Annotated in this window: 45 protein-coding genes (1 of these 45 cut by a window edge); 17 read left to right on the top strand and 28 right to left on the bottom strand. The window is 65.5% G+C overall.

The features are described from left to right. Both F793_RS0101120 and F793_RS0101115 read right to left on the bottom strand, forming a co-directional pair. Nucleotides 1–792 carry the 5' portion of a hypothetical protein gene (locus F793_RS0101120; RefSeq protein WP_018881903.1) on the bottom strand. Its footprint begins 132 nt before the window's first position, so only the first 792 of its 924 coding nucleotides appear in the window; its start codon is at nt 790–792; its stop codon lies off the left edge, out of view. 90 nt (nt 793–882) lie between these two features. Then, nucleotides 883–2,685 carry an ABC transporter ATP-binding protein gene (locus tag F793_RS0101115; protein WP_018881904.1) on the bottom strand — a complete coding sequence of 601 codons (1,803 nt, stop codon included), beginning with the start codon at nt 2,683–2,685 and terminating at the stop codon, nt 883–885. A 257-nt stretch (nt 2,686–2,942) separates the two neighbouring features. Between F793_RS0101115 and F793_RS0101110 the strand changes: the two genes are divergently transcribed. After that, nucleotides 2,943–4,556 (top strand): amino acid adenylation domain-containing protein, encoded by a 1,614-nt coding sequence (locus F793_RS0101110; RefSeq protein WP_038037007.1) that lies wholly within the window; start codon nt 2,943–2,945, stop codon nt 4,554–4,556. Nucleotides 4,557–4,590: 34 nt separating this feature from the next. Here the strand turns inward: F793_RS0101110 and F793_RS0101105 are convergent, their stop codons facing one another. From F793_RS0101105 to F793_RS0101085, 5 genes are all read right to left on the bottom strand, one after another. Further along, nucleotides 4,591–5,415, bottom strand: a complete 825-nt coding sequence (locus tag F793_RS0101105) for a GNAT family N-acetyltransferase (RefSeq protein WP_018881906.1) — start codon at nt 5,413–5,415, stop codon at nt 4,591–4,593. A 105-nt stretch (nt 5,416–5,520) separates the two neighbouring features. Then, complete coding sequence (locus tag F793_RS0101100) at nt 5,521–6,489, bottom strand: glycosyltransferase (protein WP_018881907.1); 969 nt, start codon at nt 6,487–6,489, stop codon at nt 5,521–5,523. After that, nucleotides 6,486–7,367, bottom strand: a complete 882-nt coding sequence (locus F793_RS0101095; RefSeq protein ID WP_018881908.1) for a hydrolase 1, exosortase A system-associated — start codon at nt 7,365–7,367, stop codon at nt 6,486–6,488. The genes F793_RS0101100 and F793_RS0101095 overlap by 4 nt, the downstream gene beginning before the upstream one ends. Further along, complete coding sequence (locus F793_RS0101090; RefSeq protein WP_018876687.1) at nt 7,364–8,167, bottom strand: hydrolase 2, exosortase A system-associated; 804 nt, start codon at nt 8,165–8,167, stop codon at nt 7,364–7,366. Before F793_RS0101090 ends, F793_RS0101095 begins: the two co-directional genes overlap by 4 nt. 7 nt (nt 8,168–8,174) lie before the next feature. After that, nucleotides 8,175–8,423 carry a phosphopantetheine-binding protein gene (locus F793_RS0101085; RefSeq protein WP_017941958.1) on the bottom strand — a complete coding sequence of 83 codons (249 nt, stop codon included), beginning with the start codon at nt 8,421–8,423 and terminating at the stop codon, nt 8,175–8,177. Nucleotides 8,424–8,691: 268 nt separating this feature from the next. Between F793_RS0101085 and F793_RS0101080 the strand changes: the two genes are divergently transcribed. Beyond that, nucleotides 8,692–10,515 (top strand): asparagine synthetase B, encoded by a 1,824-nt coding sequence (locus F793_RS0101080; protein WP_018881909.1) that lies wholly within the window; start codon nt 8,692–8,694, stop codon nt 10,513–10,515. A gap of 799 nt (nt 10,516–11,314) precedes the next feature. Here the strand turns inward: F793_RS0101080 and F793_RS0101075 are convergent. Then, nucleotides 11,315–11,581, bottom strand: a complete 267-nt coding sequence (locus tag F793_RS0101075; RefSeq protein WP_018880435.1) for a type II toxin-antitoxin system RelE/ParE family toxin — start codon at nt 11,579–11,581, stop codon at nt 11,315–11,317. Beyond that, nucleotides 11,565–11,810 carry a DUF6290 family protein gene (locus F793_RS0101070; protein WP_018881910.1) on the bottom strand — a complete coding sequence of 82 codons (246 nt, stop codon included), beginning with the start codon at nt 11,808–11,810 and terminating at the stop codon, nt 11,565–11,567. The genes F793_RS0101075 and F793_RS0101070 overlap by 17 nt, the downstream gene beginning before the upstream one ends. A 590-nt stretch (nt 11,811–12,400) precedes the next feature. Between F793_RS0101070 and F793_RS0101065 the strand changes: the two genes are divergently transcribed. Then, entirely contained in the window at nt 12,401–12,718 is a 318-nt protein-coding gene (locus F793_RS0101065; protein WP_018876692.1) for a HigA family addiction module antitoxin, read from the top strand. A gap of 510 nt (nt 12,719–13,228) precedes the next feature. On the opposite strand, the gene F793_RS0101055 is transcribed toward F793_RS0101065, so the two are convergent. From F793_RS0101055 to F793_RS0100990, 14 genes are all read right to left on the bottom strand, one after another. Continuing rightward, complete coding sequence (locus tag F793_RS0101055; protein WP_018881911.1) at nt 13,229–14,593, bottom strand: phenylacetate--CoA ligase family protein; 1,365 nt, start codon at nt 14,591–14,593, stop codon at nt 13,229–13,231. Between the two features lie 2 nt (nt 14,594–14,595). Continuing rightward, nucleotides 14,596–15,855 carry a glycosyltransferase gene (locus F793_RS0101050; RefSeq protein ID WP_018881912.1) on the bottom strand — a complete coding sequence of 420 codons (1,260 nt, stop codon included), beginning with the start codon at nt 15,853–15,855 and terminating at the stop codon, nt 14,596–14,598. After that, on the bottom strand, nt 15,845–17,062 hold the full coding sequence (locus F793_RS0101045) for a TIGR04063 family PEP-CTERM/XrtA system glycosyltransferase (protein WP_026280832.1): 1,218 nt from the start codon (nt 17,060–17,062) through the stop codon (nt 15,845–15,847). The genes F793_RS0101050 and F793_RS0101045 overlap by 11 nt, the downstream gene beginning before the upstream one ends. Nucleotides 17,063–17,075: 13 nt before the next feature. Then, nucleotides 17,076–18,971, bottom strand: coding sequence for an XrtA/PEP-CTERM system amidotransferase (locus tag F793_RS0101040; protein WP_018881914.1), 1,896 nt, complete (start codon nt 18,969–18,971; stop codon nt 17,076–17,078). 202 nt (nt 18,972–19,173) lie between these two features. Next, on the bottom strand, nt 19,174–20,298 hold the full coding sequence (locus F793_RS0101035) for a TIGR03088 family PEP-CTERM/XrtA system glycosyltransferase (protein WP_018881915.1): 1,125 nt from the start codon (nt 20,296–20,298) through the stop codon (nt 19,174–19,176). Between the two features lie 47 nt (nt 20,299–20,345). Then, nucleotides 20,346–21,905, bottom strand: a complete 1,560-nt coding sequence (gene xrtA, locus F793_RS0101030; protein ID WP_018881916.1) for an exosortase A — start codon at nt 21,903–21,905, stop codon at nt 20,346–20,348. Continuing rightward, a complete protein-coding gene (locus tag F793_RS0101025) occupies nt 21,895–23,145 on the bottom strand; it encodes a TIGR03087 family PEP-CTERM/XrtA system glycosyltransferase (protein ID WP_018881917.1) in 1,251 nt (416 codons plus the stop codon). The genes xrtA and F793_RS0101025 overlap by 11 nt, the downstream gene beginning before the upstream one ends. 50 nt (nt 23,146–23,195) lie before the next feature. Next, complete coding sequence (locus F793_RS0101020; RefSeq protein WP_018881918.1) at nt 23,196–23,567, bottom strand: GxxExxY protein; 372 nt, start codon at nt 23,565–23,567, stop codon at nt 23,196–23,198. 339 nt (nt 23,568–23,906) lie between these two features. Then, complete coding sequence (locus F793_RS0101015) at nt 23,907–24,932, bottom strand: FemAB family XrtA/PEP-CTERM system-associated protein (RefSeq protein ID WP_018881005.1); 1,026 nt, start codon at nt 24,930–24,932, stop codon at nt 23,907–23,909. Between the two features lie 31 nt (nt 24,933–24,963). Then, nucleotides 24,964–25,869, bottom strand: coding sequence for an XrtA system polysaccharide deacetylase (locus F793_RS0101010; RefSeq protein ID WP_018866607.1), 906 nt, complete (start codon nt 25,867–25,869; stop codon nt 24,964–24,966). A 15-nt stretch (nt 25,870–25,884) separates the two neighbouring features. Next, the gene (locus tag F793_RS0101005) at nt 25,885–26,991 is read right to left on the bottom strand and encodes an XrtA/PEP-CTERM system-associated ATPase (RefSeq protein ID WP_018881919.1); all 1,107 of its coding nucleotides are present in this window, start codon (nt 26,989–26,991) and stop codon (nt 25,885–25,887) included. A gap of 3 nt (nt 26,992–26,994) precedes the next feature. Further along, nucleotides 26,995–28,473, bottom strand: coding sequence for a TIGR03016 family PEP-CTERM system-associated outer membrane protein (locus F793_RS0101000; RefSeq protein WP_018881920.1), 1,479 nt, complete (start codon nt 28,471–28,473; stop codon nt 26,995–26,997). A gap of 16 nt (nt 28,474–28,489) precedes the next feature. After that, nucleotides 28,490–29,386 carry an XrtA-associated tyrosine autokinase gene (locus F793_RS0100995; RefSeq protein WP_018881002.1) on the bottom strand — a complete coding sequence of 299 codons (897 nt, stop codon included), beginning with the start codon at nt 29,384–29,386 and terminating at the stop codon, nt 28,490–28,492. Nucleotides 29,387–29,501: 115 nt separating this feature from the next. After that, nucleotides 29,502–31,046 carry an XrtA system polysaccharide chain length determinant gene (locus tag F793_RS0100990; protein ID WP_018881001.1) on the bottom strand — a complete coding sequence of 515 codons (1,545 nt, stop codon included), beginning with the start codon at nt 31,044–31,046 and terminating at the stop codon, nt 29,502–29,504. A 363-nt stretch (nt 31,047–31,409) separates the two neighbouring features. On the opposite strand from F793_RS0100990, the gene F793_RS0100985 reads away from it, so the two are divergent. The 8 genes from F793_RS0100985 to F793_RS0100950 all read left to right on the top strand — a co-directional run bounded on the left by F793_RS0100985 (nt 31,410) and on the right by F793_RS0100950 (nt 40,961). Then, nucleotides 31,410–31,982: a PilZ domain-containing protein gene (locus tag F793_RS0100985; RefSeq protein WP_018881921.1), complete on the top strand. Its 573-nt coding sequence runs from the start codon at nt 31,410–31,412 to the stop codon at nt 31,980–31,982. A gap of 133 nt (nt 31,983–32,115) precedes the next feature. Continuing rightward, on the top strand, nt 32,116–32,832 hold the full coding sequence (locus F793_RS0100980; RefSeq protein ID WP_018881922.1) for an acyl-homoserine-lactone synthase: 717 nt from the start codon (nt 32,116–32,118) through the stop codon (nt 32,830–32,832). A gap of 2 nt (nt 32,833–32,834) precedes the next feature. Then, nucleotides 32,835–33,710, top strand: coding sequence for a PEP-CTERM/exosortase system-associated acyltransferase (locus tag F793_RS0100975; RefSeq protein WP_018881923.1), 876 nt, complete (start codon nt 32,835–32,837; stop codon nt 33,708–33,710). Then, nucleotides 33,707–34,609, top strand: a complete 903-nt coding sequence (locus F793_RS0100970; protein ID WP_018881924.1) for a ThiF family adenylyltransferase — start codon at nt 33,707–33,709, stop codon at nt 34,607–34,609. Before F793_RS0100975 ends, F793_RS0100970 begins: the two co-directional genes overlap by 4 nt. A gap of 4 nt (nt 34,610–34,613) precedes the next feature. After that, complete coding sequence (locus F793_RS0100965) at nt 34,614–35,429, top strand: outer membrane lipoprotein-sorting protein (protein ID WP_018880169.1); 816 nt, start codon at nt 34,614–34,616, stop codon at nt 35,427–35,429. A gap of 37 nt (nt 35,430–35,466) precedes the next feature. Next, nucleotides 35,467–37,356, top strand: a complete 1,890-nt coding sequence (locus F793_RS0100960) for a LysM peptidoglycan-binding domain-containing protein (protein WP_018881925.1) — start codon at nt 35,467–35,469, stop codon at nt 37,354–37,356. Further along, nucleotides 37,356–39,614 (top strand): RND family transporter, encoded by a 2,259-nt coding sequence (locus F793_RS0100955; protein ID WP_018881926.1) that lies wholly within the window; start codon nt 37,356–37,358, stop codon nt 39,612–39,614. The genes F793_RS0100960 and F793_RS0100955 overlap by 1 nt, the downstream gene beginning before the upstream one ends. Before the next feature lie 381 nt (nt 39,615–39,995). Continuing rightward, nucleotides 39,996–40,961 carry a PEP-CTERM sorting domain-containing protein gene (locus F793_RS0100950; RefSeq protein ID WP_018881927.1) on the top strand — a complete coding sequence of 322 codons (966 nt, stop codon included), beginning with the start codon at nt 39,996–39,998 and terminating at the stop codon, nt 40,959–40,961. 887 nt (nt 40,962–41,848) lie between these two features. On the opposite strand, the gene prsT is transcribed toward F793_RS0100950, so the two are convergent. From prsT to F793_RS0100925, 5 genes are all read right to left on the bottom strand, one after another. Then, nucleotides 41,849–44,695 (bottom strand): XrtA/PEP-CTERM system TPR-repeat protein PrsT, encoded by a 2,847-nt coding sequence (gene prsT / locus F793_RS0100945; RefSeq protein WP_231366518.1) that lies wholly within the window; start codon nt 44,693–44,695, stop codon nt 41,849–41,851. A gap of 8 nt (nt 44,696–44,703) precedes the next feature. Continuing rightward, on the bottom strand, nt 44,704–46,041 hold the full coding sequence (gene prsR / locus F793_RS0100940) for a PEP-CTERM-box response regulator transcription factor (RefSeq protein ID WP_018876712.1): 1,338 nt from the start codon (nt 46,039–46,041) through the stop codon (nt 44,704–44,706). A 61-nt stretch (nt 46,042–46,102) separates the two neighbouring features. After that, nucleotides 46,103–48,154 carry an XrtA/PEP-CTERM system histidine kinase PrsK gene (gene prsK / locus F793_RS0100935; RefSeq protein ID WP_018876713.1) on the bottom strand — a complete coding sequence of 684 codons (2,052 nt, stop codon included), beginning with the start codon at nt 48,152–48,154 and terminating at the stop codon, nt 46,103–46,105. A 7-nt stretch (nt 48,155–48,161) separates the two neighbouring features. Continuing rightward, a complete protein-coding gene (locus F793_RS0100930; RefSeq protein WP_018881929.1) occupies nt 48,162–49,556 on the bottom strand; it encodes a TIGR03013 family XrtA/PEP-CTERM system glycosyltransferase in 1,395 nt (464 codons plus the stop codon). A 158-nt stretch (nt 49,557–49,714) separates the two neighbouring features. Then, the gene (locus F793_RS0100925) at nt 49,715–50,350 is read right to left on the bottom strand and encodes an XrtA/PEP-CTERM system exopolysaccharide export protein (RefSeq protein WP_018880992.1); all 636 of its coding nucleotides are present in this window, start codon (nt 50,348–50,350) and stop codon (nt 49,715–49,717) included. Between the two features lie 252 nt (nt 50,351–50,602). On the opposite strand from F793_RS0100925, the gene F793_RS0100920 reads away from it, so the two are divergent. The 6 genes from F793_RS0100920 to F793_RS13465 all read left to right on the top strand — a co-directional run bounded on the left by F793_RS0100920 (nt 50,603) and on the right by F793_RS13465 (nt 56,670). Then, nucleotides 50,603–51,379 carry a YdcF family protein gene (locus F793_RS0100920; RefSeq protein WP_018881930.1) on the top strand — a complete coding sequence of 259 codons (777 nt, stop codon included), beginning with the start codon at nt 50,603–50,605 and terminating at the stop codon, nt 51,377–51,379. 42 nt (nt 51,380–51,421) lie between these two features. Beyond that, complete coding sequence (galE, locus tag F793_RS0100915) at nt 51,422–52,402, top strand: UDP-glucose 4-epimerase GalE (protein WP_018881931.1); 981 nt, start codon at nt 51,422–51,424, stop codon at nt 52,400–52,402. A 66-nt stretch (nt 52,403–52,468) separates the two neighbouring features. Then, a complete protein-coding gene (locus tag F793_RS0100910) occupies nt 52,469–52,813 on the top strand; it encodes a nucleotidyltransferase family protein (protein ID WP_018881932.1) in 345 nt (114 codons plus the stop codon). 339 nt (nt 52,814–53,152) lie between these two features. Next, nucleotides 53,153–54,001 carry a DUF3883 domain-containing protein gene (locus F793_RS13475; RefSeq protein WP_081618664.1) on the top strand — a complete coding sequence of 283 codons (849 nt, stop codon included), beginning with the start codon at nt 53,153–53,155 and terminating at the stop codon, nt 53,999–54,001. 466 nt (nt 54,002–54,467) lie between these two features. Further along, complete coding sequence (locus F793_RS13470) at nt 54,468–55,121, top strand: restriction endonuclease (protein WP_081618665.1); 654 nt, start codon at nt 54,468–54,470, stop codon at nt 55,119–55,121. A gap of 1 nt (nt 55,122) precedes the next feature. Further along, nucleotides 55,123–56,670 carry an SAM-dependent methyltransferase gene (locus F793_RS13465; protein ID WP_081618666.1) on the top strand — a complete coding sequence of 516 codons (1,548 nt, stop codon included), beginning with the start codon at nt 55,123–55,125 and terminating at the stop codon, nt 56,668–56,670. Nucleotides 56,671–57,671: the final 1,001 nt, after the last annotated feature.

Genomic DNA, 57,671 nt, shown 5'->3' with positions numbered 1-57,671 from the left:
ATAACGTGGATTTCCAATGCGCGTGCAGTGCCCCTCATCTAATGGCTTTGCGTTTATCGGCACTACATCGCCCCTATGGCGCTCGTGCCATATGAGAATACCCACACCGTGATCCATCATGTAACGCTCGCGCGCGGCGCGTTCTTCCTCCGATGGGCAGTTGGGGTGATGTGCCGGACGGCGCCACCAGCCACACCCCTTCTGGTATTGGTCATAACTGGCCTGGCGTGTCGTACACCCGAGGAGCTCCCAATACCGGCCCCGAAAACCGGCCCAACGCCGATACCATCGTGTCCTGAGATCCACAGCCGCAGTCTGGCCGGGCTTTAACTGGTCGAAGCGGGTTGCCATCTTGGTCAGCAACGGCATTCGGACAATCAGATCCGAATGCCAGAAAGCGAGGCGATCATCTACGAACAGAAATGCCAGCTCCAACGGGAACATCATCGACATCGAGGGCAATTGCAGCTTCTCGTTGAAGTCAATCAAGACGCCGCCCTTGATCACCGGTGGGGGCCCGACCCGGGGGTCGAAGCCGACCACTGGAGTCCAGCCCAAGTGCGCGGCCATCCGTTGTTGAACAAGACACCAGTCAGCATCCACGTTCCAACACAGCCACGGCCGTTCAACTCCCTGCAAAGCAGGCGACCATCGCTCCTCCGCATCGACCAGGGCAACGTGGAGTTCCTCCCTCGTAAGAGCCGCCCAGCTGCCTCTTCCTGCAGCCAAACGTCGCTGAGTGTCGTCTTTGAACAGGATCTTGGCGAGACCGGTAGCCGGTTGTGCATTCATGTAACGATCCATTGTTTAACGGTACAGCCAAGGCGACTCTCGGCGGCTGAGCGATACACAATGCTCGCCTGAAAGCCCTGAAAGTCCTCCTCAGGCGGCACCGGCAGCCAGTCTTTGGAACGACGCGCTCCGGTCCGAAAGGTCTTCCCAAACCCCCTCGTCCATAAGATGTCCTTGCTCGAAGACGAAAATTCGAGAACAGGGGCGCACAGTGCTCAGGCGATGCGCGATGAGTACGACCGTCTTTTGGCCGGACAGGTTGTGGAGAGCGTCCATAACGGCACGTTCAGTGGCGTTGTCCAGCGCACTGGTGGCTTCGTCGAAGAAGAGCACATCGGGATCGCGATAGAGCGCTCGGGCGATGCCGATTCGCTGGCGCTGGCCGCCAGAGAGACGGGTGCCGCGCTCCCCGATTATGGTGGCATAGCCACGCGGCAGTTCAGTCGTCACGAAGTTGTGCAAATTAGCGAGGCGAGCGGCCCTCTCTACAGCGGCCTGGTCGATCCTGTCCTCGGGTACTCCCAGGGCGATGTTCGCAGCGACACTCTGATCCGCCAGAAAAATATGCTGCGGTACATAGCCCAGTGCCGCCTGCCAGTTGCGAGCGTTATTACGTGTCAGTGGCTCACCGTCGATGAGGATTTGTCCTTCGTCAGGCTCCAGAAGGCCCAAAAGGAGATCAACCAGAGTGCTCTTACCCGCCCCGGAGGAACCCACAAATCCCACGGTGGTTCGTGCGGGGATCTCCAGCGAAACATCCTTGAGGGCCGGTTGTTCATGACCTGGGTAGTGATAGGAAAGGCCCTTCACCTCGATGGACATGGACGGTGCGAGGGGCTTCGGCTTGTCATGGCGCTCGATCATGGGTGTGCTGTCGGGGCGACTCCCCAGATCCTTCAGAATGTTGTCCACCGCCGCGGTATTGAAGCGAAGCGAAGCGATCTGCTGGAAGATTTTCTGGAATGCGGGGATGAGCTGCCGCCCAGCGAGCGCATAGAGGCCGATCAACGGCAACGCCTGGGCAAGTCCTCCATCGCCTGCCATGAGGAAAAGGACTAGGAGAAGGACTCCGCCGAAGGCGATGGCTTCGATTGCATACTGAGGAAGGTTTTGCAGCAGCATTGCGTTCGCCTGGTGACTGGCAAAGCGCTTGGATGGGTGGCGATAGCGCTCCAGATAGTCGCGCTCCCGCCCCAGCAAGCGGATTTCCTTTGCACCTGCGAAGGCTTCCGCTGCAGCCGTAAAGCGTTCGCGGTTCGCCTCCACGCGGTCCTCACCGATGCGGTTCAGCCAGGTGCGCGCCATAACGTAAATGCCCCCGTAGATGCCACCAAGGCTAACGGCCACGATCATGGCCAGCCAGGGTTGCGCCGCGACCAACAGGCCGATGATGAAAAGAGCCAGCAAGCCCTGGCTGACCAATCGCAGCATCGGCAGTAAAGCGCCATTGATGGCCTGGGTCGTCTCCTGCAGAACGGTCTTGGCAAGGTCGCCGGAGTTGCGGTTGAGAAAGAACGTGAAGGGCCGTGCTAGATAGTCGCCCATCAGTCGCCGCGAAAGCTCGTACTGCTGCATGTGCGTGAACCGAGTGATGGCCCACTGGTTAAGAGCCTGGAGCGCGGTTCCGGTCACAAAGAGCACAAACGCCGCCAGCCCCAGGAAGTACAGAAAGCTGCTGGTGGATTCGAACCCCAGCCAGTCGTACGCGATGCGCAGCATGTCGTTGTCGTGGACCATGGCTGGGTCAGATAGCACGGCGAGGAAGGGCATCACCGAAGCGATACCCACGGTCTGCATGAAGGCGGTCACGATCATCAGGATCGCCAACAGTCCGACCTTCCCGCGGTCGCGGGGGTCCAGCAGGGCATTCAGCTTGCGCAGGGTTTCCAGCATGTCGCGCCGACCCGGATCCTTCATGCGAGGGCCATTGGCGGCCCAAAGGGGAACCGCCATCAGGCAGCCGTTAGCCAGGCCATGCGGCCTGTAGATGCACTCGATTGTACGAGATGCGCCGATCACGGAAGCTTGTCGGGAAGCGTTCAGGGCGTTCCGGGGCGCGGCAAGCTGCGAGGGCTTCGCGCCACAAGTGGCTGGAAGGCTCGGCAAGCCGCGCGGATAAAGGATTTTCGAGCAAAGCGGGGGTCGCAACAGTGCCAAACGCCAGGCTAACGAACGGATTGCTGAGCGGCTTCCTGCGCTCGGTAGAACAATTCCCGGAGCGCCCGGCCCTGGATGTGGAGGGTCAGGTACTCAGCTACGGGGAGTTGTTCGAGACTGCTGCCGCAACCGCCCACGCGCTGCAGCAGTCCGTCGATTGCGATGGCACGCCCTGCCGTATCGGCGTGCTGGCCCAGCGCTCGCTGGCGATGTACCAGGGGCTTCTGGGTACGCTGCTGGCCGGACATACTCTCGTGCCGCTGAATCCGGGCTTCCCGACGGAGCGCACACTGGCGATGGCCGAACAGGCGGATCTGTCGGCGCTGTTGGTGGATGATCAGGGGTTGGAGCGGCTCGATGACCTGTTGAGCGCATTCTCCCGCCCGCTCGTGATCCTGTTGCCCGATGCCGAGCGGCTGGACGAGCTCCAGGCGGGCTGGCCCGGGCACGGCTTTCGGGTAGCCGGAGGCGCCCCTCTACCGACAGACTGGGTACCGTCAGCTGTATCACCCGATGACCTGGCCTGTCTCTTCTTCACCTCGGGCAGCACGGGCATACCCAAGGGCGTGGGCGTACTACAGCGCAATGCGGCGCGGTTTGTGGAGATGTCGCTGGAGCGGTACCGGGAGTTCGGCATTGACGAGACCGACCGCTTCTCGCAGTTCTACGACATCACCTTCGACTCGTCGATGTTCGATCTGTACGTCTCGTGGGCCTTTGGCGCCTGCCTGTGCTGCCCGTCCGCGAAGGAGTGGTTCAATCCCAACCGCTACATCGCGGACAAGGCGCTTACGGTGATCGACATCACCCCCTCGGCCGGGCACGGGATGAACCGTCGCAACGGCTGGGCGCCGGGGCGTTTTCCGGACCTGCGCTTGTGCCGCTTTGGCGGCGAGGCCCTGTCGGCGGAACTGGCCGAGGCAATGGCCGTTGCCGCGCCCAACGCCTGGATCGACAACGCCTACGGCCCTACCGAATGCACGGTGGATGCCTGCTTTTACCGCTGGGACCCGGCGCAGTCACCGGCGGAATGCGAACACGGCATGGTCCCGATCGGCTATCCGGGCAACCAGGTGGAGCTGCGGGTGGCGGACGAGGCCCTGCAGGAGGTACCCGTCGGGGCCGAGGGCGAATTACTGATCAGCGGCCCACAGGTGACCCCTGGCTACTGGAAGGATCCTGAGCGCACGGCGCAGGCCTTCGTGCACCTGGATGACGGTCGCGTCCACTACCGGACCGGCGACCTGGTGCGCCGCCCGGGCCCGGGCGAGCCGATCATTTTCCTCGGGCGCCTGGACCATCAGATCAAGATCGGCGGGGTACGCATCGAGCTCGGCGAGGTGGAGGCGGCGCTGCGCGAGGCCGCCGGCACGGACCAGGCGGTGGCCGTTGGATGGCCACGAACGGAAAGCGGCGCCTCCGGGATCGTGGCCTTCGTGGTCGCGGAACGAGTCGACGAGGCAGCCCTGCGCGACCGGCTCCGCCAGCGCCTGCCCGCCGTGATGGTCCCGCGAACCATTCACTCGCTCGAGAATCTGCCGCTCAATGCGAATGGCAAGGTCGACCGCAAGGCGCTGATCGCGCGCCTTGCGTCTGCAGACGCGTAACGCACGCTCCATTGCGCAGGGCGAGCGACTCCAGCTACGCGGCCTTAACCACCCCCGGCACCGCCAGGTAGCTGTGCCGTTCATGCACGACCCGGAAACCTTTACGTAGGTGGTTCCGGTAAGAGGGATCGGGCTTGGCCTCGGTTCCGATCGCCGTATCCGAAACGACCCAGCTGCATCCGTGTTGGGCCGCATCCTGGATCCGGGCAGAGACGATGGCTCCGTGGAGTCCGAGACCTCGATATTCCGGCTGAGTTGCCGCCCAACCGGTCCACGCAAGCCCTTCGCCAAGATAAAGCAGCCCGGTTGCCACAACCTTCCCCGCATCGAGCACCAGCCACTGGCGCCATCTCGGAGCATGCGGGAGCGCCGCCAGAAGTGCCGTTACCTCCTCTGGAACGGAGAAGGTTTGCGCGGCCAACGCGGCGCCCGCATCGTTATCTTCTGGCTGCCAGGGGCGAATCTCAAGGTCGGTTGTGACCTCGGGAATATCGTGGGTGGAGCGCACCAGAACCGCCGAAGGCGCACCACGGCGAATCCTGCGATCCCGCAACCATTGGGGGATGAGCTCGGGGCAGGCATGGGGGCTGAGCTCCACTGCCCAGGGAAGCTCATGCGGCGCGTACAGGGCCGCGAGCTCGTCAATATAGTCTTCGCTTGCCGGCTCCGAGACACCCAGAGCCAGCACCCGGTTAAAAACCAGGATCTTCTTCAGCCCCGGCGCAACGAGCGCGAGGCCCGAGCGACTACGAACGGCCCGAAAACCCGGAATGCCTGCGGTTTCGGCCACCCTCATCATGCTCTCGTAGGCTTCGGCCTCGATCAGTTCGGCCTGTTCGGGAGTGGGATCCGCACTCATGGGACACCTCCTTGCATCGGCGACGGTTCGCCGGAGAAAACGTTCTTCGATCGAGTGAAATCTCTCAATCGCCCCCGACGATTCAGAGCACGGCCATCCAGTCATTCAGTGGGCCTTGCGACCGACACTTTTCCAGGCGCTCAGGGCAAGATACGCCCAGGCAGAAGCGGACCAGGGATACCGGAGCGCCGACTGACGAAAAGACCGCAGCGCCAGTCTCGGGTCCCCCTCCCAGTAGTGGTGATAGCCGAAACTGAAGCATGTCTGCGCAAGTCGCCGACGGATTGCACCGAGCGATGTCTTCTCTCCGCGCGGACCAAGCCGCCCCCAACGACGCAGCGCCTTGCGGACCACCTCGTATTCATAGTTCGTGTCGGGATACTTGGTAATACAGCCTTCGCCATGCAGGCGGTACAGGGCGGTCACGAGGTTCAACTGGTGGATTTCGGTCAGTCTCGAAGCCCGCAGCCAGTAATCGTAGTCCTGACCCCTCTTGAGTTCGGGGTCGAACTGTCCAACGCGTTCGACCAGATCGCGCCGCATCATCACCGTAATGGTATGGGGGAGCGAACCGAAGAGCAGACGGTTGTACAACCAGCCGGATCCGCGCTCCACAAGCGATTTCCCATCGGGGTTCTTCGGGTGCACGCCCTCGGCTGAATCGGGTTTCAGAAACGTCCCGGATGGATCGGGCTTCCAGTTATGCCAGGCCGTGAAGGTCATCCCGATCTGGGGATGCTGGTCCATGTAGCCCACCTGCGCCGCGAGCTTTCCCGGCAACCAGACATCGTCGGAATCGATGAACGCGATGTAGTCGCCGGAGGCGGCGGCGATGCCCGCATTGCGGGCCACGGCCGCGCCCTGGTTCTGCTGGGTCAGCAGCGTCAGGCGGTCGCCATATGCACGCAGGATCTCGATTGTCCCGTCGGTCGAGCCGTCGTCCACCACGATCAACTCGACGCTGGGATAATCCTGGTCCAGAACACTGTCGACGGACTCGGCAATGTATGCGGCCGTGTTGTAGGCCGGCATGATGACCGACACCAGCGGCTTCTCGAGGTCCCGCGTTGTCATGGTTCTGTGCCTGTCACCGGAAGGCCGCGTACCCAGTCATCGGTCCAGTTCGCCACCTGATCGCGCCACTCGCGTCGGGAGAAGGTGTGGTTCGCGTCGGGCAGCTCCTGCAGGGTCACCCGCGACTCCTGTAGCAACCCATTCCAGACGGGCGCGTTGGTCGCCACATCGCGAAACTCGGCGGCGGTCAGGTCGTCGCCACTCAGGATCACGAGGATCGGCCCCTGAAAGCGTTTCCAGCCCGCGGCCATCCGCTCCGGCAGGGGGCCATGGTCCGTGTCGGGACCCGTGTCGTGCGCACTCGAACCGGTAGCCCGCGGACGCAGGGCGGCCCTGGCCATGCCCGCGAGGGATTTCGCGGAGTTCCATGGGTTCAGTCGCCCACGCAGAGCCCCGGTCCAGAAATCGCGACTGGCCAGACGCTGAAGGTAGTATGTCCTCAAGTAGGCCCGCGCCAGCCCGTCACTGGTTCGCACCCAGGGATTCACCAGGACCAGGCCTGCCACCCGGTCATCCCGCCAGGCATAGAACAGGCCGGCCGAAGCGGCGCCACAAAGCCCCCAAATCACGACCTCGCGCATCTCCGGCGCCTCGGCCGAAAAGGTATCCATCGCCGCCCCCATGTCGTCATGGACCTCCTTGAACGTCCGCTGACGACCGGAAGAGTCCCCCATGCCGCGAAAGTCGAAGCGGAACACGGGTATCCCCTGCGCCGCCAGGTGTCGAGCCAAGAGCAGGAACTGGCGGTGACTGCCCACTCGGTACTGCGGCCCGCCCACGGCAATCAGCACACCACGCCGGGCGCCCTCCGCGCCGGGGTGCAGGATACCCAGCAGTTCCTCCTCCCCCACCCGGAAGACAACGGCGCGCTCGCTCATGCCAGGGCCTCCAGGCGCTGCGTGGTCGCCTCCAGCAATTGCGGCACCTCGATGATGTCCTGGGTGGACCAGAAGGCGTCGCCACCCACGATCGTTGCGGTTACGGCCGCCTCATCTTCGCGCCAGCGCTCGATCAGGCGTTCGGCCGCCGGCGGCAGCGGGGCATCGTCCTGTGCTGCGATGTCGAGCCAGGCGACGGATGCCGCCCGGGGCTGCTCGAGGCGGGCGGTGGCAAGGCGCTCGGCCAGGGCAGGCGCCAGGGTGTAGCCCGCCACCTCCAGCGCTTCGCCATCCCGCAGCCGCGAACGCAGATCACCGGTGGATTCCTTCTGCCCGCCCATCATGCCGGCGGCCATGCGCAGGCGCAGGAACTGGGTCAGGTGTTGTTCGCCATTGGTGACGGGCGCCCAGTAGATCGCGGCGGCGGCCTGTTCGGCACGCGCGGCCAGGAAATCGCCCGCCAGCAGACAGCCGGCGCGCAAGCCCCAGACCAGAAGGGGGGCCGGGCAGCAGGCCTCGAGGTGGTCATTACAGCGGGCGAGGTCATCCAGCCAGAGGTCCCAGTCGGCATCGCCGAAGTCGCCGCCACTGTCGCCGCATCCGTAGAGATCCGGGATCAGCACCGCATACCCGGCCTGCGCCATGCGGCGAGCCTGCAGGTTCACCATGCGGCGGGACTTGTTGAGCTCTTCGGCGAACGGCGGGAAAAACAGCACACGGCCACGGACGGAAGGGCCTTCCGGTCGATGCAGCACATGGAACACCGGTCCGGCCTTGCCCTCCAGGAACCCGGCTTCCATGACCGAGCTAGTCGAGTTTGGCGTCGATGAAATCAGCGAGGGTGCCAACCGTCTCGAAGGTCTCGGCGCTGACGTCGTCGTCATCGATCACAATGTCGAAGTGGCTCTCGATCGCGGTGATCAGCGAGACGACTGCCATGGAGTCCAGTTCGGGGACGCCGCCCAGCAGCGTGGTGTTGCGGTCGAACTGCTGCGCACGTCCATTCAGGCTGAGGGCGCTGTCCAGCAGATTGCGGGTGTGATCGAGGGTCGACATATGAAGGTTCCTGAAGGCGGGTATCCGTGCCCGACCGGAGATGCGGGTTACCTGGCAGGTTACCGTATCTGCACAGGCTGTCCAGATCGTCCCCGACAGGCCGCGGGCCCCGCGTGATCGGCTCGTTAACCTCCTGCACCCGGCCCGCCTTCGAACGCCCGACCCCGGACGTAGAATGGGGACCCATACGGCACGGATCGCCGGGCCCACGCCCGGGTGCGTACATCAACCAGCGTTTCCCTGGACCGACCAGGCAACAGGCGGACGGATGGCGGGACTTTGTGGATGGTTCGCGGTCAATGCCGCATCCCCGGGCGACGCCCTCGAGGCCCAGGGAGCGGCCCTCACGGGGCTCCCCGGGGCACGTGAATCCCGGTGCACGAACCGCCTGGGTGGTTGCCTTGTACGGGGCGGCTGGACCGCGCAGGAAGGGGACGTCATCGCCGCGATCACCGGCCACCCGCAATGGCGCAAACCCGCGCTGGCGGAGTGTGCGCGCGAACGCGACCCCGCGCAGGCTCTGCTGGAGGCCTGGCGGCAACAGGGCAGCGGCCTGTTCGAACAGATAACCGGCGACTTCGCGCTGGTCATCGTGGATGCAGGCCAGGGGCACCTGGTAGCCGGCACCGATCGTCTGGGCCAGACGCCTTTGCACTTTGCACGGCTGAATGGCGGCGTGGCCTTCGGCACCACCGCGGGGAGCGTGATTGCCCATCCAGCGGTCGCCACCGAGGTGACGCGCGAGGGGCTCTACCACTACTGCTTCTTCCACATGCTGCCAGCCCCGGTCAGTCTGTTTGCCGGACTGGAAAAGCTGCCCGCGGCGCACTGCCTGATCCACAACGGCGACCGGGCCGAAGTGAACGCCTACTGGCGCCCCGTCTTCGCGGAGGACGGCAGCGCCGCGCCGGCAGCGCTGGAACAGGAGCTTCGCGAACGGGTACAAATCGCGGTGGACCGGCGCGCGGACTCGCCGCGAACCGGCGCCTTCCTGAGCGGCGGCCTGGACAGCTCCACGGTCACCGGCATGCTCGCCGGCATCCAGCCCGGGGCGGACAGCTTCAGCATCGGCTTCAACGCGCCCGGCTACGACGAGATGGAGTATGCGCGCATCGCCGCGCAGCACTTCGGCACCCAGGCACACGAGTACTACGTGACGCCGGAAGACGTCGTCGAGGCCGTGCCCCGGATCGCCGCCAGCTACGACGAGCCCTTCGGCAACTCCTCCGCGCTGCCGGCCTACTTCTGCGCCCGCATGGCAAAGGACGCCGGCGTCACCCGGTTGCTCGCCGGCGACGGTGGTGACGAACTGTTCGCCGGGAATGCGCGGTACGCCAAGCAAGGGGTGTTCGAACACTGGGGCCGGATCCCCGCGCCGCTGCGCCACCACCTGCTGGACCCGCTGTTCACCCGCCTTCCGCGCGGCCTGCCCTTGGCCGGCAAGGCCCGCAGCTACGTGGAACAGGCACGCATCCCGCTGCCGGACCGCCTGCAGACCTACAACTACCTGCATCGCCTGGCGCCGGAGACGATGTTCGAGCCGGAGTTTCTCGCAGCGGTGGACACCGAGGGCCCCTGGGAGCTGATGCGGCGGATCTACTCTGAGCCAGATTCGGCATCATCCCTCAACCGCATGATGTACCTGGACTGGCAGCAGACCCTGGCCGACAACGACCTGCGCAAGGTCGCGGAGATGTGCCAGCTGGCCGGGGTAGACGTCGCCTTTCCGATGCTGGACGACGACCTGGTGGAGTTCTCCTGTCGCGTGCCGTCGGACCTCAAGCTGAAGAACGGTCGCCTGCGCCACTTTTACAAGGAGGCGTTCACCGGCTTTCTGCCCGACGCCATCATCGACAAGAAGAAGCACGGCTTCGGCCTGCCGTTCGGCGTCTGGATGCAGGAGCACGCCCCATTACAGGAACTGGCCTACGACAGCCTGTTACGCCTGAAAGGCCGCGATTTCCTGCGCGACGACTTCATCGACGAACTGATCCGTCTGCACCGCGAAGGCCACGCGGCCTATTACGGCGACTTCGTCTGGATCCTGATGATGCTGGACCTCTGGCTGGAGTCGCACCCCGCCGCCCGCTAGCCGCCTGCGCTCGCTATTTGTTCACCACGAAGCGCACGAAGGCACGAAGAAGGGCAAGGTCAAGGACGGTTACACCACGGAGGACACGGAGGACACAGAGGGCACGGAGAAGGGCTGGATTAGGGTTGGTAGGTCTGGTGATCACGTCCTGTCTGACACTGTCCGGCACCGGGGTGTCGCAGGCATGCTGTAAAGACAGCACAAGAATTTCTTCGTGCCTTCGTGTGCTTCATGGTGAATTCAATCCCTTCAGGTCAAGGGCGGGTCACAGGAAGACGGGAAGAAGGGAAGAAGGGAAGGCTCAGGCTGAAATGACTCGGCGTCGACTGCCTGGAACTCACCCGTCTGCACCGGTTTCCATCTCCCCTCATCTGGGCCGCAGCACACAACCATTGTCATCCCGGCAGCAGCAAAGCGAAGAGCCGGGAGCTTCCACATAGAAGCTGCCCCAGGCGCCCGACCAAGCCCCGACGTCGGAGATCCCGGATAACCGCTGCGCGGTTTCCGGGATGACATCTGGGCGGCGGAGTTCGGACTCAAGTCCTTGTGGGCTTCGGTGGTCGCCTGCATCCGCCGCGCTGGGGATACCCCGATCACCCGGCATGCCTCGGCACCACCTTCACGAATCTTCCCTCACTTCCTGTGAACAAGCCCTCCTTCGTGCCTTCGTGTCCTTCGTGGTGAACCCGGTCTTTTCCCTCTGCGCACTCCGTGCACTCTGTGGTGAAACAACCTCTTCAGGGCACCTGATTAGCAATGAGAGCCAGCCAGTCGCAGGAACCAGACGGGTTGTCTGCCATTAATCGTAAACCTCTTTCCGGTGTCCAATCCGCACAACCAGTACCACCAATGACTCGTCACGCAGCTCGCAGATCACACGGTAGCCCCCAACCCGATAACGCCATAGCTGGGTAAACCGCCCCTTGAGCGGTTTCCCGAGCTCTCGCGGATCATCCAGATGGGCTACACGCTCCTCCAGATACTGGCGTATGCGCTGGCGGGCCTTCCGGTCGAGTTTCTGCACCGCCTTCCGGGTCGAATGAGCGTACTCAATCCTCCAGGTCACGCCAGAACTCCTGGGAGCTGATTACCTCTTCCTCGCCGCTCCGGATACGTTCCAGCGTTTGCTCGGCCAGGTAGATGTCCTCCAGGTCTTCCAGGTGCTCCTCGATGGCTTCTCGAATGTAGTATGTGGTCGTGCGGCCCGTCTTTTCGGCCAGAGCTTTCAGGCGCCCATACGTCTCTTTCGGGAGCCGGACAGCCGTTTGACGGGTATCTCCTGTACGTATGGTCATAATGGAATATCCAGTGGTATGCGCGCATACCATAGTACATCACAGCCCGTTTTTATCAAAAACGGGCGCGCGGACGTGCGATTAAATCAGCGTCTGCCTGGATGTGTTCACCACGAAGCGCACGAAGGCACGAAGAAGGGCAAGGTCAAGGGCGGTTACACCACGGAGGACACAGAGGGCACGGAGAAGGGCTGGATTAAGGTGGGTAGGTCTGGTGATCGCGTCCTGTATGGCACTGTCCGGCACCGGGGTGTCGCAGCGTGCTGTAAGGTCATCACAAGAATTTCTTCGTGCCTTCGTGCGCTTCGTGGTGAATTCAATCCCTGCAGGCCAAGGTCGGGTCGCAGGAAGACGGGAAGTGCGGGAAGGCTTTGGACGGCAAAAAACTTTCATGCTTGCCGCAGCGCACCACCATCGTCATCCCGGCCGCAGCGCAGCGGAGAGCCGGGATCTCCGGACCATGGCACCCACGCTACGCCCTCTTCCGGTTTTGGCATAGCATGAAAAACGAGCAGTATCGGGTCTGCTTTGCCTGGACAGACGCCGGGCCCGACCAGGTCGAAATCACGGATTACCACTGAGGCAGAATCATGGTCCGCATCCCTACCTACCGGCAGCCGACTCACCCCGGTGAGATGCTGGCGAAAGAGTTCCTGGAGCCGATGCAGATCTCCCAGCGCCAACTGGCGGATGCGCTCCATGTTCCGTATCAGCGCATCAACGAGCTGGTGAACCAGAAGCGCGGCATTACCCCAAGCACGGCGCTGCGTCTGGCACGCTTTTTCGGCATGTCGCCCGATTTCTGGCTGAATCTTCAGGTGCGGTGGGATTTATTCAAGGCCCAGCAATCGGAACAGACGGAACTGGAACAAATCCGCGAATTCAGCTCATGGAAACAGACTGCCTGAGCCGGGTTCGCCGCAAGGACGGGTAACAGGAAGACGGGAAGAGCGGGAAGGCTTTGGACGGAAAGAAGCTGTCATGCTTGCCGCAGCGCACCACCATCGTCATCCCGGCCGCAGCGCAGCGGAGAGCCGGGACCTCCAGGCCCTGGCACCCACGCTGCGCAACCCCCAACGAGATCCCGGATAACCGCTGCGCGGTTTCCGGGATGACGGCACCGGGTACGCAGTAGCGGGCAGGATGCCTTTAGCGCAACAAAACGCATCGCGGCCTCGACCACGTCCACGCACAAGACACCGGCTTCGCAGCTCACCTGCATACGTCGCGCGGGTGGTTACCCCGCTCACCCGGCATACCCCGGTACCACTCTCACAAATCTTCCCTTCTTCCCTCGCTTCCTGTGAACGAGCCCTTCTTCGTGCCTTCGTGCGCTTCGTGGTGAACCCAATCTTTCCCCTCCGTGTGCTCCATGCCCTCTGTGGTGCAAAAAATCCACGTCGGCACGGGGAACGACATCACCCGGATCGATCGGGGGCGGGAACGCGGCAGACGACGTGGCGGTGCTTGCCGTTGGGCTCCGGGGGGATGACATCCACGACGTGGACCTCCACATGGATCGCCTGGCCCAGTGCGTCGACAATCGCGTGGCGCAGTCGCTCCTCCACCTCGGTCGGCAATGGAGCGGCCAGGTTCAGCAGAACCTCGACGCGATTCCGGTCGTGCTGGATGACCTTGTAAGCGCGCAGGCCCGGCAACTCGCGCATCAGGTAGTTGAAGCGGCTGCCGTGCACCCAGGCGCCATCCACCGCGATCAGACCGTCATTGGCGCGGCCCTCGATGTTGCGCAGCAGCGGCAGGCCGCGTCCGCAGGAGCAGGGTCGCGGGTCCAGCGCCCCCCGATCCCCCGTGCGATAACGGATGAACGGGAACTCCGGCCCCGTCAGGTTGGTGACGACGATGTTGCCGGACTCGCCGGGTGACACCGGCCGGTCCTCGTCGTCCAGGATCTCGACGATCAGGGCCTCGGCCGTGATGTGCATCCCACCCGCCGGACACTCACGGGCGATGAACCCCGCGTCGCGCGCACCGTATTCGTTGGCCACCCCGCAGCCCAGCACATCGCCGATCACCTCGCGCCACTCCGGCCGCAGGACCTCCGAGGTGGTGAAGGCGACGCGGATCCCGAGGTCGTCCAGTCGCTGCCCGCGCTCGCGCGCGCGCCAGGCGACGCGGGACAACGCCGACGGATAGCCGAACAACATGCGCGGGCGCCGCAGCCGGATCTGCTCAATGATCCGGTCGAGCCGATCCGGATTCAGGTCACGGGCTGGCACCAGATGCGAACGGAACAGGCGATCGCGCCAGGCCCGTACGCGATTCTGGGCCTCGTTCTCGACCGCGGACCCCCAGAGCACGAGTTCGCGATCACCCACATCCACACCCCACCAGCGCGTCGCTCGCCAGCGAGCGGCAATGTCCATCCCGATACGATCGGCGCCCAGCCAGAAGCTCAGTGGCTCGCCGGATGATCCGCTGGTGTGGTGCTCTTCCAGGTTCCCCGCGCCTTCCGCGCGCCAGGCCACGCCCTGTTCGCGGATCAGCACCTTGTCGACGACCGGGAGGCGCTGGAGATCATCGATGCCAGAGAAATCGGCTGGCGCCCCTCCCTGCTGCGCCCACCACTCCCGATAGAATGGCACCTGCCGTGCAACCTGCTCCACGAGGTGCCGCAGCCGCTGGTCCTGCAGGTGCCGCAGGCCCTCAGCTGTCCACCACTGGCTTGCCTCCAGGGCCCGCAGGTGGCGCACGGTTGGGTGGCCCTTGAGCCGTTCCTGCAGCGGGAACAGCCCCCGCGCGACGCATTGCGTGTAGAGCCCCATGTTCAGCCGGAGCGCGCGGCCCCGGGGGCCGCAGCACGATCTGGGGCCACGATCTGCTCGAAGGCTGCGACCAGTTGCGGGATGCGCGTCTCCCAGGCGTTCTCCCGCGCATGCGCCAGGATGGCCTTGCGATCCCAGTCGCGTTCAAGGGCCTCCTTGAGAGCGCCACGCAGCGCGTCATGGTCACCGTACGGGACCACGATGCCGACCTGATCGGAATTCACCACCTCGGCGTTGCCACCGACACGAGTGGTCACGATCGGCAGGCCACAGGCGGAGGCCTCCAGGAAGACGTTGGCCCAGCCCTCGAACCGGGTGGCCAGGACAAACACATCGCCCGCCGAATAGACGAAGCGCAGATCGTCGGGCGCCACCTGCCCCAGGAACCACACCCGCGCCTCCAGACCCAGCGTCCGCACCTGCTCACGCAACTCCGCCTCGTTGTTGCCCTCGGGCGTCGCCCCGCCCGCAATCACCAGATGCAGGTCGGGCTGCGTGTGCAGCAATTCGGGCAGCGTCGCGATCACCCGGTGAAAACCCTTGCGCTCGGTCAGCCCGCCCACCGACACCAGGAAACGGCCTTCCTGCGGCAGACCCAGACGCTGCCGGGCCGCGGCCCGGTCCTCGGGGCGGAAACGCGCCAGGTCCGCGCCGTTGCCGACCACCTGGACATGTCCGGGCGCCTGCCCCCAGGCAATCGCATCCTGGCGTAGCGAGTCCGCCACCGAGAACACGCGGGCGGCCGCGCTCAGCGCCCGGTTGATCTGGCGCCGATGCAGGGCGCTACCCGCAAAGCGCGTCAGGCTCCCACGCAGGGTGATGGTGTAGGGGCAGCGCAGCCAGCGCGCCAGCCAGCGGGCGGCCACGCCGTCGGGATACACAAAGTGCGCGTCGATTACGTCGAATCCGAAGTCACGCCGCAACCGCCGCATCAACCGGAAACTGCCCAGCGCCAGGAAGAGCCCGTCGGTCCACTTGAGCACGCCGGGGAAACAAAAAAACCGGGGGTGGTAGACCGCAATGCCGTCCTGCTCCTCGTAGCGCGGCAGCGGGGGGCGCGAATGCGGCCTGAGACGCCCGAGCAATCCCTGGAACGGAAACCACGGGGCCGGTGCCACGACGACCAGATCCAGGTGTCCGGCCACCCGCCGCATGCGTTCGCGCACGAACAGGCCGAGGTTCGGCTGCGCGGCGTTCGGATAGACACGGGTGAAGACCACGAGCCGTGGACGTCGGCCCGGATGACGCCGATCACCGGGCATGGGCGGGCTCCACGACACCCCGCAGACGTTCGTAAATCGCCTGGTAGCGGGCCACACTCCTCGCCCAGGTGCGTTCCCGCTCGACAAAGCGGCGCCCCGCGGCGCGCACCGCATCCCATTCGGGCTCGCGGGCCAGGGTGTCCAGTACGGTGTTCGCCAGTGCCTCGGAATCGTCGGCCGGAAACAGCCAGCCGGTCTCGCCGTGCCGGATCAGTTCCTGGTGGCCGCCCACGTCCGAGGCCACCAGCAGTCGCCCCTGGGCCATCGCCTCCAGCGGCTTGAGCGGGGTGACCAGTTCGGTCAGCCGCATCGAGTGCCGGGGGTACACGAGCAGGTCGACCAGGTCGTAGTAGCGCTGTACCTGGTCATGCGGCACACGGCCCGCAAAAACAACCTGGTCTGCGATGCCCAGGCGTCGGGCCTGCTCCTGCAGGCGTTCCGCCTGCGGGCCGCCACCCACCAGCAGGATGCGCACATCGGGCGCCTGCTCGCGGATGCGCGGATACGCTTCCAGCAGCAGGTCCAGCCCCTCGTAGGCATAGAACGAGCCGATAAAACCGAGCACGCGGGCGTCTCCCAGCCCCAGTTGCGCCTTCAGCTCGGCATCCGGCGCCCCGCCCAGGCGGAAGGCCTCGGCATCCACGGCATTGGGGATCACGGTGACCCGGTCCGGAGGGATGCCCCGGGCGACGATGTCCTGGCGCAGGCCTTCGCAGATGGTGGTCACATGGTCCACCCGGCGAAACACGTGTGTCTCGAAGCCGCGCGTCAGGCGGTAACGCAGCCCGTGTTCGCGGCTGGTCCCGTGATCCACCGCGGCGTCCTCCCAGAAGGCCCGGACCTCGTAAACCACGGGGATGCCGAGACGCCGCCCTACCCGCAAGGCCGGCAGCGCGTTGAGCACCGGGGAATGCGCATGCAGGACATCCGGCCGCACCTCCCGGGCTACGGTCTCGAGGCGTCGGGTCAGGGCACGCATTAGGCCCCACTCACCCAGCCCCGGCAGGGTCCGCGGGCGATAACGCGTGCGGTAGAAGTGCAGGCCGTCGACATCCTCCTCGTCCGCATCCACCGCCCCCTGCTTGGGGCTGGTCAGATGAAACGTCTCCCAGCCCAGCCGGTGCTGCTCGCGCAGGATGGCGGCGGTGCGGAAGGTATACCCGCTGTGCAGCGGGATAGAGTGATCAAGGACGTGCAGGATTTTCATCATCACCCCCGCATCAGGCCGCCGAGCGCGCCAGAAAGCCCTCGAACATCAGCAGCGACCACAGTGCCGGGCTGTGATCGCGGGCGCCGCTGACGTGCTGGTTCACGAGGGTCTTGAGGAAGTCCATGTCGAAGATGCCGGAGTCGGCGATGCGCGGGCCGAGGACCTGGGCCTGCATGCGCTCGCGCAACGGGCCGCGGAACCATTCCGCAACCGGCACGGAGAACCCCTTCTTGCGGCGGTAAAGGATCTCCTCCGGCAGGTAGGGCTCCATGGCCTTCTTGAACACGAACTTGCCCTCGGGGCCGCGCAGCTTGAGTTCCGGCGGCAGCCCCGAGATCCACTCGACCAGCTGGTGGTCGAGGATGGGGACCCGGACCTCCAGCGCATGCGCCATGCTCGCGCGGTCGACCTTGGTCAGGATGTCGCCCGGCAGGTAGGTCTTCATGTCCAGGTACTGCACCAGGGACAGCGGGTGTTCGGTGGGCGCGCGTTCCGCGTGCCGGCACAGGACTTCCAGCGCGCCGTAGCCCTGCAGCGAGCGCCGGAATGCCGGCGAAAACAAGTGCGCGCGCAGATCATCGCGCAGGATGGAGACGCCCTGGAAATAGCCTTCGACCGAATTCCTGGCCAGCGCCTGAAAGGTGGCCTTGGCGCGCAGCGGGCGCGGGGCCCAGTCTGCCTTGGGATAGACATTTGCGAGCGTGCCGAACAGCGGGCGCCGCAGCCCCAGCGGCAACGGTGCGCGCAGACGCTCCTCGGCGAGATGGTGGCGATAGCGCCGGTAGCCCGCCAGGTTCTCGTCGCCGCCATCCCCCGACAGGGCCACCACCACCTGCCGGCGCGCCTGTTGGCAGACGCGGTAGGTAGGCAGCGCGGAGCTGTCGGCAAACGGTTCGTCGTACAGCCCGCTCAGCCGATCCAGCAGCGCGAAGTCGTCGGGATCGACCTCCTGCGTGTGGTGATCGGTGTGGTAGCGCTCGGCCACCAGGCGCGCGTAGCGAGACTCGTCGTAGGCCGGGTCGGCAAAGCCGATGGAACTGGTGCGCACCGGATCGTCGGACAGCCCCGCCATCATCGCAACCACCGCGCTGGAGTCGACCCCGCCGGAGAGAAACGCGCCCAGCGGGACGTCTGCCACCATGCGGATGTCCACCGCCTCGCGCAGGCGGGCGGTGAGTTCCTCGGCGGCCGTGTCCAGGTGCGTGACGCCGTTGTCCGCGAACGGCACGTCCCAGTATTCGCGCGGTTCGCTCAGGTTGCCCTGCCCGCGATGCACGGTCAGCGTGTGGCCGGGTGGCAGCTTGTGCACGCCGCGGAAGATGCTGCGCGGCTCCGGCACGTAACCGAAGGCGAAGTAGTCCTCCACCGCATGCGGATCCATGCGCCGGGGCAGCCCCGGATGCGCCATCAGCGCCTTGAGCTCCGAACCGAAGATCAGGTGCCCGTCGGCCAGCGCGCTGTAATAAAGGGGCTTGATCCCGAGACGATCGCGGGCCAGGAACAGGGTATCCCGGTTGCGGTCCCAGACGGCGAAGGCAAACATGCCGCGGAAGCGCTGCACACAGGCCTCGCCCCACTCCTCCCAGGCATGCACGATCACCTCGGTATCGCAGTGGGAGCGAAAGCGATGGCCCGCCTGCTGCAGCTCGGCGGTCAACTCGGGGAAGTTGTAGATCTCGCCGTTGTAGGTCACGACGACGGTCTCGTCCTCGTTGAACAGCGGCTGCTGCCCGCTGGCCAGGTCGATGATCGACAGGCGCCGATGCGCCAGCCCCACACCCGGCTCCAGATGCACACCGCCCTCGTCCGGGCCCCGGTGAAACTGGGTCTCGTTCATCGCCTCCAGCAGGGACCGATTGACCGGCCGCCGGTCGCGCAGATCGAAGATGCCGGTAATACCGCACATGTAGGGATCCTGATTGCTTCCTTGCCTGGGCGTCGGTCGAATTCGGGCGATCCACGGCCAGGTCGACACTGGGCGATGCCGCCGGGCGGACACCGGTTCGGGCCGGGCCCTCGCACCATCACGGAAAATCCAGAATAAACGACAACCCCGCCACCGAGCGCCCGCGATTCGCGCCGCGGGGCGGCTGGCGTTAGCGCCACAACTAACGCCGGGCCAGTACCCGGTCGTATACCGCCATGTAGCCCGTGACCATCGCCTCCATGCTGAACGCCGCCTCGGCCCGGGCGCGGGCGGCCTGCCCCTCGCGCGCGGTCCGCGCGGGATCGGCGGGATAGACCATCAGCGCGCGGGCCATCGTGTCGGGGTCCCCAGCCGGCACCAGTGCCCCGGTCACCCCGGGCTGCACCAGATCGGGGTTGCCCCCGACATCCGTCGCGACCACCGGAAGGCCCGTCGCCATCGCCTCGAGGATGGTGTTGCAGATCCCCTCGGCCAGTGACGGCAACACGAACAGGTCCAGCGCCCGCAGGCAGTCGGCGACGTCTTCCCGAGCGCCGGGAAGCCAGGCCTGGTGCGCGACCCCGGCCTGCTCCAGGAACTGAACGACCTCGGCGCGCAAAGGCCCATCCCCGATCATCACCAGGCGCAGGCGCGGAAAGGCCTCGGGCAGGAGCTCGCGCAGCGCGACAAAGGCCCGCGCCAGATCCAGCGGCGCCTTGACCGCCTGCATGCGCATGACCGAACCGATCACGAACGTGCCGGGGTCCCGGAATCCCTGCGGCAACGGGGACACAAAGCCCTCGTGTAACGGCGCGAAGCGGCCGGTATCCACACCATTGAAGATGTGCGACAGGCGCGCCGCCGGCACCGCGATGGCCTCCCGCAGATAGCCTGTCTGGTGCTGCGACAGGGCGATGTAATGCCCCACCAGCGGCCGCACCAGACGGCGCAGGCGGCGGTTGCGATCACGCGTGCCGTCGAGGTCCCCGACATCCCAGCCGTGCTCGCCGTGCACCCGCGCCCGCACCCCGGCGAGCGCGGCGGTCACCTGCGCCTCCAGCGTGCCGAAGTTGCGGGTATGCACGATGTCCGGTTGCAGGCGGCGCAGCAGCCGCCACAGGCGGAGGTGCACCCGCGGATCCTTGCCTTCGCGCTTGTGCAGGGCGTGCAGGCTGACATCATCCCGCTGGAGGCGTCGGCGAAAGTCGGTGTAGTCCGTCATGCAGATGATCGCGTGGCGGAAGCGATCGGCCGGCATGTGATTGATCAGGTTGACCAGCCCGTTCTCCATCCCGCCGATATCCAGGCGATGGATGATGTGCGCCACACAGGGGCGCTGATCACCCTCCCGGGCCACGGGTACGGAGGCGCCCGTCACTGCCGCGCGACGTGGTCGAGCTGTTCGAGCAGCTCGGGCAGGGCATCCGCGGCGTAGGTCCGCAATGCCGCCTCCGCCGCATCGGTGCCGTTGTCGAACTCAAGCGGCGCATACAGCACCACCAGCGCGGCATCGTCCCGGCCACCAAGCAACCGATTCAGCGCCTCCCGCGCCTTGACCTCATGCGGCCGGGTAGTCAGGCGGCCATCCACCCAGTACCAGCGCCACACCAGGAACCGCTGCCCGGGGCCGTTCAGCAGGAAGCGTTCCGGGTTGGGGTATCCCTCCAGCATGGCCCGGCCGCGACGCGACTGCGACCATTCCAGCGCCCGATCGCGCCCGGCCAGGGTATTGCTCCAGCCCACCATGTTCCCGTGCCGGTACTGCTCGCGGTAGAACAGCACATGCATACCCACCGGCTCGCCGCCGTCGGCGGCCGTCACCAGGCCGCCGCGACCGTCGCGGGCGCCACGATACCCCGGCTCCCAGGCGGCATCCTGTTCCTCCAGGACCTGCCAGCCTACTGGTGCCAGCGGGCCCGTACCCAGGCCCGCCACGGGGCCGAGATCACGCTGGTTCATCCACTCGGCATACAGCGGCGCCGCACTGGCCAGGACGACCGTCAGCACCGCGGCGGCAACGAACGAACCCGCCTGCGCGGAGCGCCCGGGTTGCGCGGGAGGCACCGTCGGGGTCGGCAACGGCTCCATGTCCTCGCGCCACAACGCACCGATCGCGAACATCAGCGCGATGACCACGCCGAAGAAGATCCAGCCATAGATCAGGTGATCCACCCCGGCCGCATGCTCCATGTCGCTCAGGTGGCCGATCATCACGATCATGTAGGCGCGCAGGCCGTTGGCAACGATCGGGACCACGATCGACACGCCGACAAACACGATCCGCCGCCAGGGACTGCGGTACATGAGATAGGCATACAGCGTGCCCAGCGCGACCGACGCGATCAGGTAGCGCACGCCACTGCAGGCCTCGATCACCGACCAGCGGCCGGTGGGCAGATCGAAATACAGCCCGTCGCGATAGACCGGGATCCCGGTCAGCTGCACGGCGGTCACCGTGAAATCCGCGGTCAGATCCATCATCGGCGGCACCAGGAACTCGCCGAACGGGACCGCGAACAGCAGATACGCCAGGGGGAACTGCAGGCGCCAGGTGATCGCGTTGCCCAGCACCAGCCAGAACAGCGCGGGAATCATCAGCACGGCCGCGAACTGGCGCACCGACACCACATCCACCAACTCCCCCGCCACCCAGACGAGGGACAGCCCCACCAGGGGCAACAACGCCCACCAGGATGGGCGCGGCTCCAGCGCAAGCACCTCCTGACGCTTGAGAAACAGCAGGAACAGGACGATGGGGACGATCAGGAACCCGTGCGCAAAGGTGTCCGAGCGGTTCCAGATCGTAACGATGGAGGCGAACGTCGGGTAGAACATCCACCCCAGCACGACCAGGCCCAGCACCAGGACCGGCGCGGCAAACCACCAGGAGGAACCGCGGGCGCGTGTTCGGGAATTCAGCGCGTCAGCGACCATGTGCGGCCTCCTCGATCGACACCGTACCCGACACGCGGCCCGGGCGACGCCGCAGGATCTCGCCCAGGTGCGCGAGATTGCGCGCCCAGTCGTAGTCCGCCAGCACCCGGGCGCGGGCCGCCTGCCCCAGCGCCGGGTCCGGGGCGCGCAGGTACCCGGAGACGGCCTCCAGGAACGCGCGCGGCTCGGCGTCCGCCGCGACGACCTCGTGCCCGGGGGTCGCGGTCAGCCCCTCCAGGGCCTGCGGGCTGGCCACGACCGGACGCCCCAGCGCCATCGCCTCCAGGACCTTGTTCTGCACGCCACGCGCGATGCGCAGCGGCGCGACCGCGAGCGTGGCGTGCGCGATCCAGGGACGCACGTCGTCCACGAAGCCGGTCACCGTCACGCCGGGCCGGGCCGCCAGGGCCGCCACCTCCGGCGCCGGCCGGCTGCCGACGATGCAGAACTCCACACCCGGGTGTTCCGCACGCAAGCCGGGCAGGACTTGATCGGCGAACCACACCACCGCATCGACGTTGGGCCAGTAATCCATCGCGCCCGAAAATACGATGGTGCGGGCGCCGTCGGCATAGGGGTTGGAACCCGCCACCGCCTCGGGCGCAAAGAAGGCGGCATCAACGCCATTGTTCAGCGCATGCACCCGGTCCGCCGCCTCCGGGGCGCGCTGGCGGAAGCTGTCTGCTTCGGCCGGCGACACGAACAGACTGGCATCGCTGGCCTGCGCGACCCGGCGCTCGTAGTCCAGCAGCCGACGGCCCTCGCGCCGATACACCGCGCTCATGGGCCAGCGCCGCGTCGGTGCGTACTGCGTCCACTTGTCGGAATCGACGTCCACGAAGTCGACCACCCGGGTTCGCCCGCCCCCTTCCGGCAGGTACTGGGCCATCGCCGAGGAAAAGGCCACGGCACAGGCGACCGGCTGGCGGATCAGCGTGGTCCTAACCCAACGTGCCAGTTCGCGGTCGCGATACCAGGGCACGGTCAGCGGCTCGCCGCTCAGGAAGCCGGTCAGCGCGCGCAACTGGGCCCGCCGGCGCGGCAGCGGACGGGCACAGACCGTCGTGCAGATACGCTTGAGCTCGGGCAGATACGCCGCATCCGCCGGGTCATCGATGAACGTACCCAGGTGCACACGATAGTGCTGCGCCAGATAGCGCAGGATGTGGTGCGAACGAATCTTGTCGCCCTTGTTCGGCGGCCACGGAATCCGATGCACCAGATAAAGAAGATCATCCATAGGGCGTATTCACCACGAAGGTCACGAAGGCACGAAGAAGGGCCTTCACTTCAAAGGACTAGTCGTTTGAGACCGTCTTTCAGGCGCACATTGTTGAAGTTGATCAACAGCGCTTGCGGAACATTCGCGAGCTTCATGTATGTGAGGGTTTGGGCCTCGTGAATCCTTTGCAGGGCGTCCACACTTTTCAGCTCCAGCATCAGTCTGTCCTCGACCAGGATGTCGATACGGTAGCCACAATCCAGCTCCCGCCCTTTGTACGTGACCGGGATCGGAACCTGGGACACGCAGTACAGGCCGGATTCCAGCATTTCGTGCACCAGGCATTTCTCGTAAACCGACTCCAAGAGCCCCGGCCCAAGCTCGCGATGTACCTCGATCGCCACTCCAATGGCCTTCTTCGATAGCGGGTCGAATTCCATTTCTCCCCCATAATCACTTTCTGGTTTCCCTTCGTGCCTTCGCGGTCAACCCGCTCTTGCAGTCGCCGCTCTCCGTGTGCCCCATGGCCCCGGTGGCAAGCCCTGCTCTGCATTTGAACTTGCCTTGGCATGCCTTCGTGTCTTCGTGTTCTTCGTGGTAAATCCGCCCTTGACCCCGCTCTTGCAATCACCCCCCTCTCCGTGTACCCCGTGGCAAGGCCTGCTCTGCATTTGAACTTGCCCTGGCATGCCTTCGTGTCTTCGTGTTCTTCGTGGTGAATCCGCCCTTGACCTTGACCTGCTCGGTGTTGGCTGTGGCCTCGGTGGCGGGAAGGCCCTTCAACCGAGGGAGCGGGAGAGTTTGGGGCCGAGCCAGTTGGCGACGGGCTGTGGCAGGCGCTGCCAGGCCTTGATGAAATAGCGGTACTTGGGGTTGAGCGGGTTTACGTCGGGCATCTCGCGCGCTCGCACCAGGTGATACTCGTAGTACAGCGGCTGCGGCTCGAAGCCCCAGTTCTTCTTGAAACTGAACGAGCCGGTATCGCGCTTGCTGCGACCGAAGTCGTAGATGCGGTAACCGTCCTCGCAGGCGTGGCGCATCAGCTCCCAGTAGAGAAAGTCATAGCCCGCGACCTGGCGCGCCTCGGGCGTACCTGCGCCGTAGTACGGCAGCACCTCTTCGCGGAAGAAAAAGGTCACGACGCTGGCGACCGGATCACCGTCGTGCAGCGCCGTGAGCACCCGGCATTCGTCGCCGAACACGTCGAGCAGAGTCTCGAAGTAGCGACGACTGAAGACCGGCGTCCCCATGCGGCGCACATTGGCCGCGAAAATCGGGTAGAAGCGCTCGATATCGGACTCGAATTCACTGGTCAGCCCGGCCTTGATCCCCTTGCGCACCATGCGGCGCTGCTTGCGGGGGATCGCATTCATGTTGGCCTCGACCTCCGGCTCCATGACCTTGCGGAAGGTGAAATAGAGATCGTCCTTGGTTGGCCAGTCCGGGTGCTGCGGTTCCAGGTGACGGTATTCGAGATAATCCACCCCTAGCTCTTCGGCAAGCGCCCGGGCACGCCGATCCAGGGCCTCGAAGGCCGTGGGCGTCTGCGCGGCAATGCCGCCGTAAACGCCGAACGGGATCGAGGCCAGGGCATCGCCAAACAGGCGCGAGCGCACCCGCACCAGCGGCAGCACGCCCTGGATAACCCCGTTCTGTTCCGCGTAGAAAAACCAGACGGGATGCCCGAAGGCGCGCTGCATGACCGTTGCCCAGCCGGCGCGGTGGAAGAACGTGGCCTGCGGGCAGCCATCGACGAAGGCATCCCAGCGCCCATGCCCGGTCGCGTCGAGTGTGCACACTTGCATGGGCAGCGTAGCCGCCATCCGTTCCTGGTCTTCAGGCGACTGATACACGGGCGCCCTCCGAGGACGTCAGGGCGGGGGCCTGCAAATCGAGGGGGACAGCGAATACGCGATCCATTCGATCCCAGGTGAAGTCCTGCAGCAGGCGATCCAGACGCGCCTCCATACGGTGCAGATTCACGTAGTGCCGGAAACGCGTCTTGGCGGTAATGCCGGGAATACGCGGCTGGCCGGGGTCGATCTCCCAGGGGTGGAAATAGAACACCGCGGGCATCGCATCCACCTGCTCGATCCGACGCAGGGCGCGCCGCGAGATGGCGTAGGGCAGGAGACGAAAGTAACCGCCGCCGGCCGCCGGCAGATTTCGGCCGCCCATGCGCAGGGTGGCGGGCGGCAGTTCCAGGATACCGCCTTCCAACGGGCGATGGGGCTCGCGCGGGGCGTCCGGCATGCCGTAGTGGTCGTGGCGAACCGGATAAATGCTCGAGCTGTAGTCATGCCCTGTCTCGTCCAGAATTCTGAGCGCCCACAGGTTGCCCTCCCCAATGGAAAAGCTCGGCGCGCGATAGCCCCGGATGGGGGAACCGGAAAGATCCTCCAGTATCCCGCGCGCGCGGGTAACGTCAGCGCGGAAGGCTTCGGGACTGAGGTCGGTTACCCGCTGGTGGCCATAGCCATGGCTGGCGAGTTCGTGCCCGGCCTCGACGATACGCCGGATGGCCTGAGGGTAACGTTCGGCAATCCAGCCCAGGGTAAAGAAGGTGGCGTGCGCCCCACGGCGCTCGAACAGGTCGAGGATGCGATCGAGGTTCCGCTCAATACGGCACTCACGACAATCCCAGGAGTCGCGCGGGATCTGCGGCGCCAGCGCGGAGACCTGGAAGTAGTCTTCGACATCGACGGTCAGAGCATTGGGCCGATGGGCGTTTTTCGGCTGCATGACGAGGCTCCGCCCCTACGACCGTACGGCGCTGGGAACCGGGGACAAGGACTCCGGCTCGTAGCCCTCGTCGCGCACGATTTTGAGCACCTCCTGGGTCACGCGGAAGTTGACCAGGAGGTTGCGCTCGATCCGGTGCAGGCGCTCTTCCAGCGCCTCGAGATCCTGTTCGATGCGCAGCATGGAGACCTGGCTGGCGACGGCCTGATCCGGGTCGCCCTGGTCGCCCTGGTCGTCCGTGCCCGCGTGCGCCTCCCGGCGCGGCCCCGATGAACCGGCGGCGGGTGGCGTCTCGTCCAGCAGCACGCCCTCCAGGTCCTCCTCGATCTCGTCGATCACCTGCTGCGCCCGCGCCGCATCCAGATCGGCACATTCCTCCAGATACCCCATCAGCAGCAGGCGGTCGCAGAAGGTGTTCACCTTGCGCGGGATGCCGCCGGTGTAGTCGTGGATGCGCGGCCAGATGTCGGCGTCGAAATGCGGCCGGCCGTTCCACCCGACCCGGGCGAGCCGGTGTTGCACATAGGCGCGCGTATCGTCCTCGTCCATCGGGCCGAGGTGGTAGGTCGCGATCACCCGCTGGCGCAGCTGCTGCATGTTCTCGCTGCGCAGCAGGCGCCGGAACTCCGGCTGACCGAGCAGAAAGCTCTGCAGCAGGGGGCCGTCCTCGCCCTGGAAGTTGGACAGCATGCGCAGTTCTTCCACGGCGTCGGGGCCCAGGTTCTGTGCCTCGTCGACCACCAGCAGCGCGCGCTGGCCCCGGGCCCGCGTGTCGTGCAGGAAGGACTCCAGGCGGCGCAGCTGCCCGGCCTTGTGATTCGGGGCATCCTCCAGCCCAAAGGCGAGGCAGACCGAGCGCAGCAGGTCCTCGGCGTCCAGCTGTGTACTCACCAGCTGGGCCGCCACCAGGGGCTTGTCGCTCAGGGTCTCGAACAGGCTGCGCACCAGGGTGGTCTTGCCGGCCCCGACCTCGCCGGTGATGACGATGAAGCCTTCCTCCAGCTGCACGCCGTATTCGAGATAGGCCATCGCCCGGCTGTGGCCCTTGCTCGCGTAGAAGAACCGCGGATCGGGGCTCAGCGCGAAGGGCCGGCCGGTGAAACCATAGAATTCCTCGTACATGCCTCAGAACTCCCGTGTCAGCGTGCCGATGATCGCGTTCTCGCGGTACTCGTTGGCCGCGGCGTTCGAATCCCGGCGCTGGTGCCGGTAGGCCAGGCTGGCGCTGGTATCCGGCGTCAGCTGACGACTGACGCTGGCGCGCAGGAACCAGAGGTCATCCTCGCGATCGCTGTCGGTGAAGTCGGTCCGGCTGATGCCGGTGGTCAGCAGGGTCGTCGTGCGCGGACCGTAGCGCCATTGCCAGAACGCGCTGGCCCCGCGCTGGGTGCGGTTGTCCTCGAACAGGCCGACGTTGGTCTGAGTCTCGGATTCGCGCTCGGTCTGGATCAGGTTGACGCCGAACACACTGCGACCGGTGTCGTAACTCCAGCCGGCGCGCCAGGTTCGGGTCAGGTAGAAGCCTTCCACGAATGCCTCATCGGTCAGGCCGAAGTCTGCCAGGAGCAGATCGATGAAGTCCGGACCGAAGACCCCTGCCAGAAAGAACAGCTCGTCAACGGACACACCCAGTTCATCGGCCAGGGCATCCCACTGCCGGCCGCCCCGTTGGCGGGTCGAGTTGATGCCCTCGTTATAGCTGAGGCGATAGGTGGCGCGGCGGCTGCGGTGGTCCACCGAAAGCGACCGGTTCTTGCCGAAATAGCGCTCGCCGTAGCGGGCCTCGATGTTGGTGACCCGGGTTGGGGCCCAACCCGCCCCTACCTGCCAGAAACTTCCATCATCGTCCTCGCGGGTGGTGGCATAGTCGTTGAACTCTTCGCCGACCACGCCGAACAGGCGCAGGGACCGCCCGAACCGGTAGCCCAGGGTCCCACTGACCTGTCCGAACTCGCCCTCCAGGCCATCCTCGAAGCGCTCTTTCTCGTAGAACCCGGCGACCTGCCAGAAGGGGCGGTTGAAGGCGGCCCCGCTGTCGAGGACGTATTCACCCCGGTGGAAGTCACTGTCCTGGCGGTTGCTGCGGTGGTAGAGGTTCTCGCCGTAGGTGTAGCGGATCTCCTGAGTGGCGAAACTGCCGTAGCGGGTGCGCAGCATCGGCGAGACGCTGTAGGTGGTGGTCTCCTGCAGGTTCTCGCGCGGGGTGCTGCCCCCGATCCCGACCGGCCCGAGGATCGAGGCCGCCTGCTCGGTACGCGAGGCCCCGGCATCGACGAAAAAGGTGTCGTCCACCAGCTCCCAGTTCGTGCGGCCGCGCAGGGAATGGGTCGTGCGGTCCTGGCGTGTATCGTCGGCATAGAAACGCGAGTTCATGCGGTAGTCGATGCGGGTGTCGCTGCGCGCGCCTTCGCCGCGCAGCGTGAACCCGGGCGCGACCGTGCCGATCAGGTCGGCCTCCTCCTGCCCCCGCGGGGCCAGGCGGGCGTTGTCGGTCACCTCCGCGGATACCGTGACCCGCGGAGTGAACGTCCAGTCGACGGCCTGCGCACTGCCGGGCACCGCCAGCACGACCACGGCCGCGCCGAGCCACCACCGACGGGCCATCGCCGGGCCCCGGGGGCTATCGGGACGGGGCGCCGGCGACATGATCACGCTCGCTGCCATAGTAGCTGCCCCCGTAGTACTGCCCCCCCATGCCGATACCGGGCGTCGCACGGTTGAGGGAGGTGAGCACGACCCCGCAGGAATCCAGTTGATGCATGGCCCGCTCCACCGTGCTGGCCGGCGTGCGATCGGCCTCGACCACCATCACCACCTGTCCCATGTGGGTCGCGAGCACACCCGGCTCGCTGGTCGCCAGCAGGGGCGGGGAGTCGAACAGGATGATCCGGTCCTCGTAGCGATCGTGCAGGTCGTCGACCAGATCCCGCATCACGTCGCTCGCCAGGATCTCGGTCGAACGCCCGTGCGGACGGCCCGCGGGCAGAACGGTCAGGTTCTCCACGTTGGTGCGCAGCAGGACATCGGGGATCTGGATATCCGGCTCGCTGAGCACATCCATCAGCCCGAGGTCGGCCTTGAAACCTAGCGTGCGGGGAACGGCCGGGCGCGCGACATCGGCATCCACCAGCAGCACCGTGCGCTCCAGCTCCATCGCCATGCTCAGGGCCAGGTTCACACTGGTGAAGGTCTTGCCTTCCCCAGGCAGGGCGCTGGTGATCATGATCAGCCGACCGCGGGGCACGCGCATTGCCGCGTGGCGCCCGAAGGCGTTGTTCAGCAGCGGGCGCTTCATCATGCGGAACTCTTCCGCCACGCTGGAGCGTTGATCCCCGGGCACGATGAGCCCCTGCTTGCGCAGCCAGGCAAAATCGATGCTGACTTCCTGTGATACCGGCGCCCGTTGAGGTTCGGGCTCGGGTGTCGCGGTTTCGGGGGTCGGCGCCTGTTCCGCCCTTGCTTCGGGGACCGGCTGTCGCGCCCGGTTCTTGTCCAGTGCCTTCTCGATAATGCTCATCGCGCTGTCTGCCCCCTGCTGGCAACCGATTGCGTCGAATCGGCCCGTTCCCTGAAAGATAGTCGGTGCGCCCGGCGATGACCGGAAACGTGCCCGGCGAACCCGCCCGGCACCCTCATCGCAGCCATCCCATGAGCTCGTCCAGAAGGAACTCGGACCCGGTCGCGTAGAGCCCCATGACCACGGCGTAGACCAGCACCAGGGTCCCCAGTGCCGCCGCAAACACGGCCAGCTCGGACAGCCGCCGGTGCCGGGTCATCGGGGTGCGCACGCGCGACACACTGCCGAGGACCGGCCGGCCGGTCACCGCCGCCAGCTGCTGACTGCTGCTGATGGTTCGCCGCAGCTGCGACAGCAGGAAGGCAAATCCGGTGCCCGCCCCCAGGCCGACCAGCAGGACGGCGGTGGCCAGCATGGGCCGATCCGGCGAGGCCGGCGCCGTGGGCTGGCGCGGCGGCTCCAGCACCCGGAAATCGACCGCGTCGGTCTGACTCTCCACGGCCTCGGACATCACCGCCTGCTCGCGACGGTCCTGCAGCTGGCGGTAGGAATTGCGCAGAACGTCGTAGTTGCGGGTCAGGGAAGTCAGCTCGGACTCCACCGCCGGCGCGCGGTCCACATCGCCCTCCAGCCGCGCCACCCGCTCCTCGAACTCGGCGATGCGGGTGGTCAGCGAGGCGATCTCGCTTTCGGTTTCGGAGATCGCGTTCTGCAGCGCCTCGTTGCTGCTGCCCGGGCGCTGGATGGCCTGCGGGTTGCGCGCGAACTCCTGCGCCTCCCGTTCCCGGCGCTCCTCCAGCTCGACGAGGATGCGGCGCGACGACACCACGTCCGGGTGTTCATCGGTGTAGCGCAGCCGCATCGCGTCGATGTTCTCCTGCAATTCGCTGATGCGCCGGTCCAGTTCCGAGTTCTCGTAGCCCCCCAGGCCACTGGCCCGGCCTTCACGGGCCCGCCGCTCCAGTGTCTGCAACCGGCTCTCGGCCTCGCGGCGCTGCAGCCGGGCCTGCTGCAACTGGTCACGGGTGCGCTCGAGCCGCGAGTAGAAGTTGCCATCGCCACTGAGGAAGCGCGCGTTGTCGCGCTTGAACTGCTCGATCTCGGCCTCCTTCTCCTGCAGCTGCTGTTCGTAGTTCTCCAGCTGGCGCTCGATAAACTGCTGCGAGGTCGTGAGATCCAGGCGCGAGTCGCCCATGCCGCGGGCCATAAACAGGTCGACCGTCTCGCGGACCACACGGTAGGCGACCTCGGGGTTGCTGTGGCGGAAGCGGACGCTGTAAATGTTGTCGCGCTCGCCCCCCTCCAGGGTCAGCCGCGAACGCAGCAATGCCACCTGGGCATCCAGGCTGGCGCTCCCGGTCAGCACATCGAGATCGCTCTCGCGGGCGATCTCCTCGAGGTTGTCGCGACTGAGCAGGGTGCGGGTAATCATGCGCAGGCGCTGCTCGGTGTTCGGGCGTACCGTCATCCCGCGCAGCAGCGGGTCCAGCACCGACTGGGTGTTCACGTAGATTCGGGCATCCGCCTGGTAGGTATCCGGCAGGTTGTGGGCGTAGGCCCAGCCACCGATAGATATCAGCCAGGCGATCGGCAGGATCCACCAGCGCTTGCGCCAGGTGCCCCGCACATGCTGCCAGAGCTCTTGAACGATCTTTTCCATACGGCCCAGCTTCCCGCCGACCGCACTGGCGCATGGGAGCGCCCGCGGGCCGATCTGCAGCGAATACCTGTCCCCCGGACGCGCCTGCGTTGCGCCGGGACCACCCGGCTCTGGCACCGTCGTGCCGGTCCCGCCGGGTTTGGGGAAATCCCAGGTTCATTCAAGTGGGTTTGCGCACACCTGTCCACAGATGTCGGGATTGTTTACACACGGCGAACTGACGCGCAGATCACGGCGCGGGCGATCGCACGGAGGCGAATGAATCCCGGGCGGTTCTGTGAACTGGTACAGGGTTTGCTACCGGGTCACTGGGTAGAGTCGTAAGCCTGCAGCGGCCCCTGCACCGACCCTCAAGGATCGCTGATGAGTCACGAAAAGTTGGCACTGGAGCTCGCGGACTTCTGGTTCCCGGCGATCGCGGATCAACCCTGGGAGGAACGCCTGCGCATCCTGGACGAGGTCCACGGCCAGCTGTACCAGGATCTGGAGACCGTCGGCGAGTATGAACAGGTCTCCGCCAGCTTCGTGGCGGCCTTGATCGACCGACTGGGGTCACCCCCGATCACGCATCCGGCGCAGGCACAGATCTACGCCAGCTCGTCGGAGGAACGGCACTGGGGCGCGGCCATGGCATGGCAGTTCGGCGAGGGACAGGACGACGGGGCAACCACCCCGATGCCTGAGGAACGGCGGCGCTGGCCGCGCGAGATCGTCAACCGACTCACCGAGATGTGGGTGCAGGGACGACCGGCGCGCTGCCGGCTGGTGGACATCTCGCGCTACGGCGCACGCGTCATGCCGCTGCGCTACCAGCCGCGACTGCCCCCGGGAACGCCCATCCGGGTCATGGTGGCGGAGGGCAGCGTGCGCGACGGCGTGGTGGTGTTTTCCAGTCCGCGCGGGGTCGGTCTGCAGTTCGCGAATGCCGCGCACTGAACGGTGCGGCATTCAATCTCGGACCATGGGAGCAGAAACATGCATTATCCGAATACGGACTCGACACCCGACCGAAGTACGGATACACCCCCTCGACCGCCCGCCGCATCCGGTTCCGGATACGGCTCTGCGCGTGAATAGGGCCGGACGGTTCCGCGCCTATCTCGCACGCTCGGAGGCCGCCCGACGGATCCATTTCCGCCTGCGCTACGAGGTGTACTGCCGCGAAACCGGTTTCGAACCCGCCGAACAGCACCCGGAAGGCATCGAGCGCGATGCCTACGACGAGCATGCCGAGCATTTCCTGATCAGCCACGAAGGCCGCCCGCCGGACGCTCGCTGGGTGGGCGCCATGCGCCTGATCCTGCCGGGGAACCAACCCCTGCCGACCACGGCGAACTGCCGGCTGTTTCCCGAGGTGGCAGCCCAGTCCCGGGAACCCGCGCTGGAGGTGTCGCGCCTGATCGTGCGCGGGGCTTCGCCCGAGGTGCTCTATCACCTGTGCCAGGCCTCGCAGGAGTACGCGCGGCGCCACGGCTACCGCCGGATGTTCTTCCTGGTGCGCCCGGCACTCGTGCGACTGCTGCGACGCCACGGCCTGCCCATCGAGGTGTGCGGCGCCCCCCACCGTCATCGTGGTACCCGCATCCCGTGCCTCGCGCACACGGAGACCGCGGGCACGGCCCTGCGCGCCTGGCGAGAGCGCCTGCAACTCCCGGCAGCGGCGGAGATTCCCCACTACACTGCGTGGGAAGAGCCCGCCACGGGCGGGGCGCCGCATCCGACGGAGGTGCCCGCCGCGTGGGGGCCGCCACCGGACGTGGCGGGGCTTGCAGCAGGAGGAAACTAGTCGTGGAAAGCGACTCGATCGTCAGCGGGTTCAAGCGGTACTTCGACCTCTCCCAGCGCACCGGGGAACACCTGGAGGACATCCAGCATCTTCGCTACCAGGTGTACTGCAAGGAGTTCGGCTTCGAGCGGGAGGAGGATTGCCCGGGCCACAAGGAGGTCGACGCGTACGACGCCCAGGCCTGGCACTGCCTGCTGGAGCACAAGCCCAGCGGGATGGCCGCCGGCTGTGTGCGCGTAGTGCATGTCGACACCCGGGACCCGATCGGACAGCTGCCCATGGAGCGCCATTGCCACGACAGCTTTTTCGACACCCCCTGGCGCCCGGACCGGCTGGAGCGCGACAACGTCTGCGAGGTGTCCCGGCTCGCCGTGCACAGCATGTTCCGCCGCCGTAACGGCGAGGCCGCCACCCCCATCGGGGACATCGAGGCCCTGAAACTCTCGCCCGACCAGATCCGCGTGTTCCCGATCCTCGCGGTCAGCCTGTTCGTGGCCGCAACCCTGCTCTGCGTGCACTACCGCAAGCAGCATGCCTTCGCGATGATGGAGCCGGCGCTTGCTCGCATCCTGCGGCATACCGGGCTGGAGTTCACCCAGATCGGCGAGGTCGTGCACTATCACGGCAAGCGCGCGGCGTTCTACATCGACTCCGGCGAGGCACACGAAAGCATCCAGCGATCGAGCGCCCTGAGCGAGCTGTGCCGGCACGTGGAGTCGACCTTGCTGCGCGCCCCGCGTGTCCCCCCGGCCGTGACATCCGCGCAGATGCTCCGCTTCCCGGGCGCGCCCGGGTGCCCTGTCGTCCGCCCGACCGGCCGGACACGCCTGCCGCTACCGGCACGCTCGCAACCGGGACTCAACGGGTTGGCACATTGAGTTCCGGGTTCGACTACCAGACGGCCTTCGCCCGAACGGTTGGCTGGGTGACGCCGGCCGAACTGCAGCGGCTGCGCGGCGCCCGCATCGCGATCGCCGGTCTTGGCGGGGTCGGCGGCGCCCACCTGCTGACCCTGGTGCGCCTCGGGATCGGCCATTTCCGCATCGCCGACCCCGACATCTTCGAGCTGCACAACATGAACCGCCAGGTCGGCGCGGCCCTGTCGCGGCTGGACCGACCCAAGGTCGAGGTGCTGGAGGAGATGGCCCGGGACATCAACCCGGAACTCGAGATCGACGCCTTTGCGCAGGGCGTCCACGCGGACAACCTGGCGGCCTTCCTCGACGGCGTGGATGTCTACGTGGACGGCCTCGACTTCTTCGCCTTCAACATCCGGCGCCAGGTCTTCCGGGCCTGTGCCGAGCGCGGCATCCCCGCCGTCACGGTGGCCCCGCTCGGCATGGGGGCCGCCCTGCTGAACTTCCGCCCCGACGGGATGAGCTTCGACGCCTACTTCGACCTGCACGACGACCTGGACGACGAGGAACTGGCCCTGCGCTTCATGATCGGCCTGGCGCCCGCGATGCTGCAGATGGGCTACCTGGCCGACCCGACAGCCGTCGACCTGGCGGCACGCCGCGGCCCCTCCACGCCGATGGCCTGCGACCTGTGCGCCGGGGTGATGGGCACCGAGGTGCTCAAACTGCTGCTGGGGCGCGGTACGCTGACCTGGGCCCCGCGGGGCGTGCACTTCGACGCCTACCGCCAGCGCCTCGCCCGCACCTGGCGCCCCGGGGGCAATCGCAACCCGCTCCACCGCCTGCTGATCCGGATCGCCCGCCGGCGACTGCGCGCCCAGCGCGCGCACCAGCGGGCCGCGAACCCGGAGGTACAATGACGCCATGATGAACCGGACCGCCATGCTGCTCGGCGCGGGCCTCCTGCTCGCGGTCGCCACCCTGCCGGCCGCGGCCCTGGCGGAGGAATCCGCGGCGCGCGAGCTGGCCCGCGCCGTCCACGAGCGCCCGGACGGGGACGATGCCGTCACCCGGGGGATCATGACACTCACCGGCGGCGGCCGCCGCGAGCGCGTGCGCGAAAGCTACGAGTACCGGCTGGATGGCGACGAGCCCGGTGCCAGCCGCAACCTCATTCGCTTTACGTCGCCGCGCAACATTGCCGACACGGCCATTCTGGTCCACAACCACCCGGGCGGCGATGTCGACCAGTGGCTCTACCTGCCCGCGATCCAGCGCGAGCGCCGCATCAGCAGCGAGAACCGGGGTGGCAGCTTCGTTCAGTCCGAGCTCTACTTCGAGGACCTGGAAGACCGCGAACCGCACAAGGACCACCACCGCATCCTGGGCGAGGATACCTACGAGGGCACCCCGGTCACCGTGCTCGAGAGCGTGCCCGTGGACAGCGGCAACTCCGTCTACAGCAAGCGGGTCAGCTGGATCCACGAGGAGACCCTCCTGCCGCTGCGTATCGACCTGTACGAAGGGGGCGACGAGCCCGCGAAGCGCCTGGAGGTACAGCGGATCGAGGAGATCCAGGGCTACTGGACGGTAACCCGCAGCTCCATGACCGATCTTGCCAGCGGCCGCACCACCATCCTCGAGGTCGAGGACGTGACCTACAACAGCGGCCTCCCGGACGAACTGTTCACCCTCCGCGGCCTGTCGGACCCGAGCCTTGCGCGCCCCTATCGCCCATGAAGCGCCCACGCCCCGGCCCAGGGGATGGCGCGCCACGGTGCTCGCCGGGCTGCTGGTGCTGGGGCCAATGCCGCTGGCCGCCGCGGCGCCGGCCCCCTATACCGTGCAGCCGGGCGACACCCTCTGGAGCATCGCCCGCGATCTGCGCCCCGATCCGTCCGTCCGCATCCAGGCCATGGCGCAGGCGCTGTATGCCCGCAACCCGGATGCCTTTGACGGCGGGCCCGAGGGCCTGAAGGCCGGGGCGACGCTCCAGCCGCCCGCGCCGGACGAGCTTGCGCGCACCGAATCCGAGCCCACCCCGGGCGCCGGCACCCGCTACACCGTGCGCGCCAGCGACACCCTGTGGAGCGTGGCCGAGCGCCTGCGTCCGGACCCGCGCATCCCCACTCGGGAGATGGTCCAGCGCCTGTTCGAACACAATCCGCACGCCTTCGACGGCGACGTGCATACCCTGCGCGCCGGCGCGGTGCTGCAGGTCCCGGACATGCCCACGGCTGGGTCCGCCGCTGCGCCCGTCGCCGTCGCCGACGCATCTTCCGCTCCCGCGAGCGACGCCGCGCCTGACACTCCGGCACCGTCGCGCGACACCCCAAACGGTGATGCCGAAGACGAAGCACAGCGCGCGTTCGTATTCGGCGAGGAGTCGGCCGAGGATGCGGACGCGGACACCCAGACCGGCGCCGCCGCCTGGGACCTGCGGGTAGAGGACGCCCGCATCGAACTGGGCGTGCTGGGCACATCCGGGCGCCCCGTGGACCATGTGCAGCACGGTCGCGGCGTGGTCAGTGCCCGCCGCGACCTGAACGAGGCCTGGGAGCTGCGCCTGGGCGCGCGCGCGGACATCCAGGCCCAGCAGGGCGGCGACTACCCGAGCACCACCCGCGCACGCGCCGACTATGACGAAAATTTCCTGCGCTACCGGGGCGATCGTACGCGCGTCACCGTGGGCACCCAGCGCATCCTGTGGGGACGGGTGGACGAGATCCCGCCCACCGACCGGCTCAGCACCAAGGACCTGACCCGCTTCGGCCTGGACCCGTACGGCGAACGGCGCCGCGCGAACCCGGCGATCCGCGCGGAATTCTTCCAGGGGCCGTGGCATGCGGACCTGGTCTTCCTGCCCCTGTTCCGTCCGGCGGAGCTGCCCGACCGTGACAGCCTCTGGCACCCGGTGGACCGCAACCGGGGACGCCTGCTGGGGCTGCCACAGGACCCGGCGCTGGCGCCGGTGATCCAGCAGGCCGCGCTGGACGACGATGTCTCCGGCAACGGCGGCGCCGGCGTGCGCCTGGGGCGCTCCGGCCGCGGCGCCGATTTCGCCGTCACCGTCCAGCGGGCCCGGCATTCGCAGCCCTACTACCGCTTCGATACCGACACCCGCCAGGCCATGCTGGCCGGCCAGCCACCCGGGGACCCGACGCTGGAGGCCGTCCACCCGCGCACCTGGGTGGTGGGCGGCGACACCGCCTTTGCCACCGGCGCCTGGACCTGGCGCGCCGAGGCCGCCTGGCTGAGCGACGTGCCGGTGACCCGCGCGGATGACCTGCGCCAGACCACGGTGGAGGGGGTCGACTGGGTGGTCGGCGCCGAGGGCTTCCCCGGAGACGGGGACTTCCGCATGACCACCCAGCTGGCCGGCCAGCACCTGCTGAACGCCGGCGACATGCTGGATGCGCGCGAAAGCTACTTCCTGACCGGAGAACTGGAGAGCCCGTTTGCCGACTACAACTGGCGGGCGCGCCTGCGCTATTCGATCGGGCTCAACCGCCGCGACGTCTACCTGAACCCGGAACTGGCATGGATCGCCCGCGAACCCATGGAATTCTATATCGGCCTGCACTGGCTGGACGGGGCCGAGGGCACGGCCGGGGGCTTCTACCGCGATAACCGCATGCTCGTCACCGGCTGGCGGGGGCAGTTCTGATGCGCTGGTTGCTGGGGCGCCCGCGACTGGCACTGGGCATCCTGGCCCTGCTGCTCTTCCTGCCCGGCCCCGTTCTCCTGCAGGTCAACCTGGACAACGCCCCCGAGTCCTATTTCCCCGAGGACGCCGCGGCCGTCACCTTCGATCGCGAACTGCGCGAACGCTTCCCTCAGGATCAGGTACTGGTCGGCCTGTTTACCGGCAGCGAGCTGTTCGAGGCCGATTTCCTGCAACGCATCGACGCGCTGGTGCGCGACATGGAGGCCGACCCAAGCGTCGAACGGGTCCTGTCGGTCACCACCCTGGACCACATCCGGGCCACGACCGACGGCTTCACCGTGGACCGCCTGGTGGACGGCCGCGCACTGCACGAACGCACGGCCGATGAATGGCGCGAGCGGGTCTTGCGCGACCGCTTCGCCCCCGGCCTGGTGGCCGGCCCCGGCGGCGAGGCGCTGGCAGTGGTCGTGCGCCCGCACGCGCTGGAAAACAGCCTGCAGCGCCTGCAGCTGGAACGCCTGCTCCGCGACCGGATCGCCGAGCACGACCTGGAAGGCGAGCTGACCGCCATCGCCGGCCATATCGCCCTGGATGTCGCGCAGCTCCGGGCCATGGTCAAGGACCTCGCCTTCCTGGTTCCGGGCACCATGACCATCAGCCTCCTGCTGCTGTGGTGGCTGTTCCGGCGCCCGCTGGTGGTCGTGCTGTCCGCTGCCACGATCAGCGCGGTCACCGGGCCCGCGATCGCCCTGCTGATCCTGCTCGACCGGCCGTTCACACTGATCTCCGCAATCCTGCCGCCCCTGCTGACCGCATTGACGGTGGCGATGCTGATGCACTTCTTCAACGCCCTGCTGCATGCCGCGCAGCGCGGCCACCGGGGACGCGCGCGCGTGGAGGCGGCGCTGGCCGCCGTGGCCCGTCCCACCGCGTTCATGGCGCTGACCACCGCGGCGGGGCTGGCGTCGCTGCAGGTCAGCAGCATCCGGCCGATCGAGACCTTCGGTCTGATCGGGGCCTTCGGCGTGCTCCTCGCCGCGGCGGTCGTACTGCTGCTCCTGCCGGCGATCATGGTGCGCTGGGATCGCGGCGACTGGCTCGCCCCGCAGCGCGGCCTGCGCCTGCTCGACCGCTTCACCGCGCTGGCGGCACACCTTGCGATCCGTCGGGCCGGCTGGGTCCTGCTGGCCACCGCCATCCTGGTGGCCCTGGCGATCCCGCAGATCCGGCAGGTCGAGGTCGAAACCGACCTCTACGCCTTCTTCGACGACGACCACTCGATCACCCAGGCGACCCGCGCGGTGGAGCGCGAACTCTCCGGGGTAATGGCGCTGGAGGTGGTGTTCGACGGGCCGGACTGGGACAGCCTGCAGGATCCGGATCGCATGCTGGCCATCCAGCGCGTGCAGGACTGGCTGGACCAGCGCCCCGAGGTGGACTACAGCCTGTCCCTGCCGGATCTCGTCGCCGAGATGCACTGGGCCTTCAACGAGGAAGACCCGGCCTTCCGGCGCATCCCGGACGACCCCAACCTGGTCGCCCAGTACCTGTTCATCTACGACGGCCGCGACCTGTTCGATGCCGTCGACCGCGACTTCGAACGCAGCCGCATCCTGCTCAACCTGAACGCCCACGGGGCGCGGGCCATCAACGCACTGATGGACGACCTGCGCGGCCACCTGGAAGCCAACCCGCCGGCCGACCTGGAATGGGACATGGCCGGGATGGCCCGACTTTTTGCGGATCAGGAACGCCTGCTGATCGAGGGGCAGCTGCACAGCCTGTATGCCGTGGCCGCGATGATCACGCTGCTGATGCTGCTGATGTGGCGCTCGATCCCGCTGACGCTGCTCAGCATGATCCCCAACCTGGCACCGGTGGCGATGATCTTCGCCCTGATGGGCCTGCTCGGCATCTGGCTGGACATGGCCACGGCCATGATTGCCAGTGTCGCCATCGGCATCGCCGTGGACGACACCATCCACATCCTGCACAACTATCGCCAGCGCCGCGGGCGGGGCAGTCCGGTCGCCTGGGCGCTCGCCCGCAGCTTCCGCCGAAGCGGGCGCGCGATCACCGCCACCACCATCGTGCTGGTGGGCCAGTTCCTGCTGCTGGCCCTGTCCGACTTCCAGCCCACGGCCGCCTTTGGCTGGTTGACCGCCTTCGGGCTGATCGCGGCGCTGCTGTTCGACCTGCTGGTCCTCCCGGCCCTGCTGGTCGTCGGGCACCGGCTCGCGCGGGCCCGCGCGGCCTGACCGAGCCCCCGGTCGCGCCTCTGGCGGCCGGCCTGTCGAGATGCTTTACAAGCCAAGTAATCCGAACAACCCTCTGTTTTTGCACATTCTTTACCGGTTTCTCCGGTTTCGGGCGTCCTGACGGCCTCATCCAGCCGGCCCGCTCGTCGACACCCTTTACAGTTCCCCGGCCAGAAGACCCTCCTGCGATCACGCGGTCCATGGCCCAGCAGCTGACCCCCAATTTTCTCCTTTCTTTTCAATGCCTTGCGACCCGTCCGCCCTGAGCCTGGAAATTGGCACGGAGCCTGCTTTGTATTCAACCGAAAGCAACAGACACGGCCACCAGGCCAGACCCCGGCGATGGTTGAATCGCTGTAAATTGAGCATCAGGAGAGCCCCATGAACGCGAAAAAAGTACTTCTCGCTTCGCTCTTTGTCGGCATGTTCGCCGCCGGCGCGAGCACGGCGACAGCAGCAGAGATCATCGACTTCGACATCAACCTCGACGCCACCGCGGACTACAGCGGTTCGGTCGAAAACGTCCGCCGCATCCAGTTCGACCTGAACACCCAGACCTTCCAGTACGTGCAAGACGCGGACAACCCCGTACAGGTGGGCGATGTGTTCTACGACCGCGGCTATGGCGATGCGTCGGCCTACCGGACAACCATCGGCCCTGCCCCGCAAACAGGTGACAGCTTGGGCGTTGACTACTCGATGGGCCTGCTCTGGGATGAACTCCGCGGGGTGGTCACCGGCGCCGGTGAAGTCGGTGGCAATTGGGTGGTCAACGCTAACTACACCTCGGTGGGCACCGACAACTTCCAGCTGTTCATGTCTGACTTCACTTCAGGCTTTGGTCAGGATTATGAAGCGGCGGCGGCCCACTACAGCGCCGGCGAGCAGGTGATGGAGCTGGCCCTTAAGTCCGGGAGTAGCGCCCTGCAGTTCGACAGCCAGGGCGGGGACTTCATCCAAGGGGACTTCGTTTTTGAGTTCCAGGTCGTGAGCGTGCTCCCGGGCTTCTGGTTCACCGCTGACGGCATCGACTTCGCTGATCTGATCGAAGACGAGGAAGGCGCCCCGACGTTCATGGTTTCGGCCTTCGCCAGCGCCGGCACGATCCAGACCCCGCCACCCCAAACCTTCTTCGGCGATGACATCAACGACGTCTACGGCGACGAGCGTGAAGGTCAGACCCTGTTCAGCGAAACCCAGTCCACCCACGACGGCAGCCTGCGCTTCGCGGTGCCGGAACCGGGCACCCTGGCGCTGATGGGCCTGTCCCTGCTGATCCTGGCGGGCTTCATCGGAGTCGGTGGCATGCGCCGCCGCTCCAACAGCACCCACCGCCAGGCCGCATAACACGCACCACCAACAGCCTTGGTGTCCCCCCCCCCTGTGGGGTCACCGAGTTAAGGGCTCCCTCCGCGGAGCCCTTTTTTCTGCCCGGCCCCGGCCCATACGGCAACCCCACGCCCAGCCCTGGGCATACCAACCATCACGCACCACCATCATCTACACCCCAGTCAGAGCCTTCCCCCACGCCCTTCAATCCGCCCCGGACACCACGCCCCCACACACCCGCGTCACCCCAGGTCCAGCGCTCCCCCACACCTCGTCATCCCAGCCGCAGCAAAGCGAAGAGCCGGGATCTCCCGACGCTGCCACCAACGCCACGCCAGCCCTGAAGATCCCGGATACCCGCTACGCGGTTTCCGGGATGACGAACAGGGAGGTGCGCGGTGGAAACATCCTTGTAGGAGCCTGCTTGCAGGCGAAGCCCCTGCCAGAGTCGGGCACGGGCAGGAGCATTCGCCTGCAAGCAGGCTCCCACAGGGGTCAAGGGGTCACATCAGGACATCCGGATTCCCCACCGCTGCACTCCCCCACACTCCGCCATCCCGGCCGTAGCGAAGCGAAGAGCCGGGATCTCCCACCCCCGCCACCGACGCCGCGCCAGCCCCCGGCAGATCCCGGATAACCGCTGCGCGGTCTCCGGGATGACGACAGAGGGGTGCGCGGTGGAAACATCCTTGTGGGAGCCTGCTTGCAGGCGAAGCCCCTGCCAGAGCCGGACGCGGGCAGGAGCATTCGCCTGCGAGCAGGCTCCTACAGGGGACGGAACAGGGCATCCAGATTCCCGGCCTCATACCCCCACACACCGTCATCCCGGCCGTGCAGGCGTACGGGCAGGCATGAAAAAAGGGGCTGCCTGTGGCAGCCCCTTCGAACGTCGGACGTCTTCGGGCTTACAGGCGCTCGAGCAAGGCCTCGGCGTCCGCCCGCTGCGGGAATGCCTCGTGCGCCTCCAGCAGTTGCTGCAGACGCTCCGCGGCAGCTGCGGACTCGCCCTGTTCGCTTTCCGCCCAGGCCAGGTGGTACTGGATGCCCGGATCCTCCGGAGCCAGCGCGTGCGCGCGACCCAAGATATCCGCGGCCTCGGCCGGCTCGCCCGCGTGGATCAGCACCACGGCCAGCGTATCCAGCACCGGGGGCGCCTCCGGGGCCAGTTCGGCGGCCCGGCGCGCGTGTCCGAGCGCCTCTTCGGTCTCGCGTTCACGCAAGGTCCAGGCCAGGTTGTTGAGGGCGATCACGTCGTCCGCATCCTGCTCGACGATGCGGCGGTACGAGGCCACGGCGCCCGACTCGTCGCCCGTTGCCATTTGCTGCGCCGCATAGATGTGCCGGGTGGCCAGGTCCTGCGGGTGCTCGTCGAGCCAGTCTTCCAGCGTGGCCTGGCCGGCCTCGAACTCGCCGGATTCCCGTTGCGCTCGGGCCAGTTCATGGACCCAGTCCCGGCGCTGGCCACCCGGGTCCGCCAGCGCGGCCCGGTAATGCCGCACGGCGGCCGCGGGATCATCCCGCTGCAGGGCCGCACGTCCCAGCAGGGCCTGGACCTCGCTGCGATCCTCGAAGCGTTCTTCCAGCCGCTGCAGATGCGGCCGGGCGTCCTCCGTGCGCTCCTGGTTGACCAGCCCTCGAGCCAGCAGCACGCGGGCCCGGTAATGTTCCGGCTGGCGTTCCAGCAGCTCGCGCAGCGTGGCCTCGGTGGCGGCCTCGTCACCGGCCTGCGCATGCGCGCGGGCCAGGGCAAGCCGAAGGTTCACATTGTCCGGCGCCTGCTCGACGGCCGCCTCGAGACTGGCGACCGCGGCATCGGGCCGATTGAGCGTCTGCTGGACATCGGCCAGCGCATACAGCAGGTCGGGATTGTCCGGATGATGCTCACTCGCAGCCTCGAGCGTCTCCAGGGCCTGCTCGGGGCGGCCGCCCTGGAGCTGGATCTGGGCCAGCGCGAGATGCGGTGGCAGCATCTCGGGCTGTGACTCGATCGCCACCCGAAACCAGCGGGCGGCGCCCTGCTGGTCCCCGTCCTGGAGACTCAGGTTGGCCAGGCGCTGCGCGGAGCGGGCATGCCCGGGGTGGCGATCCTGAATCGCTTCCAGGACCTCCCGTGCCGCGCCACGGTTGCCGGCCTGCAATTCCAGGCTGGCAAGGTTCATCGCCACGGAGATATCGTCCGGGTCCCGTTCGACCCCTTCGCGGAACGCGGCGCGCGCCTCGTCGGTCCGGCCCAGTCCCATCAGGGCGGCGCCCTGGAGACTCAGCGGGCCGGCGGCCTCCGGCTGCAGCTCCTGCAGGCGCTGGGCGCGTTCCAGCGCCTCGTCATAGCGACCCGCCTGCAACAGGTAGAGCACCATGGTGGTATCGACCTGTTGCGCCGTAACCTCGCCGCCACCGGCGGCACGCATCACGTCCAGGCCTTCCTCGGTCTCGCCACCCCGGAGCAGCGCCACCGCCAGGAGTTCCTGCAGGCCCTGAGAGCCGGGGCTCGCGGCCACGGCATCGCGCAAGGCTTCGATCCCGGCTTCGGAGTCGCCGGCCACCAGCAGCAGGCGCCCGCGCAGCTCCGCCATGTCGGCGGGATCGCCGGTGTAGTCGCGGCTGACCCGGTCCACGAACCGCAGCGCATCCTCCACCCGATCCTGTTCCAGATAGATCGCCGTCAGGGTACGGATGCCCTGCAGCGATCCCGGGCTCTCCTGCACATGCCGGTTCAGGTTGTGCTCGGCCTGCTCCAGATTGCCCAGGCTGCGATGCGCCAGGCCAAGCCCCAGCAATGCGGGGCTGTAGGTGCGATTTCCGGCCACGGCCCGTTCGAAACTCGCGCGCGCGTCGCTGTAGCGTTCCTCCTGCATCAGGAGCATCCCGTCCAGGTAATGCACGCCGGGATGCGACGAGCCACCCTGCATCAGGCCGTCGACGTCCGCCCGCGCCCCTTCATAATCGCCGGCATTCAGGCGCACCATCGCGCGCGCCATGTAGTCACGTCCGGAAGCCGGGCGCACCTCGATGGCCCGGGTGAAGGCCTCTTCCGCGCCCTCGGAATCGCCGGTGATACGGCGGTACTCGCCCAGCAGGCTCCAGGCATGCGCCAGCTCGGGGTCCTGATCGAGCGCCTGTTCGAGGGAGGCCATCGCCCGCTCGGCATCACCCTCGGCCATCGCCAGATGGGCATGCGCCAGGGCCTGCAGCGGCGCCTGCTCGGACGCTTCGACCTGTGCCAGCTCGGCCTCCGCGGCGTCGCGCTCGCCCACGGCGGCAAAGGCGACCGCCCGCAGCGCGTGCAGCCGTGGCCGCTCCTCGGCGGCGAGATCCTCCGGCACCGAATGCGCCCGGATCCGCGCGAAGCGGTCGGTCGCGAACCACGCCTCGGCCAGCGGCAGCGCCACCTGCGCCTCCGGGATACCGAGCGACTGCGCCCGTTCCAGCTGGCGGCGGGCCTCCTCCGGGTTGTCCAGCTGCAGATACACCACGCCGAGACTGCGGCGCGTGGCCGGGGCATCGGTGTTCAGTTGCAGGGCGTTGCGATACTCGATGCGGGCGCCCCGGTAGTCCCCCTGTTCCTGCAGGGCCTGGGCACGGTCGAGGTAGTCCTGTTCGCTGGCCGTCCCGATCTGGTCACAGCCCGCCAGGCCCACGCCGGTGGCCAGGACCACCGCCAGTGCCAGCGGCTTCAGGCGTCCCGGCAGTATCCCATTGTGACGGGGCCGGGCCGGGCCGGATGCTTGTTTCGTGTATCGGGTAGTCACCATGGTGTGCCTCATCTGAGCCCGTACTTGTCGAGCAGGCCGTAGAGCGTTGGACGGGTAATGCCGAGGGTATCGGCCGCCTGGGCGATGTTGCCGTTGCAGCGGCCCATCGCCTTGATCACGGACTGGTATTCGGCCCGGTCGCGGGCCTCGCGCAGACGCTCCGGCGGCGCTTCCTGGTCGTGGTCCTCGAGCCCGAGGTCCTCCGCGGTCACCAGGTTGCCGTCGGCCATGATCACGGCGCGCCGGATCAGGTTTTCCATCTCGCGCACATTGCCGGGCCAGGGGTGGCCCTCGATCGCGCGCAGCGCGTCGGCGGTAAAGCCGCGGCGCGGCTTGCCCTGCTCGCGCGCGAAGCGCTCCAGCAGGGCGTGGGCCAGCAGGGTCGCATCCCCCTGGCGTTCGCGCACCGGCGGGATGTCGATACTGATCTCGCTGATGCGATAGAACAGGTCTTCGCGGAAGTCGCCCGCCCGGATCAGGGCCTGGAGGTCCTGATTGGTGGCGCCGATGATGCGGACATCCACCGGGATCTCGTTGCGCCCGCCGAGGCGCTCGACCGTGCGCTCCTGCAGGAAGCGCAGCAGCTTGGCCTGCAGGCTCTGCGGCAGGTCGCCGATCTCGTCCAGGAACAGCGTGCCCTTGTCGGCATGCTCGATCTTGCCGATGGTCTGGCGCGTCGCGCCGGTGAAGGCACCTTTCTCGTAGCCGAACAGCTCGCTCTCCAGGAGGTTCTCCGGGATCGCGGCGCAGTTGATCGCGACGAAGCGCTCCTTCGCGCGGTTGCTGAGGTCGTGGACGGCGCGCGCCAGGACCTCTTTGCCGGTCCCGCTGTCGCCCAGCAGCAGGACGGTCGCGTCGGAGGGCGCCACGCGCTCCACCATGCGGCAGACCTGCAGCATTTGCGGATCCGAGGTGATGATCCCGGACAGCGAAGAGGTGCTGCCGCGGGCCAGCCGGCGGTTCTCCTCCTCGAGTTCGTACAGCCGGGCGGCACGGTCCACGATCAGGCGCAGGAGCTCGGCATCCACGGGCTTGATGTAGAAATCGTAGGCCCCCAGGGCGACGGCCTTCAGCGCGTTCTCGCGATCGTCATTGCCGGTGACCACGATCACCTTGACCCCGGGGTTGAACGCCAGGATCTCCTCCAGCAGCGCGAGGCCCTCGGTGGCGTTGGCCGGGTCGGGGGGCAGGCCGAGGTCCAGGGTGACCAGCTCGGGCTCGTGCCGGCGCATATGCGCCATCGCGCTCGCGCGATCCTGGGCCTGCAGGATCTCGTAGCCGTCCAGGCACCAGCGCAACTGGCTTTGCAGGCCGGCGTCATCCTCGACAATCAGCAGCTTGAGCATCGACTCCATTACTTTGCACCCGGCCCCGGGAGGACGTGATGGTGAACGGCACGAAGACGCCTCATGTGCCGTACCGTGGCAGACGCAGCGTGAAGGCGGTCCCCTCGCCAACGCGGCTGGATACATCGATCCGCCCACCCATCCGGACCACCAGGTCCCGGGCCTCGTACAGGCCAATGCCCATGCCGGCGTTTCCCTTGGTGGTCTGGAAGGGGCGGAAGAGCCGCCGCCGGACGAAGTCCTCGTCCATGCCCGCCCCGTTGTCCTCGATTTCGATGATGGCCCATTGATCCCGGGTTTTCAGGGTCATGGTTATATCGCCGTTATCCGGCGTGGCCTCCTGTGCATTCCGCACCAGGTGCAGCAGCACATTCCGCAGTGCGTCGCGGTTTCCGAGGACTCCGGCGCTGGCCTCGACCGTGACCCGGGGCACCGGCCGAACCTCGCGGCTGTCGTGCGCGACCTCCTCCAGCAGGGCGTCCACCTCGATCGCCTGACGCGGGCTGTCGGCCCCCGGCTGGGCCTTGCGCAGCTGGGCCAGGGTGCGCTCCAGGCGCTCGCGGGCATGGCCCACGGTGCGGAAGGCATCCGCCACGAACTCGGGATTGTCGCGGTGGCGCTCGGCGTTGGCGCTGATCAGGGACAACTGGGCAGAGACGTTCTTGAGATCGTGGACCAGGAACGCCGCCAGCCGATGGAAGGTCTCGAACTGGCGCGCCTCCAGCAGGGCCTCGTCGGTCTGGACCAGCGCCACGTACACGGCGAGCTGGCGGCCCGCGGTCTTCAGCAGGTCGCGCTCCTCCCAGTCGATGCGATGCCGCGCACGTGGCTGGGCCAGCACGACAAACCCCTCCAGGCCATCGCTTTTCAGCAGCGGCACCACGGCCCAGTGGCGAGGGTTGTCCACCAGCCAGGCCGGCAGCTCCAGCCCGTGATAGAACGCCGGATCGCGGCGAAACTCGTCGATGTCGATCACCCAGCCGGAGCGCATCAGGAATGCCACCAGGGGGTCGTCCGGTTCCAGCGCCGGGTACTCCGGCTCGCCCAGGTTCAGCACGCCGTCGAGGGCAAAGCGGCCGTCGTCGCGATGGACCCAGAGCAGGCCACCGGGGCTCTCGACCAGCTCGCCGATGGCCTGGATCGCCCGCTGCCGGAAGGGGGTCTCGTCATCGGTCTGCGCGAGGGTTCCGGTAAAGCGCAGCCATTCCTGGCGGTAGTCGTAGCGGTAGTTGAAGAAGTGCTTGGCCAGCCATACCCGCAGCTGGGCGCGGACGCTGCCGGAGAAGAGCACCACCGCCAGCAGCAGCACCGCCCCGAACAGGAGAGTCACCTGCAGCAGGGCACCCAGGTCGCCGCCGTGGTGGCGCAGGTAGTAGCCCGCGCCGCCGACCGCCAGCAGGTACAGCCCGGCCCCGATCAGCGACGCGGTGTGAAACAGCAGGTGGCGCGAAACCGTGGGCCCCTCGCGCTGCGGCAGGCGCCGGCTCACCGAAATTGCCAGTAGCGGGACCACCAGCGCATTCACGAACCCGCGGGCCTGCCAGGACGGGCTGTCGATGGTCTGGAACAGCACCAGGTCCGCGAACAGGAACAGGTCGAAGGCGAACAGGCCGCCCAGACCCAGGCACAGGAACTTGATCTCCCAGCGGTTCTGCGGCGGCGTATTGCGGTAGACCTGCTCCACCAGCACCAGCCCGGCGATCGCCATCAGCAATGTGGCCAGCCCCGGCCAGATCGCGCCCAGCAACTGCGGCCACAGCATCGGCACCAGGATGAACAGCAGAAAGGCCGCAACACCACTGGCCCACCAGCGCAGGGCGCGCGGATCGACCCCCGGGCGGCTTCCACTGCCCGCGAGCAACGCCAGCAGGAGCGCGAACCAGCCGGCATTGCGGGCCACCTCCATCACGCCGCCGGAGATCGCCGCGCTGGTCCCGTACTGCCAGGCGAGAAAACCGAGGTAGCCCGCCCAGCCCACCGACAGCAACGCGGCCAGGACCACCCACAGGCCCGAGGGCCGGTTGCGCCAGCGCACCAGGGTCACCACCGCCAGCACCAGGAACGCCAGTGCCGCTGTCAGGTAGCCGATCGCGGCCAGGGGAACACTGGTCATTACGGGATCAGCGCGCGCCGCGGCCGAACAGGACGACCTTGACCGTCTCGATCAGGATCAGGACATCCAGGAACAGGGTGTGATTCTTCACGTAGTACAGGTCGTACTGCAGCTTCTGCCGCGCGTCCTCGACCGAGGCCCCGTAGGGGTAGCGCACCTGCGCCCAACCGGTAATGCCGGGGCGGATCGAGTGACGCGCCGGGAAATAGGGAATCTGCTCGGTCAGTTGCTCGACGAACACGGGCCGCTCCGGGCGCGGCCCGACGAACGACATGCTGCCCTGAAACACGTTGATCACCTGCGGCAGCTCGTCGATACGCAGCTTGCGGATGATGCGCCCCACGCGGGTCACGCGGTCGTCGTCGCGCACCGCCCAGCGCGCCACGCCATCGACTTCGGCGTCTTCGCGCATGCTGCGGAACTTGCAGACCTCGAATGGCACATTCCCCAGCCCCACGCGCGTCTGCCAGTAGAACACCGGGCCGCGGCTTTCCAGCTTGATGGCCAGGGCGGTGACCAGCATCACCGGCAGGGTGGCCAGCAGCAGCGTCGAACTGGCCAGCACATCGAAGGTCCGCTTGATGGCGTTGCGGGACCAGTGCTGGCGGAACCCCTCGCCGAAGATCAGCCAGCTGGCGTTCAGCGAGTCCAGTTGCACCCGCTGCTGTTCACGCTCGAAGAAACTGGACACATCGGTGACAGCCACCCCGTTCAGCTTGCACTCGAGCAGCTGCCGGACGGGCAGGTTGCCCCGTCGGTCGCGGATGGCGACCACGATCTCGTGGGCCCGAAACTCGCGCGCCATCTCCAGCAGGCTCGCATCGCAGCCCAGCTGTAACTGGCGCGCCGGATCCTGCGGGCAGTCCTTCTCGCCCTCGGTGGCGATGTAGCCCAGCACCCGGAACGGCAGGTCGTCCGGGGCCTTGTCCGGGTGGACCGTCTCGATCGCGCGGGCCCGGCTGCCGGTACCCAGCACCAGGATGCGGCGCTTGAAGGCGTCGGCGTCGGAGAAATTGCACCAGAGGGTGCGCTCGGCAACCAGCCCGGTCAGCAACAGCAGCACCCCGCCGCCGACCGCCGTTGGCGAAAACAGTGCCGCCGGCACCAGGGCCCCATACAGGAGCAGCAGCCCGCCCACGAAAAGCAGCGCCGGCACCAGGCGCAACAGGGAGCGCAGCGTGCTGCGGGTGGCCAGATAGTCCGACTCGTACAGGCCCGCCAGGGTGAGCACCAGCAGGACGACCAGCGTCGCCGCCACCAGCTCCGGGTCCAGCAGGCTGAGGGCCTCCGGCTGGAAGGGCGGCAGGCTCAGCACCAGATACAGGCACAGATACGCCACCAGCAGTTCCGCGGTCGCGAGCATCAGCACGCGGCGGCGTATGTAGTGGCCGAAGATGCGCACGACTAGCCCTCTCGCCGAGGCGCTTGCGCAGCGGGGTTGTGCGTCCTTGTCAGGGGGTCCATGTCTACCGTCCCCGATCCCGCAGCGTGGCGGCGACGATTCCCCGGCGGCGCCTCAGCGCCGCGCGCCCGGAACCCGCCCGTCGCGCCCCGGGCTCGTCAGAAGCGTCGTTCCGGAATGATCAGCGTGTCGCCGGGCAGCATGTCCACGTTGGCCGAGATGTCGCCGCCGTTCACCAGGTCGTCCAGGCGCACCCGGTACTGCTTGCGCTCGCCGTCCTCGTTGCGCACGATCACCGCGCGATTGCCGGCCGCGAAGTCGGTGATACCGCCCACCGCGATCATCACGTCCATCACGCTCATCTCCTCGCGGTACTGCAGCGCCTGCGGCTCGGCGGCCTGCCCGATCACCCGGATCTGGCGGCTGTAGGGCCCGGCGAAGCCGGTCACCATCACCGTGACGATCGGATCGCGCAGGAACCGGGAGAGCTCCTCTTCCATCGCCCGCGCCAGTTCGGTGGGCGTCTGGCCGCTGGCCTGGACATCCTCGACCAGCGGGGTGGTGATCTGCCCGTCCGGGCGCACAGACACGTTGGTGGAGAGATCCGGGTTGCCGCGCACAGACACCTGCAGGGAGTCCCCGGGACCGATGATGTACTGCTCGATCACCGTGCGCTCGATGGAGGTCGGGGCATCCGGAAAATCGGTCGTGGCGCAGCCGCCCAGGATCAGGGCCGGCAGCAGGAAGGCGAACCCGAACTTCGGCCCGACCTTTGAAGCATGGATCAGGGACATCGCGACTCCCCCTTGGACATTTCTGGCGGTTGTTTGGAGGCTTCACCCGACCGGGAACCGGGCCCGCACCGCACCCCGAAGGCCGCGATACCTGGCTACGCTTACCGGGAATACCGGATTCCACAAGCAACTTGATGTTAGGCCCCGGATGTGAACAGAGTCCACGTAAGGCCTTCATTCCCGGCGGCTCCTGACTAACGTTCGCGTTACGGCGTCGCCGGGCCGTCCTGCTACCGCCAACAAGGATGCCCCGTGGATTTTCTGTCGCTGCGTTTTGTGGCCGACTGGCTGCTGCTCCCGCCCAGCGGGCCGCTGCTGCTGGCCCTGGCGGGCCTGCTGCTGATGCGCACCCTCGCGGGCAAGGCGCTGCTGATCACCGGGCTCCTGCTGACCTACGCCTTCAGCCTCCCGCCCGTCAGCCACGCCCTGATGGCCCCGTTGCAGGCGCCGTGGTCACCCCCCGACGCGGCGGCGCTGGAACGCGCCGAGGCGATCGTCGTGCTGGGCGCCGGCTACCGCAGCGGTGCCGTCGAGTTCTCCGGCGAGACGGTGAACGACCTGGCCCTGGTGCGCCTGCGCTATGCCGCGGCCCTGCACCGGCGCACCGGCCTGCCGGTGGTCGCCACCGGCGGCGGCCCGGACGATCGGGAACCGGAGGCCCGCTGGATGGCCGAGGTGCTGGAGGAGTTCGGGGTATCGCCGGTGTGGCAGGAACCTCAGGCGCGCGACACGCAAGGCAATGCCCGCCACTCGGCCGCGCTGCTGCAGGAACACGGCCTGCAACGCGTCCTGCTGGTCACCCATGCCCACCACCTGCCGCGCGCCACGGCCGCGTTCGAGCGCGCCGGGCTGGAACCCATCCCGGCACCGACCGGGGCGTTCGTCGCGCATGACACGCGGCTGTCGTTAGGCGCCTTCAAACCCCAGGCTAACGCCATGCGCACGAGCTGGCTCGCCATGCACGAGTACCTCGGTATTCTGTGGTATCGCTGGCAATACGGCCGTCACCCGGCACCATCCGACCCCTGACGCGCCCGGCCAGCCCCAATCCACAGCGACCGGGGGCGATGGATGAAACTGCTGGTAACGGGCGGGGCCGGCTATATCGGCAGCCATGTCCTGCAGCACCTGCGCAGGGCGGGGCACACGGTCACCGTGTACGACAACCTCAGTACCGGCCACGCCTGGGCCGTGGGGGATGCCGAGCTGGTGGTCGGCGACCTGGCCGATACCGAAGGCCTGCGCGACACCCTAGAACGCGGGTTCGACGGCGTGCTCCACTTCGCCGCGCATATCGTCGTGCCCGAATCGGTCGCCGATCCGCTCAAGTACTACGGCAACAACACCCGCAACACCCTCAATCTGCTGCAGGCCTGTGCGGATACCGGCGTGCGCCATTTCGTGTTTTCCTCCACCGCCGCGGTCTACGGCATCCCCGACACCGTCTCGGTTGCGGAAGACGCACCGCTGCAGCCGATCAACCCCTACGGCGCCTCCAAGATGATGTCCGAGCGCATGCTGATGGACCTGGGCGCCGCCTCGGACCTGCGCTACGTCAGCCTGCGCTACTTCAACGTGGCCGGCGCCGCTCCCGACGGCCACCTGGGCCAGGCCACGCCCGACGCCACCCACCTGATCAAGGTCGCCTGCCAGGCCGCCACCGGCCAGCGCGACGGCATCACCGTATTCGGCACCGACTACGACACCCGCGACGGCACCTGCGAACGCGACTACATCCACGTGGAAGACCTGGCCGCCGCCCACGTCCGCGCCCTGGAACACCTCGACGGCGGCGGCGACTCTCAGGTGCTCAACTGCGGCTACGGTCACGCCTACAGCGTGCTCGAGGTGATCGACGCCGTGAAACGCGCCAGCGGCGTGGACTTCCCCGTCACCCTCGGCCCGCGCCGCGAAGGCGACCCGCCCACCCTGATGGCCGACGCCCGCCGCATCCGCCAGACCCTCGCCTGGGAACCGCAATACGCCGACCTCGACCAGATCGTCCGCCACGCCCTCGCCTGGGAACAGAAGACCGCGCTACAGACCGCCTGATCCGCGCCTCCCAGGCATTGAGGACCGAATGCTATAGTCGAACCAAAGCCCCAGGCGGTCCGAAACATGGCATCGACCCTCCACGCCAGCACCGGCAACACGGCAGAGGCCCTCCCGCCCCGCGAACGCGTGACCAGCCTCGCGCATGCGGCCGCGGAACTCGTGCGCGAAGAGTTCGGCAAAGACGCACAGGTGTTCTGGTTCGGGTCGTGGCCACGCGGCACCGCGCGGTGGAACTCGGATATCGACCTCGCCGTACTCCCTGCCAGGCAGGTTTCAATCAGCGACTGGGGCCGACTCCGCGGGCGCATCGAGGACCTGCGCACCCTCTACACCTTCGACCTGGTTGACATGACCGAGGTCAGCGATGAATTGCGCAAGGAAATCGAGAGCGAGGGAATCCCGCTTTGACCACCGTCCACGACAGTTTCGGCAAGGCGCTCGGCCGGTTCGCGAAAGCACTGGCGCCCCTGATAGCATCAGAGCACTGAGATCATCCTGGAACTTACCCATCCCCAAAAGCGAACTTCTATTTGGGCGATGCCTCTCTACCAATCAGCCTCCGTAAATCTTTTCCGCGACCTTTCCTCTTGCGCAACCGCAAACCCAGTTTTCCCCACCACCGCCTCGCGTTAGGATTAGCGTGAGGGAAGCGACGAAGGCGAGAGCTATCGCGACCATGCGAAGATACCAATTCTCACCAAAATCAAAGAATTTATTTGGTCCTCATGCCTAGATTGACGTATTGACATGGCTAATCACTGGTCAGATTACGAGGTCGAAGCTGCCGTCGCGGCTTACTTCCAAATGCTCCGCCTCGAGCTCTTGGGTCATCGTTATAACAAGACCGAGCATCGCAAAGCTTTGATGGCGAAAATCAAAAACCGCTCTGCAGGTTCGGTAGAATTAAAACACCAGAACATCAGCGCCGTTCTAATTGAAATGGGAATACCATATATTTCCGGCTACAAGCCGCGCTTTAATTATCAGCGCTCCCTCCTTCCATCTGCTGTCTCCGAATTCCTTAAGAAACACACAGAATTCCAAGCTCTGTTTGCTGCTGATTCAGAGGCTACACCCCCCATACCGTCTGTTGACGACCTTCTTAGCGCTTGGGAAGACCCGCCGACGCCTGATGTTCACAAATCTGCGGCCGTCGCAGAAACGAGTGGCCTCTACAATCCTAGCGGCGTTAACTACCTCGAACGAGAATCCCGGAACCAATCATTGGGAGATGCCGGAGAGAAATTCATTATAAATTTCGAGCGCGCCCGACTTATAAGGTGTGGAAAAGAGGAACTCGCGGACCGCGTCGAACAAGTCTCAGCTACAGTTGGCCCGTCAGCTGGCTTCGATATAAGGTCATACGAGACCAACGGAACGGACCGGTTCATCGAAGCAAAAACAACGAAGTACGGGAAGAACACACCATTCTTTGTAACGCCGAATGAGCTCCGATTTTCCGATAGAAATGCATCAAGTTATCATCTTTATCGATTGTTTATGTTTCGCGAATTTCCACGCCTATTCACGCTGCACGGTCGGCTTGAAGACCGATGCAAACTCGAGCCGTCTGAATTCATAGCGAGACTTAGATGAAAACTCATGAATGTGTCGTACTTCGGGGTCGAACCTTGCCTTCTGCCCTGCGGTGCCCCACCTGCTGACGCATTCCACCATGGCGTCGGTGACGCACGGCGCGAGCCCTTCCCCATCGCATCCGGGGTCACCTTTGACCGCTGCAAGGACGGCGGTCGATCGCAGGGGGGGTCGGGGTCGATCGCAGGGGTCAGACCTTGCCTTTTCCCCCGTATAACGGGAGGGGCAAAAGGCAAGGTCTGACCCCATGATCCCGTCGTTGACCACGAGCCGAATGTTGTTCGTCCTGGCGGCTAAGGCTCCCTGCCACTCGACGCCACGCCAACTACCATGCTAAACGCATGGTTTTTCTTTGGTGCCGTACCAGAGACAAGCGAACGCCCGGATAATATGCAGAATCTGTATATCACCCATATCACAGATTCTGTCTGATCTACTGTTATGTACAACTCACACCAGAGGTAACATGAAGAAAGAATTAACTATTGATCAGCTTGGCAAAGAGGCTGCGAAATTCTCGGAAATTGAGACCAAGTATGACGAGCCTACGCTATATGGGGTTACTGACGGAAAGGCGGTCGGAACTTACCTGGAGCACAAATTTACAGCCTACCTTGCTGAGAACTACTCTTATCAAGAAGGCAACTCTGCATCGGGCATTGATTTGCCAGGATTGGGCGTGGATATAAAGGTTACAAGCATTAAACAGCCTCAATCATCGTGCCCTTTCAAGTCGGCCACTCAAAAAGTTTATGGGTTGGGATACAGTCTGCTTGTATTTGTCTACGAGAAGTATGACGATCACGAGAATCGCACTGGCAGGCTGGATATGAAGCACACCATTTTCGTTGAGAAACATGCAACCGCTGATTATCAGACGACAAAAGGACTTGTAGATATTCTCGATAGAGATGGGAATCTTGATGATATCAGTGCATTTTTGGTTGAAAGAAATCTCCCACTTGACGAAATTAGTGCAAACGATCTGGCAGAGAGAATCCTTAAACATCCGCCCAGGATTGGGTATTTAACTATATCTAATGCTTTGCAGTGGAGGCTTCAATATCGAAGAGTTATCGACAAGGCCGGTGACGTCGACGGCGTTCTAAGGATTAGATGATATGGCAAAGACATTAGACAAATGGCAGTTTGGTGATTTTCAAACTCCAACCGACCTAGCCACGCGGGTCGTTGAAGTTCTAAAAAGGAATCATCATATTGCGCCCGATTTGATAATTGAGCCAACTTGCGGAAAAGGCGCATTTGTGAGAGCTGCTTTAAGTGGTTTCACTGAATCTAAAGTCGTAGCGTATGAAGTAAGTCCAGAGTACGTTTCGGATGCTAGAGCTTCAATTGACCCAGACCAGGCCGAACGAGTTTCTATTAAGCAAGGTGACTTCTTTCTATTAGATTGGGAAGAAGTGCTAAATCAAAATAAAGGCAGCCTTTTAATTCTCGGTAATCCACCATGGGTGACTAGCAGTGAATTAGGCATTCTCAATAGCGAAAATCTGCCCGAAAAAACTAACTTCCAAGGACGACGTGGGATCGAAGCTATCACAGGTTCAGGTAATTTTGATATATCTGAGTGGATGCTGCTTCGGCATGTTGACTGGCTGGAAAAGCATGATGGCGCGTTGGCAATGCTATGTAAGTATTCCGTCGCGCGTAAAATTATGCGCAGGTTACGCCAAAACAAGGAGCATCGTCTCTTTGGGCATATCTATTCAATTGACGCGATGACGTACTTCTCGGCTGCTGTTGACGCATGTTTGTTTGTTCTTACAACCGATGTAGGCAATGCGGATTGTGAGGTTTTTGACAGTCTCGACGCAACTCAGCCAGCCTATATCATTGGGGAAAGGGATGGTTTTGTCGTCAGAGATATCGAAACCTATGAAAAATACAGAAGTCTTCGCGGCCAAGATTCAGTCTATATTTGGCGCTCAGGAGTAAAACATGATTGCTCGAAAGTTATGGAGCTAGCCAAGCAGAACGAGGCTTATGAGAATGGCTTCAAAGCTAAAATAGATATTGAGCCGACATTCGTTTACCCACTTCTGAAGAGCTCCGATATTGGTAACTCAAGAACAGATATTTGCAGACGCTGGGTAGTGGTTACCCAAAGATCTGTAGGTGAAAATACCGATAGAATAAAATTTGAGGCTCCTAAAACATACGAGTATCTCGAAAACCATGCTGATTTATTGAGTTCTAGAAAAAGCTCGATATACCGTGGAAAGCCAAAGTTTTCCATCTTTGGTGTTGGGGGATACACTTTCCTTCCTTGGAAAGTGGCGATATCAGGGCTATACAAAAAATTAAATTTTTGTCTGGTTGGTCCAATTGATGGAAAGCCGGTTATCTTCGACGACACCGTCAATTTTCTTTCATTTAAGACAGAGAGTGAAGCTAAATTCGTACACTCTCTCCTTATGTCTGAACCGGCTAGAAAATTTTACGATGCGAGCATTTTTTGGGAAGAGAAAAGACCAATTACTGCTGAAATACTAAGGCGCCTTTCCTTAAAAGAAGTAGCCAGATATTTAGGGTTACTGGATGAATATATGGAGTATGTAGGATCTAGGGAGACGACAAACGCTGATGGTCAACTTAGTCTCGGAATTGCCGAGAAGGCCACGGGATACAAGCGTGCAAGCAGTACATAACAAAGCGCTGCACTCGGACAATTTTTCCGCTGCGCTCCAAAATTGCCGGTGAGCGCGGCGTTATGTCTGATCACCCATTAACAGCCGACGACGAAATCGTACTTCTACGTGGCGCGTGGGAGATTGTTGACGACATGGTCAACTTTTCGTTGCTCGATCTTCGAGGAAATGACCCGGATTCAGAAGTCCGACTCCACTCCCACATTCATCAGCGTTACTTCAATGTTTTGTTGGTGGATTTCCTCTCACGCACTGATCGAAAACTGCCGGTTCAGCAGGTTTCCTTCTTAGGCGGGTTGCGTTCAATATCTAGTGCCCCTAACTTTGGGACCCACGACTCAGTCTCCGAGCTCAGACGGTGCGCGGAGGAGTTTTCCTTGTGGCTGGATAGTGAAATCGAAGTAGAGGCGTGGATGCCTAGCATTGACGTACAATCTCAGCTCAAGATGCGTCGCGTAGAGTTTCTAAAACTCTGCGGAAATGTGACCAAGCACAGTTTCCTTCGGTCCGCTGGTTTTGCAGAAGCGTTAAGGTCTCTGTTGGACAAGTCCGGCCACAAAATCACCCTCGACCAAGCGCTTCTCGCGTTGGGTGACTTTTATGAGCGGTTCCACACAGACATTCTTAGCTATCATGCAAGCACCTTGGCCGAATTATTGAATAATATACGTTGGGGGATCTACGAGTACCTCAATCCCGAGTATAAGGCGAGCGTTAAATTCGAAATGGGGTCGCCAGCTTATCACTATGTGATCCCGGAGTTTGTCACTAGTGACTTCGCGAGAACTTGTTACTGGGACCTTTTGAACGAAGTCCGATCCGAGCCGTGTATGCGACGGTTTGAGGCTACCAGATGGCTAAAGCAGCGGTATTGAGACAAACCCCCGCTCAACCGGACGCTCCTTACGTCACGCCGCGGACCACGGGGTCTACCTTTGGACTTCGCAGGCCGGCGAAGGGTGTTGAGGTGTTCTAGACTCGAGACGGCGGCGGAGGTGTGG

Origin of the sequence: Thioalkalivibrio sp. ALE22 (assembly GCF_000381445.1) — a bacterium.
Taxonomy (GTDB): domain Bacteria; phylum Pseudomonadota; class Gammaproteobacteria; order Ectothiorhodospirales; family Ectothiorhodospiraceae; genus Thioalkalivibrio.
The sequence above is the reverse complement of the archived record's forward strand: the minus strand, read 5'-3'. Positions and strand labels throughout refer to the sequence as shown.

Coding starts and splice junctions, on each gene's coding strand:
- F793_RS0101115 (WP_018881904.1), bottom strand. CDS start 2,685: ATGCTGGAAACCCTGCGCAAGCTGAATGCCCTGCTGGACCCCCGCGAC.
- F793_RS0101105 (WP_018881906.1), bottom strand. CDS start 5,415: ATGAGTGCGGATCCCACTCCCGAACAGGCCGAACTGATCGAGGCCGAA.
- F793_RS0101100 (WP_018881907.1), bottom strand. CDS start 6,489: ATGACAACGCGGGACCTCGAGAAGCCGCTGGTGTCGGTCATCATGCCG.
- F793_RS0101095 (WP_018881908.1), bottom strand. CDS start 7,367: ATGAGCGAGCGCGCCGTTGTCTTCCGGGTGGGGGAGGAGGAACTGCTG.
- F793_RS0101090 (WP_018876687.1), bottom strand. CDS start 8,167: ATGGAAGCCGGGTTCCTGGAGGGCAAGGCCGGACCGGTGTTCCATGTG.
- F793_RS0101085 (WP_017941958.1), bottom strand. CDS start 8,423: ATGTCGACCCTCGATCACACCCGCAATCTGCTGGACAGCGCCCTCAGC.
- F793_RS0101080 (WP_018881909.1), top strand. CDS start 8,692: ATGGCGGGACTTTGTGGATGGTTCGCGGTCAATGCCGCATCCCCGGGC.
- F793_RS0101070 (WP_018881910.1), bottom strand. CDS start 11,810: ATGACCATACGTACAGGAGATACCCGTCAAACGGCTGTCCGGCTCCCG.
- F793_RS0101065 (WP_018876692.1), top strand. CDS start 12,401: ATGGTCCGCATCCCTACCTACCGGCAGCCGACTCACCCCGGTGAGATG.
- F793_RS0101055 (WP_018881911.1), bottom strand. CDS start 14,593: ATGGGGCTCTACACGCAATGCGTCGCGCGGGGGCTGTTCCCGCTGCAG.
- F793_RS0101050 (WP_018881912.1), bottom strand. CDS start 15,855: ATGCCCGGTGATCGGCGTCATCCGGGCCGACGTCCACGGCTCGTGGTC.
- F793_RS0101045 (WP_026280832.1), bottom strand. CDS start 17,062: ATGAAAATCCTGCACGTCCTTGATCACTCTATCCCGCTGCACAGCGGG.
- F793_RS0101040 (WP_018881914.1), bottom strand. CDS start 18,971: ATGTGCGGTATTACCGGCATCTTCGATCTGCGCGACCGGCGGCCGGTC.
- xrtA (WP_018881916.1), bottom strand. CDS start 21,905: ATGGTCGCTGACGCGCTGAATTCCCGAACACGCGCCCGCGGTTCCTCC.
- F793_RS0101025 (WP_018881917.1), bottom strand. CDS start 23,145: ATGGATGATCTTCTTTATCTGGTGCATCGGATTCCGTGGCCGCCGAAC.
- F793_RS0101020 (WP_018881918.1), bottom strand. CDS start 23,567: ATGGAATTCGACCCGCTATCGAAGAAGGCCATTGGAGTGGCGATCGAG.
- F793_RS0101015 (WP_018881005.1), bottom strand. CDS start 24,932: ATGCAAGTGTGCACACTCGACGCGACCGGGCATGGGCGCTGGGATGCC.
- F793_RS0101010 (WP_018866607.1), bottom strand. CDS start 25,869: ATGCAGCCGAAAAACGCCCATCGGCCCAATGCTCTGACCGTCGATGTC.
- F793_RS0101005 (WP_018881919.1), bottom strand. CDS start 26,991: ATGTACGAGGAATTCTATGGTTTCACCGGCCGGCCCTTCGCGCTGAGC.
- F793_RS0101000 (WP_018881920.1), bottom strand. CDS start 28,473: ATGGCCCGTCGGTGGTGGCTCGGCGCGGCCGTGGTCGTGCTGGCGGTG.
- F793_RS0100995 (WP_018881002.1), bottom strand. CDS start 29,386: ATGAGCATTATCGAGAAGGCACTGGACAAGAACCGGGCGCGACAGCCG.
- F793_RS0100990 (WP_018881001.1), bottom strand. CDS start 31,046: ATGGAAAAGATCGTTCAAGAGCTCTGGCAGCATGTGCGGGGCACCTGG.
- F793_RS0100985 (WP_018881921.1), top strand. CDS start 31,410: ATGAGTCACGAAAAGTTGGCACTGGAGCTCGCGGACTTCTGGTTCCCG.
- F793_RS0100965 (WP_018880169.1), top strand. CDS start 34,614: ATGATGAACCGGACCGCCATGCTGCTCGGCGCGGGCCTCCTGCTCGCG.
- F793_RS0100955 (WP_018881926.1), top strand. CDS start 37,356: ATGCGCTGGTTGCTGGGGCGCCCGCGACTGGCACTGGGCATCCTGGCC.
- F793_RS0100950 (WP_018881927.1), top strand. CDS start 39,996: ATGAACGCGAAAAAAGTACTTCTCGCTTCGCTCTTTGTCGGCATGTTC.
- prsT (WP_231366518.1), bottom strand. CDS start 44,695: ATGGTGACTACCCGATACACGAAACAAGCATCCGGCCCGGCCCGGCCC.
- prsR (WP_018876712.1), bottom strand. CDS start 46,041: ATGCTCAAGCTGCTGATTGTCGAGGATGACGCCGGCCTGCAAAGCCAG.
- prsK (WP_018876713.1), bottom strand. CDS start 48,154: ATGACCAGTGTTCCCCTGGCCGCGATCGGCTACCTGACAGCGGCACTG.
- F793_RS0100925 (WP_018880992.1), bottom strand. CDS start 50,350: ATGTCCCTGATCCATGCTTCAAAGGTCGGGCCGAAGTTCGGGTTCGCC.
- galE (WP_018881931.1), top strand. CDS start 51,422: ATGAAACTGCTGGTAACGGGCGGGGCCGGCTATATCGGCAGCCATGTC.
- F793_RS0100910 (WP_018881932.1), top strand. CDS start 52,469: ATGGCATCGACCCTCCACGCCAGCACCGGCAACACGGCAGAGGCCCTC.
- F793_RS13475 (WP_081618664.1), top strand. CDS start 53,153: ATGGCTAATCACTGGTCAGATTACGAGGTCGAAGCTGCCGTCGCGGCT.
- F793_RS13470 (WP_081618665.1), top strand. CDS start 54,468: ATGAAGAAAGAATTAACTATTGATCAGCTTGGCAAAGAGGCTGCGAAA.
- F793_RS13465 (WP_081618666.1), top strand. CDS start 55,123: ATGGCAAAGACATTAGACAAATGGCAGTTTGGTGATTTTCAAACTCCA.